At 66.7% G+C, this 48219-nt stretch carries 45 protein-coding genes, 1 tRNA gene and 1 other RNA gene; 18 read left to right on the top strand and 29 right to left on the bottom strand.

Annotated elements, in window-relative coordinates:
* Nucleotides 1–65: 65 nt before the first annotated feature.
* The 3 genes from rpoB to VGC56_RS05990 form a co-directional block, all read right to left on the bottom strand.
* Nucleotides 66–4223, bottom strand: a complete 4158-nt coding sequence (gene rpoB, locus VGC56_RS05980) for a DNA-directed RNA polymerase subunit beta (RefSeq protein WP_464123931.1) — start codon at nt 4221–4223, stop codon at nt 66–68.
* Nucleotides 4224–4508: 285 nt separating this feature from the next.
* Nucleotides 4509–6734, bottom strand: a complete 2226-nt coding sequence (locus tag VGC56_RS05985) for a KAP family P-loop NTPase fold protein (RefSeq protein ID WP_464123933.1) — start codon at nt 6732–6734, stop codon at nt 4509–4511.
* Nucleotides 6735–6825: 91 nt separating this feature from the next.
* Nucleotides 6826–6999: a hypothetical protein gene (locus VGC56_RS05990; protein ID WP_464123935.1), complete on the bottom strand. Its 174-nt coding sequence runs from the start codon at nt 6997–6999 to the stop codon at nt 6826–6828.
* Nucleotides 7000–7087: 88 nt separating this feature from the next.
* Between VGC56_RS05990 and VGC56_RS05995 the strand changes: the two genes are divergently transcribed.
* Nucleotides 7088–7507, top strand: a complete 420-nt coding sequence (locus VGC56_RS05995; protein WP_464123937.1) for a reverse transcriptase-like protein — start codon at nt 7088–7090, stop codon at nt 7505–7507.
* Here the strand turns inward: VGC56_RS05995 and VGC56_RS06000 are convergent.
* A complete protein-coding gene (locus VGC56_RS06000) occupies nt 7497–8330 on the bottom strand; it encodes a hypothetical protein (RefSeq protein WP_464123938.1) in 834 nt (277 codons plus the stop codon). The two genes, VGC56_RS05995 and VGC56_RS06000, sit on opposite strands and share 11 nt — an antisense overlap.
* 171 nt (nt 8331–8501) lie before the next feature.
* On the opposite strand from VGC56_RS06000, the gene VGC56_RS06005 reads away from it, so the two are divergent.
* A complete protein-coding gene (locus tag VGC56_RS06005) occupies nt 8502–8681 on the top strand; it encodes a hypothetical protein (protein WP_464123940.1) in 180 nt (59 codons plus the stop codon).
* A 425-nt stretch (nt 8682–9106) separates the two neighbouring features.
* Here the strand turns inward: VGC56_RS06005 and VGC56_RS06010 are convergent, their stop codons facing one another.
* The 3 genes from VGC56_RS06010 to VGC56_RS06020 form a co-directional block, all read right to left on the bottom strand.
* Nucleotides 9107–9607 carry a YaiI/YqxD family protein gene (locus VGC56_RS06010; protein WP_464123941.1) on the bottom strand — a complete coding sequence of 167 codons (501 nt, stop codon included), beginning with the start codon at nt 9605–9607 and terminating at the stop codon, nt 9107–9109.
* Between the two features lie 162 nt (nt 9608–9769).
* Entirely contained in the window at nt 9770–11491 is a 1722-nt protein-coding gene (locus tag VGC56_RS06015) for a DEAD/DEAH box helicase (RefSeq protein WP_464123942.1), read from the bottom strand.
* Nucleotides 11492–11581: 90 nt separating this feature from the next.
* A complete protein-coding gene (locus VGC56_RS06020) occupies nt 11582–12031 on the bottom strand; it encodes a hypothetical protein (RefSeq protein WP_464123944.1) in 450 nt (149 codons plus the stop codon).
* Nucleotides 12032–12216: 185 nt separating this feature from the next.
* Here VGC56_RS06020 and VGC56_RS06025 point away from each other — a divergent pair, with 185 nt between their 5' ends.
* Nucleotides 12217–12576, top strand: coding sequence for a hypothetical protein (locus VGC56_RS06025; RefSeq protein ID WP_464123945.1), 360 nt, complete (start codon nt 12217–12219; stop codon nt 12574–12576).
* A 75-nt stretch (nt 12577–12651) separates the two neighbouring features.
* On the opposite strand, the gene VGC56_RS06030 is transcribed toward VGC56_RS06025, so the two are convergent.
* Genes VGC56_RS06030 through VGC56_RS06040 form a run of 3 tightly spaced genes read right to left on the bottom strand, consistent with a single transcriptional unit; the run spans nt 12652 to nt 14430 of the window.
* Nucleotides 12652–13656, bottom strand: coding sequence for a DNA/RNA non-specific endonuclease (locus VGC56_RS06030; protein WP_464123948.1), 1005 nt, complete (start codon nt 13654–13656; stop codon nt 12652–12654).
* Nucleotides 13646–14065 (bottom strand): hypothetical protein, encoded by a 420-nt coding sequence (locus VGC56_RS06035; RefSeq protein WP_464123949.1) that lies wholly within the window; start codon nt 14063–14065, stop codon nt 13646–13648. Before VGC56_RS06035 ends, VGC56_RS06030 begins: the two co-directional genes overlap by 11 nt.
* A 17-nt stretch (nt 14066–14082) precedes the next feature.
* Complete coding sequence (locus VGC56_RS06040) at nt 14083–14430, bottom strand: hypothetical protein (RefSeq protein WP_464123951.1); 348 nt, start codon at nt 14428–14430, stop codon at nt 14083–14085.
* Nucleotides 14431–14755: 325 nt separating this feature from the next.
* On the opposite strand from VGC56_RS06040, the gene VGC56_RS06045 reads away from it, so the two are divergent.
* Nucleotides 14756–14938: a hypothetical protein gene (locus VGC56_RS06045; protein ID WP_464123953.1), complete on the top strand. Its 183-nt coding sequence runs from the start codon at nt 14756–14758 to the stop codon at nt 14936–14938.
* A gap of 387 nt (nt 14939–15325) precedes the next feature.
* Entirely contained in the window at nt 15326–15784 is a 459-nt protein-coding gene (locus VGC56_RS06050) for a hypothetical protein (RefSeq protein WP_464123954.1), read from the top strand.
* A gap of 429 nt (nt 15785–16213) precedes the next feature.
* Here the strand turns inward: VGC56_RS06050 and VGC56_RS06055 are convergent, their stop codons facing one another.
* From VGC56_RS06055 to VGC56_RS06080, 6 genes are all read right to left on the bottom strand, one after another.
* A complete protein-coding gene (locus tag VGC56_RS06055) occupies nt 16214–16570 on the bottom strand; it encodes a hypothetical protein (protein ID WP_464123956.1) in 357 nt (118 codons plus the stop codon).
* A 337-nt stretch (nt 16571–16907) separates the two neighbouring features.
* The gene (locus VGC56_RS06060; RefSeq protein WP_464123957.1) at nt 16908–17360 is read right to left on the bottom strand and encodes a hypothetical protein; all 453 of its coding nucleotides are present in this window, start codon (nt 17358–17360) and stop codon (nt 16908–16910) included.
* 110 nt (nt 17361–17470) lie between these two features.
* Nucleotides 17471–17689, bottom strand: coding sequence for a hypothetical protein (locus tag VGC56_RS06065; protein WP_464123958.1), 219 nt, complete (start codon nt 17687–17689; stop codon nt 17471–17473).
* Nucleotides 17690–17869: 180 nt separating this feature from the next.
* Nucleotides 17870–18205, bottom strand: a complete 336-nt coding sequence (locus VGC56_RS06070) for a hypothetical protein (protein WP_464123960.1) — start codon at nt 18203–18205, stop codon at nt 17870–17872.
* 696 nt (nt 18206–18901) lie between these two features.
* The gene (locus VGC56_RS06075; protein WP_464123962.1) at nt 18902–19558 is read right to left on the bottom strand and encodes a hypothetical protein; all 657 of its coding nucleotides are present in this window, start codon (nt 19556–19558) and stop codon (nt 18902–18904) included.
* Entirely contained in the window at nt 19555–20490 is a 936-nt protein-coding gene (locus tag VGC56_RS06080) for a fatty acid desaturase family protein (protein ID WP_464123964.1), read from the bottom strand. Before VGC56_RS06080 ends, VGC56_RS06075 begins: the two co-directional genes overlap by 4 nt.
* Before the next feature lie 180 nt (nt 20491–20670).
* Between VGC56_RS06080 and VGC56_RS06085 the strand changes: the two genes are divergently transcribed.
* Nucleotides 20671–20826: a hypothetical protein gene (locus VGC56_RS06085; protein ID WP_464123965.1), complete on the top strand. Its 156-nt coding sequence runs from the start codon at nt 20671–20673 to the stop codon at nt 20824–20826.
* Between the two features lie 452 nt (nt 20827–21278).
* Here the strand turns inward: VGC56_RS06085 and VGC56_RS06090 are convergent, their stop codons facing one another.
* Nucleotides 21279–22196, bottom strand: a complete 918-nt coding sequence (locus VGC56_RS06090) for an AraC family transcriptional regulator (protein ID WP_464123992.1) — start codon at nt 22194–22196, stop codon at nt 21279–21281.
* 337 nt (nt 22197–22533) lie between these two features.
* Here VGC56_RS06090 and VGC56_RS06095 point away from each other — a divergent pair, with 337 nt between their 5' ends.
* A complete protein-coding gene (locus VGC56_RS06095; RefSeq protein WP_464123966.1) occupies nt 22534–29403 on the top strand; it encodes an autotransporter-associated beta strand repeat-containing protein in 6870 nt (2289 codons plus the stop codon).
* Nucleotides 29404–29718: 315 nt separating this feature from the next.
* The gene (locus VGC56_RS06100; protein WP_464123967.1) at nt 29719–29862 is read left to right on the top strand and encodes a hypothetical protein; all 144 of its coding nucleotides are present in this window, start codon (nt 29719–29721) and stop codon (nt 29860–29862) included.
* Between the two features lie 478 nt (nt 29863–30340).
* On the opposite strand, the gene VGC56_RS06105 is transcribed toward VGC56_RS06100, so the two are convergent.
* Nucleotides 30341–30416 (bottom strand) — tRNA-Thr (locus VGC56_RS06105).
* Nucleotides 30417–30543: 127 nt separating this feature from the next.
* Here VGC56_RS06105 and VGC56_RS06110 point away from each other — a divergent pair.
* Nucleotides 30544–31527 carry a C13 family peptidase gene (locus tag VGC56_RS06110; protein ID WP_464123968.1) on the top strand — a complete coding sequence of 328 codons (984 nt, stop codon included), beginning with the start codon at nt 30544–30546 and terminating at the stop codon, nt 31525–31527.
* A gap of 70 nt (nt 31528–31597) precedes the next feature.
* Here the strand turns inward: VGC56_RS06110 and VGC56_RS06115 are convergent, their stop codons facing one another.
* The 5 genes from VGC56_RS06115 to VGC56_RS06135 all read right to left on the bottom strand — a co-directional run bounded on the left by VGC56_RS06115 (nt 31598) and on the right by VGC56_RS06135 (nt 37236).
* Nucleotides 31598–33907, bottom strand: a complete 2310-nt coding sequence (locus VGC56_RS06115; RefSeq protein WP_464123969.1) for a M10 family metallopeptidase C-terminal domain-containing protein — start codon at nt 33905–33907, stop codon at nt 31598–31600.
* A gap of 38 nt (nt 33908–33945) precedes the next feature.
* Nucleotides 33946–34386 (bottom strand): hypothetical protein, encoded by a 441-nt coding sequence (locus VGC56_RS06120; protein WP_464123970.1) that lies wholly within the window; start codon nt 34384–34386, stop codon nt 33946–33948.
* 220 nt (nt 34387–34606) lie between these two features.
* Nucleotides 34607–35464, bottom strand: a complete 858-nt coding sequence (locus VGC56_RS06125) for a hypothetical protein (RefSeq protein WP_464123971.1) — start codon at nt 35462–35464, stop codon at nt 34607–34609.
* 94 nt (nt 35465–35558) lie between these two features.
* Nucleotides 35559–35924 (bottom strand): MmcQ/YjbR family DNA-binding protein, encoded by a 366-nt coding sequence (locus VGC56_RS06130; protein WP_464123972.1) that lies wholly within the window; start codon nt 35922–35924, stop codon nt 35559–35561.
* A complete protein-coding gene (locus tag VGC56_RS06135) occupies nt 35917–37236 on the bottom strand; it encodes a replication-associated recombination protein A (RefSeq protein ID WP_464123973.1) in 1320 nt (439 codons plus the stop codon). Before VGC56_RS06135 ends, VGC56_RS06130 begins: the two co-directional genes overlap by 8 nt.
* A gap of 99 nt (nt 37237–37335) precedes the next feature.
* On the opposite strand from VGC56_RS06135, the gene VGC56_RS06140 reads away from it, so the two are divergent.
* The gene (locus VGC56_RS06140; RefSeq protein ID WP_464123974.1) at nt 37336–37971 is read left to right on the top strand and encodes a PadR family transcriptional regulator; all 636 of its coding nucleotides are present in this window, start codon (nt 37336–37338) and stop codon (nt 37969–37971) included.
* A 190-nt stretch (nt 37972–38161) separates the two neighbouring features.
* Here the strand turns inward: VGC56_RS06140 and VGC56_RS06145 are convergent, their stop codons facing one another.
* From VGC56_RS06145 to VGC56_RS06160, 4 genes are all read right to left on the bottom strand, one after another.
* Complete coding sequence (locus tag VGC56_RS06145; RefSeq protein ID WP_464123975.1) at nt 38162–38458, bottom strand: hypothetical protein; 297 nt, start codon at nt 38456–38458, stop codon at nt 38162–38164.
* A 190-nt stretch (nt 38459–38648) separates the two neighbouring features.
* Nucleotides 38649–39830, bottom strand: coding sequence for a glycosyltransferase family 4 protein (locus tag VGC56_RS06150; protein WP_464123976.1), 1182 nt, complete (start codon nt 39828–39830; stop codon nt 38649–38651).
* A 115-nt stretch (nt 39831–39945) separates the two neighbouring features.
* Entirely contained in the window at nt 39946–41004 is a 1059-nt protein-coding gene (locus VGC56_RS06155) for a 1,9-bis(guanidino)-5-aza-nonane synthase (protein ID WP_464123993.1), read from the bottom strand.
* 216 nt (nt 41005–41220) lie between these two features.
* Nucleotides 41221–42474, bottom strand: coding sequence for a type III PLP-dependent enzyme domain-containing protein (locus VGC56_RS06160; RefSeq protein ID WP_464123978.1), 1254 nt, complete (start codon nt 42472–42474; stop codon nt 41221–41223).
* Nucleotides 42475–42681: 207 nt separating this feature from the next.
* On the opposite strand from VGC56_RS06160, the gene VGC56_RS06165 reads away from it, so the two are divergent.
* Nucleotides 42682–43587, top strand: coding sequence for a threonine ammonia-lyase (locus VGC56_RS06165; protein ID WP_464123979.1), 906 nt, complete (start codon nt 42682–42684; stop codon nt 43585–43587).
* Here the strand turns inward: VGC56_RS06165 and VGC56_RS06170 are convergent.
* Entirely contained in the window at nt 43566–43787 is a 222-nt protein-coding gene (locus tag VGC56_RS06170; protein WP_464123980.1) for a hypothetical protein, read from the bottom strand. The two genes, VGC56_RS06165 and VGC56_RS06170, sit on opposite strands and share 22 nt — an antisense overlap.
* A 68-nt stretch (nt 43788–43855) precedes the next feature.
* On the opposite strand from VGC56_RS06170, the gene VGC56_RS06175 reads away from it, so the two are divergent.
* Nucleotides 43856–44023, top strand: coding sequence for a hypothetical protein (locus tag VGC56_RS06175; protein WP_464123981.1), 168 nt, complete (start codon nt 43856–43858; stop codon nt 44021–44023).
* A 24-nt stretch (nt 44024–44047) separates the two neighbouring features.
* On the opposite strand, the gene VGC56_RS06180 is transcribed toward VGC56_RS06175, so the two are convergent.
* Nucleotides 44048–44704, bottom strand: a complete 657-nt coding sequence (locus VGC56_RS06180; RefSeq protein WP_464123983.1) for an alpha/beta hydrolase — start codon at nt 44702–44704, stop codon at nt 44048–44050.
* Between the two features lie 108 nt (nt 44705–44812).
* On the opposite strand from VGC56_RS06180, the gene VGC56_RS06185 reads away from it, so the two are divergent.
* The 6 genes from VGC56_RS06185 to ffs all read left to right on the top strand — a co-directional run bounded on the left by VGC56_RS06185 (nt 44813) and on the right by ffs (nt 48121).
* Nucleotides 44813–45892 (top strand): cysteine desulfurase family protein, encoded by a 1080-nt coding sequence (locus VGC56_RS06185; RefSeq protein ID WP_464123984.1) that lies wholly within the window; start codon nt 44813–44815, stop codon nt 45890–45892.
* Nucleotides 45889–47106: a cysteine desulfurase family protein gene (locus VGC56_RS06190; protein ID WP_464123986.1), complete on the top strand. Its 1218-nt coding sequence runs from the start codon at nt 45889–45891 to the stop codon at nt 47104–47106. Before VGC56_RS06185 ends, VGC56_RS06190 begins: the two co-directional genes overlap by 4 nt.
* Nucleotides 47103–47438: a 2Fe-2S iron-sulfur cluster-binding protein gene (locus VGC56_RS06195; protein ID WP_464123988.1), complete on the top strand. Its 336-nt coding sequence runs from the start codon at nt 47103–47105 to the stop codon at nt 47436–47438. The genes VGC56_RS06190 and VGC56_RS06195 overlap by 4 nt, the downstream gene beginning before the upstream one ends.
* Before the next feature lie 31 nt (nt 47439–47469).
* The gene (locus tag VGC56_RS06200; protein ID WP_464123989.1) at nt 47470–47709 is read left to right on the top strand and encodes a type II toxin-antitoxin system ParD family antitoxin; all 240 of its coding nucleotides are present in this window, start codon (nt 47470–47472) and stop codon (nt 47707–47709) included.
* Between the two features lie 35 nt (nt 47710–47744).
* Nucleotides 47745–47990, top strand: a complete 246-nt coding sequence (locus VGC56_RS06205) for a type II toxin-antitoxin system RelE/ParE family toxin (RefSeq protein ID WP_464123994.1) — start codon at nt 47745–47747, stop codon at nt 47988–47990.
* A gap of 35 nt (nt 47991–48025) precedes the next feature.
* An RNA gene (gene ffs, locus VGC56_RS06210) (signal recognition particle sRNA small type) lies at nt 48026–48121 on the top strand.
* Nucleotides 48122–48219: the final 98 nt, after the last annotated feature.

A 48219-nucleotide genomic window follows, 5' to 3' on the forward strand; every position in this document is an offset into this window, starting at 1 on the left:
ATTGTCTCGGGCCCTCACCCGGCGCTTCGCGCCTGCCCTCTCCCGCACGGGGAGAGGGCTCATTCTTACTCCGCAGCCTCGGCGAACCCGTCGCTGTCCAGCGCGTGGCTGTTCAGCTCGACGTTGAGGCCGAGCGAACGCATCTCCTTGACCAGCACGTTGAAGCTCTCGGGGATGCCGGCCTCGAACGTGTCGTCGCCCTTGACGATCGCCTCGTAGACCTTGGTGCGGCCGATCACGTCGTCCGACTTCACCGTCAGCATCTCCTGCAGCGTGTAGGCGGCGCCGTAGGCCTGGAGCGCCCAGACCTCCATCTCGCCGAACCGCTGGCCGCCGAACTGCGCCTTGCCGCCCAGCGGCTGCTGGGTGACGAGGCTGTACGGCCCGATCGAACGCGCGTGGATCTTGTCGTCCACGAGGTGGTGGAGCTTCAGCATGTAGATGTAGCCCACCGTCACCTTGCGGTCGAACGTGTCGCCGGTGCGGCCGTCGAACAGGGTGACCTGCCCGGACGGGTCGAGACCCGCCTTGACCAGCATCGCCGAGACGTCCGCTTCGCGGGCACCGTCGAACACCGGGGTGCCCATCGGGATGCCGCCGACGAGATTGGAGGCGAGCTCCATCACGTCCTCGTCCGTCCTGGCGTCGATGTCGGCGTCGTAATTCTCGCCGTAGATGTCCTTGAGCTTGACGCGCACGTCCTTGACGTCCTTGCCCGCCAGGCCTTCCCCGCGGTGCTGGATGCCTTCCAGCATCTCCGAGATCTGCTTGCCGAGGCCGCGGGCGGCCCAGCCAAGGTGGGTCTCGAAGATCTGCCCGACGTTCATGCGGCTCGGCACGCCCAGCGGATTGAGGACGATGTCGACCGGTGTCCCGTCCTCGAGGAACGGCATGTCCTCGTTGGGCAGGATGCGGCTGATGACGCCCTTGTTGCCGTGGCGGCCGGCCATCTTGTCGCCGGGCTGCAGCTTGCGCTTCACCGCCACGAACACCTTGACCATCTTGAGCACGCCCGGCGGCAGCTCGTCGCCGCGCTCGATCTTCTCGACGCGATCCTCGAGCCGGCGGCGGATCACCGCTTCCGCTTCGTCATACTGCGCCTTGAAGGCCTCGAGATCGCCCTGGACGCGGTCGTCCTTCACCGCGAACTTCCACCATTCGAAGGTCTCGACCTCGTTCAAGCCGGCCTCGTCGATCACCGCGCCCTTCTTGAAGCCCTTCGGCGCCGCCGTGGCGGTCTGGCCGACGAGCATCTCGCGCATGCGGGCAAAGGTCGAGCGCTTCAGGATGGCGCGCTCGTCCTCGGCGTCCTTGCGCAAGCGATCCTTTTCCTCGGCCTGGATGGCGCGGGTACGGTCGTCGATGTCGATGCCGTGGCGGTTGAACACCCGCACCTCGACCACCGTGCCGGACACGCCCGGCGGCAGCCTGAGCGACGTATCGCGAACGTCCGACGCCTTTTCACCGAAGATGGCGCGAAGGAGCTTCTCCTCCGGCGTCATCGGGCTTTCGCCCTTCGGCGTGATCTTGCCGCACAGGATGTCGCCCGGCTCGACCTCGGCGCCGATGTAGACGATGCCGGCCTCGTCGAGGTTGCGCAGCGCTTCCTCGCCGACGTTCGGGATGTCGCGGGTGATGTCCTCCGGCCCCAATTTGGTGTCGCGGGCCATCACCTCGAACTCTTCGATGTGGATCGAGGTGAAGACGTCGTCCTTCACGATCCGCTCGGAGATCAGGATCGAATCCTCGTAATTGTACCCGTTCCACGGCATGAACGCGACGAGCACGTTCCGGCCGAGCGCCAGCTCGCCCATGTCGGTCGAGGGACCGTCGGCGATGACGTCGCCGGCCTCGACGATGTCGCCCACCTTCACCAGCGGACGCTGGTTGATGCAGGTGTTCTGGTTCGAGCGCTGAAACTTCATCAGCGTGTAGATGTCGACGCCGGACTTGCCGGCCTCGATCTCGCCGGTGGCCCGCACGACGATGCGGGTCGCGTCGACCTGGTCGACGATGCCCGACCGGCGCGCCGCGATGGCGGCGCCGGAATCGCGCGCGACCGTCTCTTCCATGCCGGTGCCGACGAACGGCGCCTCGGCGCGGATGAGGGGAACGGCCTGGCGCTGCATGTTCGAGCCCATCAGCGCGCGGTTGGCGTCGTCATTCTCGAGGAACGGAATGAGCGAGGCGGCCACCGAGACGAGCTGCTTGGGGCTGACGTCCATCAGGGTGATCTGGTCGCGCGGCGCCATCAGGAAGTCGCCCGCCCGGCGCGAAGAGACGATCTCCTCGCCGAAGGTGCGGTCGTCCTTGAGCTCCGCGTTCGCCTGGGCGATCGTGTGCTTGGCCTCTTCCATCGCCGACAGATAGACGACCTCGTCGGTCACCTTGTTGTCGATCACCTTGCGGTACGGCGTCTCGATGAAGCCGTATTTGTTGACCCGGCTGAACGACGCCAGCGAGTTGATCAGGCCGATGTTCGGCCCTTCCGGCGTCTCGATGGGGCAGATGCGGCCATAATGGGTCGGGTGGACGTCGCGGACTTCGAAGCCCGCGCGCTCACGCGTGAGACCACCGGGCCCGAGCGCCGACACGCGGCGCTTGTGGGTCACTTCGGACAGCGGGTTGGTCTGGTCCATGAACTGCGACAGCTGCGAGGAGCCGAAGAATTCGCGCACCGCGGCCACCGCCGGCTTGGCGTTGATGAGGTCGTTCGGCATCACCGTCGACACGTCGACGCTGGACATGCGCTCCTTCACGGCGCGCTCCATGCGGAGCAGGCCGACGCGATACTGGTTCTCGAGCAGCTCGCCGACCGAACGCACGCGGCGGTTGCCGAGATTGTCGATGTCGTCGATCTCGCCCTTGCCGTCCTTCAAATCGACGAGGGTCTTCACCACCGCGACGATGTCCTCCTTGCGGAGCGTCGTCACGGTGTCCTCGGCATCGAGCTCGAGGCGCATGTTCAACTTCACGCGGCCGACGGCCGAGAGGTCGTAGCGCTCGGGGTCGAAGAACAGGCCGGCGAACAGGGCCTCGGCAGTCTCCTTCGTCGGGGGCTCGCCGGGGCGCATGACGCGGTAGATGTCCGAAAGCGCGCTGTCGCGGTCCTCGGACTTGTCGGCCTTCAGCGTGTTGCGCATCCAGGCGCCGGTCGCGACATGGTCGATGTCGAGCAGCTCGATGCGGTCGATGCCGGCCTTGTCGAGCATTTCCAGATTCTCGGCGGAGACTTCGTCGCCCGCCTCGATGTAGATCTCGCCGGTCTTCTCGTTGATGAGATCGTAGGCGGAATAGCGCCCGAAAATCTCCTCGGTCGGGATGACGAGCTGGCTCAGCCCATCCTTCGCCGCCTTGTTGGCGGCGCGCGGGGTGATCTTGGTGCCGGCCGCGAACACGACCTCGCCGGTCTCGCCGTTGGCGACGTCGTAGGCCGGCTTCTGGCCGCGCCAATTCTCGGCGACGTAGGGGATCTGCCAGCCATTCTTGCCGCGCACGAAGGTGACGCGGCCGTAGAAGGTGTTGAGGATTTCCTCGTTCGCCATGTCGAGCGCGTGCAGCAGCGCCGTCACCGGCAGCTTGCGCTTCCGGTCGATGCGGACGTTGACGATGTCCTTGGCGTCGAACTCGAAATCGAGCCACGAGCCGCGATAGGGAATGACGCGCGCCGCGAAGAGATATTTGCCCGACGCGTGGGTCTTGCCGCGGTCATGGTCGAAGAGCACGCCCGGCGAGCGGTGCATCTGGGAGACGATCACGCGCTCGGTGCCGTTGACGATGAACGTGCCGTTCTTCGTCATCAGCGGCATGTCGCCCATGTAGACGTCCTGCTCCTTGATATCGAGGACCGAGCGGGTCTCCGTATCGGGATCCACTTCGAAGACGATGAGGCGCAGGGTGACGCGCATCGGCGCCGCATAGGTCATGCCCCGCTGGCGGCACTCGTCGGTGTCGTACTTGGGCTCCTCGAGCTCGTAATGGACGAAGTCGAGCTCGGCGGTACCGGCGAAATCGCGGATCGGGAACACCGAGCGCAGCGTCTTCTCCAGCCCGGAGACGTAGCCGTCCTGCGGCCGCGAGCGCAGGAAATGCTCGTAGCTCTCGCGCTGCACCTCGATGAGGTTCGGCATTTCCGAAACCTCATGGATGTTGCCGAAAATCTTGCGGATGCGCTTGGAGGCCGTGGAACGGGTGTCCGGGGCCTTGGGAGCGGTGGTCGCCATGGTGATCGTGTCGCCTCTGCCTGCGGGGCGAAGAGCCCCGGAAATTCTGGTTCCCGGGAAGCCCGGGAGCCCTGCCGGCCTCTGAACCCCGCTTGAAAAGCGAGGCGAAGCCGATGCGAGTCGCAGCTAAAGACGCAAAAAGCCGCGAGTCCCGCATCGTGGAACCGCAGCTTCAGCGTCTTGAAAACCCCGCCCGCTCAATGCGTTGGCCACACTGCGCGACGGCGCGGCCTGTTCCGATACGAATGGGGTGTGGGGGCTATTTAGGGAGGGGGAGGGCAGGGGTCAAGGGGTTGGGCTTTCTTCCCCGCCAGCCGAACCGAGGACTTGTGCTGTGAGTCTCTTGGCCGCGTCGCGGAGAAAGGCATCAATCAGCTCCTTGTCAGCGGCGGAGAATTTATCCTCGTCGCGGAGCTTTTTCGCGGCGCGGGCGATCTCCTGTAGGTCGAAGAAGGTCCATGAAATTGGCCCCCGCAGCTCCCGGTACCTTCCGCCCGTCGATTGAACATCGGCCATGACCATATCGACGAGAAGAACTATCAACGCCGGATCATGAATATTCGCTCCTATCCACTTCTTTATCTGTTCAGAGCTTTCGAATGTTTCCCAGAGGAGGAGCGCTTGCCATGGGATTGGAGCGTCGAGCAGGCTCAGCGGGTCCTTCGCTAAGGCACTCGCGAAGTCTTGAGCCAGCCGCTCCACTTCCTGCTTTTTCAGAGCGCTTGGATCGACGCTCCTCTGAACTTCATCATCGGACCGTTCCCGATATTCTTCGTATTCCCTTGTGATAACCAGAGCGCGGGTCGACAATCCAGCCTCTCGGAACCCCGTCCGAAGCACTTCAAGGCGACGTTCTTCTGGAATTTGGAGTAAGCACCGATGCACGAGCCCGCTCAATTCCATGCGAGCGCCCCACCACTCCATCTCCGGCTCGTTCTTGCCGGTTCTCAAAATTTCTTCGCCTCGTGTTAGGAGAGTCTCGAGAAGTGGCTCGGCTGGTTCAAATCTGTCGCTGGTGATGTCCCGCAAGACTGCCAGCAGCTTCGGCAGGAACGTGCCTCGTCCGGTCAGCGCAACTCGCTTCGATGCATCAGTGACCGCGACATTGAGGGCGTGCGCGTCGCCTACTGAATCGCGAAGGTGCTCGCGTTCCCGTTGGGTGTATTCGCCCAGCGGCGGGCTCATCCTGAAAAATGCGTCGAACCCACGCCCTGTCCCCACTCTCCAGCGGTCGCGGATCGGCGATTCCCCCCAGTGGTGATTACCGGGCAGGTACTTTGCAGCCTTCGGAAAGGTACGATGAAAAATGCGAACCACTGGTTGGCGCCGCATATCAGGGACCCTGTTGACTACTGCTTCGATCACCAGTCTCCTCTCATCATCGGACATGAGAAGGCTGGGTTCGGACACCATGACGGCTCGGTGTTCGCGAATTCCTTCATAGAAATCCCGCTCGAATAGTCGCCACAGCTCCATGACGAAAAGATCGGGGAAATATGCCTCACCGGTTATGGTTGGCCAAGTCACTGACAGAGTGTTCGTGAAACGAACGACGTCGCGTGGCGATTTGAGGTAGAAAGAAAGCGCTAGGTTTATCGCGTAATACCAGTCCATCTGGTCAAACTCAGGCTCATTAGAAATCAGAGGGTCGATTCCTCTCGCAATCAACCTCTTCAATCCATCCTCACCGGCAGGAGGAAGGTCAAATTCCGCTTGGACGATCTTCTCTCGATAAGTTGGAAGCCTGCGCTCGCCGGCGTCACCTCGCAGATCTGCGATAGAACTATCTACAATGTTCCGATCATAAACTAAGAGGTGGGTCACCTGAGGTAAGTTGCCAAATGTTTTCACGAGGGTAAGCGTCTGCCTTAGTTCTGATGGCTGGAGACGATCCAAGTCGTCCACGACGATCAGTACGCGTCCTTCCATTCGCCCAAGTTTTTTTGTTAGCTTGTCAAAGCGCCGCCGAAGGCTTGAATTTGATGTGGTTTTTAGAGCCGCCACAATCATCCCGCGAACGGCGCCTGAAACTGCTGCTGAAGCACCAGATGTGGTGACGGTAGCCGCAGCGGCACCGACGGCTGATACCGATGATCCAATCGCGTCGGCATGCTCTGAGGCCTTGCTCAGTGCTCCTCGAAGCTGCCTCCATAAGCGTGTGATAAGCCGCGGCCGGCGAGGAGATATGGCCTCCTCCACGGCATCTCCTAAAAGGCTGAGGTAGCCTTTGGTGAGAGCGTCAACAGTGACGAAGAACCATGGGTTAAACGATCTCGTTACTACGCGCCGCGCATCACTATAAGCTAAGTCGCTCTCTCGAACCCGATTCAGACAAAGATTGACGGCGCTACTCTTGCCCATGCCCCAGCGCGCCTGCAATCCTACTACGAACCCGGTATCAGGAGCGCGCTCAACGAGGCCGGTTGCGAGGGCGTCAGCGAACGACGCAAACCCAAGGAGATCGTCTTCGGGACGCTCGATAGGAGCATCTCCGCCGAGGCTACTTGTCATGCTAGGTCTCGTTCCATCTGGGGCAGCATAATCAAGTAGAGAGAAAGGGGACAGTCACTGTGACTGCGCGCTCGCCGAGCCCGAGCGCGCGCTAGCGCGTCCTCGGCAGCCGCTTGCCCTTCGTACGGCTGGTGAGGTGAAATGCCGCGCAGCGGTCGCAGCAATACGGCAGCAGCAGGAGCCCCGAGCCCTCGGCAGCGGCCCGCGCCTCCTCCTCGGAGGCGAAGCGGCGCTTCTTCGCGCAGATGCTTTGCCGGGTTCGCATTTCCCATCCTTTCTGCAAATCGAGCCGCAGGGCCAGCCGAACCATTGCCTTTGCCGCGCCGCCGGCCTCCACTAGGTCCGCGCCAGTCATGTCGAAACCCGAAGCCTTACTCCGCCCTCGACGGCTCAAAATCTTCTTCGACGGCGGCTGTCGGCCTAATCCGGGGCGGATCGAGGCGGCCGTGGTCGCGCGCGGCGTCACCCACTTCTTCGACGATCTCGGCTTCGGCACCAGCCATGACGGCGAATGGCTCGCCCTCATAATGGCGCTGCGCGTCGCCCAGTCGCTCGGAGAGCCCGACTTCGAGCTTGTCGGCGACTGCGCCAACGTCATCGCCCAGGCCAACGGCCTCGCCCGCTGCCGCACCCAAGCGGCCGCAGAGCATTACGCAAGCTTCCACGCCTCCGCCGCTGCGGGCGCACCGAGGCGCATCCGATGGATCGCCCGCACCCAGAACCTCGCCGGCATCGCCCTCGCCCGCCGGCGCGCAGGCGCGATCAGGCCGTGATTGCGGCCGCGTCAGCCCGCGGCGGCGCCGCGCGCCCCTGCTTCGCGCCGAACCAGGCCCAGGCCACCACCGCCATCGACACCGCCAGCCCCGTAGCCGCCAGCACCGGCGTCGGCACGGCGGCCACTGCCGGCATCAGCGCCTCCCAACCCGCCGCCCTGCCGAGCGTCTGGAAGGCCAGGCTCTGCAGCGCCAACCCGCCGGCGGCGACGAGGAACGGCCACGCCGTCTTCGGCCGCCGCGTATAGATCGCCACCGCCACCACCAGTGCCAGCGCATTCGAAAGGTGGAAGCCGAGCGCGAACTTGTAGAACTCGCCCGGCCCTCGAATGGCGAAGGGGCCGCCGATCTGCAGCAGCCGGACGATGATCGGCGTCACCAGGAAGAAGGGGATGGCAAGCATCGCCGCGGCGTGGACCAGCACCGCGCGGCGGCGGCTGACCGCCAGCCAATAGAGGTAGAGGACGATGAGGCTGCCGATCAGGTCGACCGGCGTCAGCCGGGCGCCGAACAGGATGTGGAACGGCCCGTCCTTGGCGGCGAACCCCCCGGCCATCATCTGCACGATGAGCAGCCCGCTCACCCAGAAGAGCGGGAACAGCGCCAGGCTCGTGCGGCCCGACAATTTGTGGAGCGGCCGCGCGTCGCGGTGGATCGACCAGCTCTGCACGGCCAGGAGCGCCACCCACAGGGCCGAGGTGATGCCATGCGCATGGAGGATCCAGGACACGCTGCCAAGCCGCCCGAAATAGCTCGGCCAGAAGGCCAGCGCGACCGCGGGAAACAGGCCGAGCACCCACAGCCAGGCGTGACGATATGGCATAAGCTGATCCCCCCGACCGGAAAGCTAACATGGGCTCGCGTGGGAGGGAAGCGGGGCGCGGACGGGGTGGCGTCGCCGTTTCAAGCCAGCCGCTGACCCCGTCGCCCTTCGGCCCGCGTTCCTATATGCTCGGCGGAAAGCAAGGAGACGGTCGTGCCGCTACGAACGCATGTGAGCCGGATGATTCACGGCAAGCGGGTGCGTGTCGAGTTCGAAGCGAAAGACGACAGCCGCGAGGCGATGGTTGCGATGTTCGCCGAGCTGACGGCCTTTCAGCTGGCTCAAAAGAAAATCGCGGCCGCGAAGGTCACGCGCACATCGTTCCGGAAAAAAAAGAAATTCGATCGCTAGAGCCCATGCCGATAATTCAGTGACAGGGTGTTTCGGTGACAGTGCACTCAACTCGTCGCGAGGCGCGAACGAGCATTGGCCGGTAATAGTGCACTGTCACCGAAACTCCACCCGGGGTCCGCGCACCGGGAAGGGGTCGCGCAACGGACCGCCAGCGACCCGGCAAAGACCCGGCATCGGCACGGCAACGACCCCGCAGTGACACGGTAAAGACCCGGCAGTCACACGACACGCTCACGGTACGGCCCGGCATGCAATTTCGGCCGTTTGATGGCCTCCCGGACCTTCCAATCCGCTGCAGTTTCTGCTATGTTCCCTGGAACCAAAGGGGTTTGAATGAGGAGGCGACTCGCTAACCGGACAGGACCGACCGACCGGCAGACCGGGTCGGGCGGCGCCGACCGGAGCGGAAAGTTTTTTTAATATCAGGAAAGTTCGAAACTTCCGCGCCCTCCGCGGCCTCGCTTGAGCCGGACCAGTGCCTCGTCGAGGGCCTGGAGGAAGCGGGAGCGGTCGGCCTTGGCGAAGGGGGCGGGGCCGCCCACGGCGTCGCCGCCGGCGCGCAGGTCGGCCATGATGGCGCGGGTGGCGACGGCGGCGCCGATCGAGCTCGTGGTGAAGGGCTTGCCGGTGGGGCCGAGCACGGTGGCGCCGGCCTTGAGCGCCCGGTCGGCGAGGAGGATGTCGGCGGTGATCACCACCGTCTCGGGGCCCGCCGCCTCGGCGATCCAATCGTCGGCGGCGTCGAAGGCGTCGCTGACGACGACCCGCTCGATCAGCGGGTGCTCGGGGATGCGGATGCGCTGGTTGCTGACGATGGCGACCGGCACGTCGTGGCGCCAGGCGACCTTGTAGACCTCCTCCTTCACCGGGCAGGCGTCGGCGTCGACGAGGATGCGCGGCGCGGGGCTGGCAGCGGGCGTCACAGCACGTCCCCGAACATGAACCACAGCATCCCGAACCACAGCGCCAGCGCGGCTACGCCGATCAGCGCCGTGCGGAGCCTGAGGCCGGAGGAGGGATCGCCGTGCATCGCGGCTCCCTACCGCCCGGCGGGGCGCTTGCCCACCACCGGGACGCGCCTCGCGTCAGCGCGTCCGTGTCGCCTTGCCGGGATGCGCCGGCCGCGCCTGGTAGCGCTTCTGCGGCGGCGGACCGTCGGCGCGGCGATTGGCCTTGGCGGCGTCGCGCGGATTGCCCTGGAAGGCCTCGATCCGCACTCCGCCCTCGTCGTCGCGGTCCGACGCGGTACGCTTCACCGCCTGCATGAAGCGGCCGGCGACGGCGCGCGGGATCTCGAAGATCGTCTCGTTGGCCGCGATCCGGATCGCCCCGATCTCGCCCCGAGTCAGATGGCCGCGGCGGCAGAGCAGAGGCAGGAGCCAGCGCGGATCGGCATTGTGGCGCCGGCCGATGTCCATGCGGAACCAGATCGTGTCGTCGAAGCCCTCGCGATGCGCCTGCTCGCGCGGAGCCGAGCCCTGCGGCCCAGTGCCCGAAGGTCCGTCGACCAGTTCCTCGGGCGCCGGCATGCGGCCGCGCACCGAGCGTACCAAAGCCGCGGCGATCTCCTCGGGCGACTGGCGCTCCATCAGGGCGCGGGCGATCTCGCGGTCCTCATCGTCCGCCTCGACCGGCTCCATCAGGCTGGCGAGCAGCCGCTCGCGGTCGGCGGCGCGGATGTCCTCCGGCGTCGGCGGCTTCACCCACTCCGCCTCGATCCGCGCCCCGCGCAGCACCATCTCGACGCGCTTCCGGCGCGGATAGGGGACGAGGAGCACGGCGATGCCCTTGCGGCCGGCGCGGCCGGTGCGGCCCGAGCGGTGCTGGAGCGTCTCGGCGTCGCGCGGCAGCTCGACGTGGATGACGAGGGTGAGGTTGGGAAGGTCGATGCCGCGCGCCGCGACGTCGGTCGCGACCAGCACTCGCGCGCGGCCGTCCCTGAGCGCCTGCAGCGCCTGGTTGCGCTCGTTCTGGCTGTGCTCGCCCGACAGCGCCACCGCGCTGAACCCGCGCTCGGTCAGCGAGCTGTGGAGCCGCCGCACGTTCTCGCGGGTGGCGCAGAACAGGAGCGCGCTCTCCGCCTCATGGAGCCTGAGCGTGTTCACCACCGCATTCTCGATATCGGCCGGCGCCACCGTCATCGCCTGGTAGGCGATGTCGCCATGGCCGCGCTCCTCGCCGACAGTCGAGATACGCAGCGCGTCCTTCTGGTAGCGCCTGGCGAGCGCGACGATCGGCTTCGGCATGGTCGCGGAGAAGAGGAGGGTGCGGCGGGTCTGCGGCGTGGCGTCGAGTATCTCTTCCAGATCCTCGCGAAAGCCCATGTCGAGCATCTCGTCGGCCTCGTCGAGCACCGCGACCTTGAGCTTCGACAGGTCCAGCGCGCCGCGCTCCAGATGGTCGCGAAGCCGGCCCGGCGTGCCGACGACGATCTGCGCGCCCTGGCCGAGCGCGCGCCGCTCCTTGGACGCATCCATGCCGCCGACGCAGGTCGCGATATACGCCCCGGCCGGCCCGTAGAGCCAGATCAGCTCGCGGCTGACCTGCAGCGCGAGCTCGCGCGTCGGGGCGATGATGAGCGCGGCGGGCTCGCGCATCCGCGGCACCGGGCCGCCGTCCGCGAGCAGCTGCGGCGCCATGGCAAGGCCGAAGGCGACGGTCTTGCCCGAGCCGGTCTGCGCCGAGACGACGAGGTCGCGCCCGTCGGCCTCCGGTTCCAGCACGGCGGCCTGGACGGGGGTGGGTGTGTCGTAGCCGCGCGCGGCGAGCGCCCCGGCGAGGAGCGGCGGAAGATCTGCAAAAGGCATGGCCGCCATGTGGGGCAGGGGAGACGCAAGGGCAAGGGCGTATCCCGTCCGCACCCGCCCCTCACTGCCCCGGCCCCGCCGCCGGGGGCCTCACCGGTGCGGCGCGGCCGCCGCCTTGCCGGGATTCGCCCAGGTCGCGCCCCAGGCATTGATGTCCCCGTCCGCGGGATCGTTGAGGGCGACGGCGCCGGTGTTTCCCCGGTGCGAGATGGACGGGCATTGCGACGCCAGCCCGCGATAGTCGAACGACCGCTCCTGGCGGGTCTTGTCGGCGATGTACCAGGTGCCGTTCGCGATGCCGCCGGTGGTGGTATATTCGATTCCGACAGAGGTGTGCGGCGGCACCGTGCACGGGCCGTTCGTGCGATTCTTGCAGGCGAAGAGGCCGGTGGTGAAATGGACGTTCCCGCTCGAGTTGGTTGCGCGGAAGGTCCAGGGGTTCGCCGAGCGGTTGTAGACGTGGCGGGTGCAAGCGGCGTCTGCGGCGCCGGCGATGGCGATGCTGCCGACGGCGAGGATCGTCGCGAGGTAGATGCGCATGGCCTTGTCTCCTTCGAACGCGGGCGCCAAATCGCCCGGGCCGCGGCCTGCAGTCGCCGAGAACGGGCGCTCCGACTCGCCCCGGCATCGTTTCATAGCCGTGACGAAAGCGATAGCCCCCACGCTGCGGACGCTGGGTTGCGATGCGCTTTGGCTCGTAACATAGTGGTGGTCAGGGAGGCCCCGTGCCGCATCTGCGAACCTTGATCCTGCTCGCCTGTCTCGCGCCTGCTGCGGCCTCCGCCGGTCCGAAGAAGCCGTTCGTCGAGCCCGGCACTCGGCCGAATGCGGGCGACGTCGCCGGCGAGCCCGAGGGTGCGCGGCCGGACGACCGCTTCGCCGACCTCCGGCTTCAGGTCGACAAGCGCGGCTATCCGACCCACTGCGCGATCCTCAAGACCAACATCCCGAACCCGGAGACGCGCGCACAAGTATGCGGCGCCTTCATGGCCGACTGGCATGTCGAGCCGAAGATCGAGGGCGGGGTGGCGGTGCCGCAGGTGGTGCTGCGGCACATGGTTCTGCGCGGCAAAAGGCACCGCTGAGGCGAGCCCGGCGAGGCCCCGGGCTGGCGACCGTGCGACCGACTCCCTGCCGTCCCAGGCCGTCAGGGGACGCCGTCAGTCCCCGCCGTCGCCCTTGCACTGCGCGACATGCGCCCACGGCGTCCCCGCACTCGCTTTGAGCAGCGCCTGCCGCCTTTGGTCGTAATGCGGGAAGAAGGTGAGGCCTGTCAGCCCCTCGATCTCGCTGATCGGCTTTACGTAGAGCGACAGGTCGATGGTCGATCCGATCACCGCGTTGGGCAAGAGGAAGCCCACGGCGCGGTCGGTCTGGGCGTCGTAGACGATCTTGAAGAAGGCCCGCGGCACGGCGACCTTGTCCCGCCCGATCGCCTTGCCGCCGGGATCGTAGACCGGCCCGGTATAGACGTAGAGGTCCGCATGGCCCCCGCACGACACCCAGGCGCGGACATTCTCCTCGAGATATTTCCACGCCCCGCGGTTGAAGCCGATGCCGATCTGCGGCGCCATGTTGGTGAAGTAGAAGCTGTCGTCCATCGCCTTCTGGCTGAACGAGGCGTCGCCGGCCGGGGCCTGGTGGCCGCGGTCGAAATGCAGGCCGGCATAGTCCCAATTGCCGGCGTCGGTGCCCTTGACGAACGGGTCCTGCTTGAAGGCGTTGGAGCGCTTGGCTGTGCCCTTGAGGTCGGCGGGCGTCAGATGCTCCATCACCCAGTCGGGATCCCGGGTGTCGGCGTCGAAGGCGAGGACGTAGGTGCGGCGGCAGACAAGCGTCTCGCGTGCCTTGCTGTCGGCGGCGTTCGACGGGAGCAGATTGCCGTACCGATTGAGGCAGTCCGGCGTGTCCATCCCCGCGGTGGGGGGCGGAGGCTGCACGGTGCCCGGCGCCGCGGGCGCGGCCGCGACGACCCGGCCGGCCGGCGGCAGCGGCACCGGCTGGGCTTGCGGCGCCGCGAGCGCCAGCGCCGAGATGGCGATGGGCGCGACGGCGCCGATCGCATGCACGATGTGGCGCTTGCGCAGCGGGTGCGTGCGGTGCGCCGCTGCGGCGGGGTCGACGCGGCGGTGCGGCGGGCGGCGGTGCGCGGGCTTACGCGCCATTGACCGGATCCGCTCCGGGGGCGGTGTTCGCCGCAATCACGGCGTCGGAATGCTTCTGCGAGGTCTTCGCCGCCGCCTGGATGCCCTTCGACGCCGCGTAGCTGGTACCGCTGACGCCGAGCAGCAGGATGACGTTCTGCGGGATGTCGACGAACTTGCCCGATTCCAGGCAGAGGACGAGGTAGACCCCGGCGATCACGAAGGTGAAGATCAGGAACTGGAAACGCGACAGGCTCGCCTTCGGAACCTCGGGCGGCACGTCGTCGGCGATCCTCGCCTGGGCGTCGGGATCGGCGGGCTCGGCGAGGAGGTAGGTGAGGTTGATCTGGTTGGTGACCACCCGCCAGGCGATGATCAGCGCAAAGACGCAGATCACGACCGCGAGGCACCCCGCGATCACTGCCGACAAGATACCCCAATAGCCCGTTACCATGACGTGATTCCCCCCCAGTTGCGCGATTGTGCGAATTTGTTGCCGAGATAGGTCAGGTGACTGCCCGCGACGGCGAGCAGGAACGGCGGCGAGACGTCGGGCAGCGTGTGCGCATGCCCGCGCCCCAGCGCGATGATCAGGTACCCGGCCGCCATCATCAGTGTGACGGCGAGAAGCTGCAGGCGGTGGAACTCGAGACCGAAGCTGCGGCGGTCGTGCTTGAGCATGCCGTCCAGGGGAATGGCGCCGGTGATCATGCGCAGGAGAATGACGCCGCCCACCGCCACGAACCACGCCGCAACCGTTATTTCCACGAAACGAGGCAGCCAAATCCAACTCATCTTCGGCCCCCCGTTCCGATGAGATGCGAAACCAAATGTCCCGCGCCCGCACCCTCGTGTCAACCGCGAAGTCTCTTCGACAAAAACAGTGGAAACGGAAGCTGGCACCCGTCAAAAGCGGCGAGCCACAGCGGCGAATGTCTCGCCGGCCCCATGATGAAGATACTCGAATCTCGCCGGGCGCCGGCTACGTTGTCCGGCCTGCGTTACGGAAACGTCCGGCTCAGTGCGGAACATTGCCTGCAAAGACGCTCACGCGGCGGCCTGTGAACCGCCTATTGAGGCCGCCAGGCGGCAGGGGCCGTTCCTTATTGGGGTAGAAGTAATGGGTATCCGCAGCATCGTCGCGTTGGCCTTGCCGCCGCTCCTGGCGCTGGCCCTCCTCCAGCAGCCGCAAACGGCGCCTGCGCCGGAACCCCAGCCGAGCGCCGAGCAGATCCACGCCGCTGTCCAGCTCGCCGAAGCGGGCGCGGGCCTCGCCTCCGCCGCAGGATCGCAACGCCGCTGACCGCCTGGCGGAACGCTCCACTGCCTCGACGCCGCCGACCCGCCCGATGTTCCTCGACCCGTCATGACGTAACATCTGCTGTCGGGGCCTGCGTGGTGCGTGGTGCAGTCCTGTGCGAACCGGTCTCCCCGTGAATTTCCCTGTTCGGAGGGAATTTACGAGGAATTTCGCCCGATACCGGGCGCTGACCCGCATCGCACGGGCGGCGCAGTGGCGGTTTTCCGCGCTTCGAATGAGCTGATTCCCTGCCGGCGGAACAGGGAAGATTTCCGGCGGAGCAGGGACTGGGGCCGCACGAGCAGGGAAGCAAATCGGCTGTGCAGGGCGGGGGCGAATGTCCGCTTTCGACCCATTGCGGACATTGGCGGCGAGGCCGATGGTAGTCGGATGCTTCGGAAAATCGCGCGCAATGACCTTCTGAATGTGGCCGGGGGGTTCCTTGCCATGTACGGGGGCGTGGCGTTCTTCTGCTTCCTGTTCCTGGTGCAGCGATGGATCCACGCCGCTCCCAAGGTTCCAGAGCCGAGCCACGGCTATATCTACGCGCACAATGAGCATGGCGGTATAACCTACTTCTCGGCCTTTCAGACGACGAGCTGCGCATTGCTGTTTGCGACGTCCGTACCTCTGTTCTTCCTCGGCATCCTTATCAGTCCCAAGAGGAACGTCAGGTATCGCCGCAGCACGCTTTCCGCGGGCGCCAATTGGGACGGAGATGATCCCAAGGGTCTTTATCGCGTTGGCTCCCTCCTGGGGGCCGTCGCAGCTCCGACGCTCGTCTTTCTCGTGGGCCCAGTTTTCGTACGGGCGCTCGTCTCAAGCGGGGTGGTGCTCCCCTTTAGGTAAGGCGTCATCATCAAGAGTGGCATCCGGCTGAACGTCCGCTTTCCACCCATTCCGGACGTTCATAGTTCGCTGGCGCGGGCATAGGTGCTGAGTCCCGCCGCCGCTGTTCATCGGACGGACACCGCCGAAGCGCCATACGGCCTATGGCGGTCGTCTCGCGACTCCTCGCCTGCGCCTCTTGCACCACGGGAGCGGGGTGGGAGCCCCTAGGAAGCGTGGGGCGATCGTCCCCGTGTCGCTGCGCATATCATTTCGGTCTCGTCAGCCCCAACTGCACGTACACGCCGTTCACCGCAGCCGCAGGCCTTGCGATCGCCGAAGTCCGCAGCGAGCGTGTCGTCGAGCGGCTGACCCCCGGACGGTCGGATCGTTCACTGAGTGCAAGCTCGAAGTCCGTCGGGACCGCCTTCGCTATGGCTCCACCCTCATTCAATGGCCGACCCGCCATCCCCGCTCCGCCGCGAATTTCAAGATGTCGCCGTCGTAGCGGATGAGGCGCACCTGAGGCCGAATACCGGATTGCAGCGTGCCCGCCACGCAGGTGACGGTCGCACCGAGGGAATCGCAGCGCATGGACCACAGAACGCCATTGTCGTTGCCGAAGCTGATCACGCCCAGTCCCTCGCGGACGTAGCGCGTCAGCACTGAGGGCGAATGGTTCAAGTAGACGATCTGAATATTATTTTTATCAACGTTGGTCGAGTAGCCATCGGGCTTCCACGGCGTAACATAGAAGCCCGAGCAGATCATCGGCGTAGGCGGCGTAGGCGTGGCTTCAAGAGCCATCGGAATTGCTATGACCGCGGCGAACAATATTAGGCTCGGCCTCATTCGTTCTCTCCCGTCTTCGTCGCCTTGCGACCCGCGGCAGACAGGTCGGTGGGCCCTCATGATGTTGCAGGTCGCGTATGAGGCGCTTGAAAGGGCCGTCTGTCTCGAATGAGGTATCGCAACGAGAACCTCCATCTAGAGGTTCACGATGCCGGGCATGGTGCGGACGGTGAGCCGTTGGTTCATGGCTGGCAACCTGTCGGTACAAGCGGCGGCGGCTGGTGTCCTGGTTTGAGCTACGGCTCGCTTGCACGCCGACGACGAGCAGGCGCCGATGGGAGCGACTACTCTGTCACTGCGCCGCGTTGATGGCTGCGCGCTGCAAGTGCCTCTCGTCCCTCCGAAAGCGTGACCGCGCACGCCGCGCATCGAGGCACACTACGACTCCGGCGATCCCCGCCAGCGCTACGAGAACAGGGAAAAGGAAAACGGCGGTCGCCAGCCCGCAGAAGATCATGCCGATAGACATGAGCAGCATCAACGGTTTGGCTGCGTCGGACCGGAAATGACCTGTCTCTCCCGTCCAGCGGAGCCCGTAGAATGTTGCGAAGGCGGTAGAGACGTAGAAGCGGCCCACCTCGTCGATGCGCAACTGCTCCGCAATCTCGCGCTGCATCCCCATCTTTTTCCAGACGATCAGCCGGCCGCTTGTGTCGTGTATCTCGATTACCTCAAACTCAAGGCTTCCGCGCCGATTCACGGCGGAACCGAGGCGCACGATCTTCCCGTCGATGCTCTTCGCCATGGCTACTCCCTCCGCATCCTCGCGTATTGTCGGTGCCGACCCACAATCAAGAGCGCCGCCTCCGCTCCTTCTCCCGCAGCCCGAACTATGCCCCACCGAGGGGTGAGCAATCAACCGCACCTCGTGCCCCAACCCCTGAAGCTCCCGTCCCAATGGTGCGGACCCGAGCAGGCCTCCAGCGCCTCCGGGTAATGCGGACGGCGCGCGAAGAAATCCGGCAGGCGCGATCGCGACACACCGTTGCTGAACACCATGCGGCCGTGCTCGTCGACGCCCGCGTGGAAGACATGATCGGCAATATCAAAACCGGTCGTGGCAATCTGCTCCATGGTTGCCTCGCTCAGGTGAAGTCCATCGCTTCGCCTGTGCGGGACGTCCACCCCATCACCCATTGTGGGCATCTCGGCCGAGCCGCGGCAACGAGGCTCCGAGCGTCTGCTATGGGTGGGAAAGTGTGTGGGAAGCGAGAGGTGTGCGGCCACCCGTTTGGATCGGAACGCTTCGAACCATTAGAGTTCGACGGCGACGAGTGCGATTTCGTCGCCGGGCCGCATTCCGTCGGCAAAGGCATAATAGGCAGACGTCGCCGGGCCGCCAGCAGGTCCAATGAGATTTAACACCTGACGCAATCCGTCCGCGTTCACTCTAATTGCCACCGCTCCCCAATCGAGCTGTCGACTATCGTAAGTACACGAGGAGCAAAGCCGGAGGATCACACGATTTGCCTCTGGGAAAAGGTCCGGCAGCAGTCGATACTCGCGGGGAGGCGTCGCCTCATAGCGGTCCCCACCTGGCCAGACGAGCGACCCGTCGTCGGGAAGCCGCGCCGCATAGGCCCATGTCATCGTCACAACGAACGATCAGATCGCGTACCAAACCCAATCAAACTGCCGACTCCGCACAGCATATCCGCATATCCGCGTGCCCGCTTACGTGCGTCGACGAAAACCACCCGGAAGGCGAAACCGGCGACTGGCCACAACTAGCAGATCGCGCTCGCTCGTTCGAAGGCATAGCGTACACCTCTGTCAGGCAAAATAGCGTGCACCTCTGTCAGGGAAAGGGGCACGCGCGGGGGTAGGTGTCAGTCGTTCGGAAAGGCGGTCTATCGACCTACCGGGGAGCAGACCGCCGGCTTTTCGGCGGCGGGAGCAGGAAGCGGACGGGCGGGGACTGCTCCTTCTATCCTGTTCACGCGAACAGTTACCGGCCGTCGCTTCGCCCTTGTCATAAATTATACATGACCTGCTAGCTGACGTGAGCAACGGGCGGACACCTCGCCGCCGCCCCAGGCCTGAACGAACGGAGCGGTCGCTTCTCCTCGGCACGCGGCAGTCAGGGGCCTCCGGCGTGGGTCGCCCGCGCCAAGGCGGCATCACGCAGCTCGGGCCTGGCCGCTGCGTCCTCCAAATGGGCGAGTTCTGGCCAGACGCCGGAAAAGCGCCTCCGGTGGACCCTTCGGCGTCCATCCTTTGCGCACCATCCACGCACCGAGCGACCAGCGCCGCGCCGTCCGGTACCGGCCCAATCTTGGTCTGAGCTCACGGCCTCCTTGCTCCTGATGCAGATCCTACCCGCAGCAAAGTCCGAAGCGCACGCATCCCGATCGCAGTCGATGTCACCGCCGCAAGCCCCTCCAGCAGCCGAACATGGTGAAGCTCGGAGACCACCGGCCCAACACCGTCATATGTTTCGTCGACAAGCCCGACCGCCTGCCCACCCACGGCGCGCAGCAGCGGGAGCGCCGCTTCGTTTCGCACGGGCCTATGGAGAATGGTGGCATACAGGTGGGCATGCTCTGACTCTGCAAGCGTGCGTCCCATAGCCAGCGCCAGGACGAGCCCGTGCAGGCGCGGCCAGCCCGGCCGAAGGGCCAATTGGTCGAAATACGCCGTCGGCTCATCAGAAGGCGGCTCAACGTTCTCGCCATGCCATCGGATGAGGTCGCGCCGCTCCCAAAGGTCGCTGGTCCGCAGAAGCGCGTTCGGCAGAGCGATCGCGAAGCCGCCCATTACGCGATTTTCCTCAACGATCCGGACCTCGGCCGTTTGGATCAGGCCGGCGTATCGCTCGCGCGGGCAGCCGAGAAGGAATCCTCCGCGCCGTGACGGGCTCCTGGGGTCAAGCGGCAGCGCCTCCTTGATGGCCACTATGGCATCGAGATCTTTGAGCTCTGCCCGCCGAAGGCGCATGGTCATTCATCCGACCAGAGCACTGGCCCCAGCCGTTGCTGCCATATAGCGGCCGCTAGGGAGTGCACGTCATCATTGCCCGAGTGACTGGCCGGCAACCGGTATCTTCGCGTGGGTAGCTCGTACCACGGAATATTTGGATCGCGGTGATGCGTCGCATGCTCGTTGAAGTTAAGCAGCAACCACGAAAAGAGCGGCTGACGGGGCAACGAACGAACGTTGTGCAGGACCTCGGGGCCGACGCTGGTTCGGTAGTGGTAAACGTAAAGCAGTAGCGACCACACCCACGCGAATACCACCATTGGCAAACCCAGCACCGCAAGATACATTGCTCCGCCGAATGCGGCGGCGGCCCCGACGTGGATCGCCACACCGAGCCCGAACTCCACCCATGCCCTGATCCTCAATCGCCGTGGCCAGGATCGAAAGACCGGCGATATTTTCTCGGCGTGGTTTGTGGGTACCACCAGGAAGATCAAGATTATCGCCAACGTCTGTAAGAAGAAGCCGCCGCAGAAGACGTAAAAGAGCCAAACTGCCTTGTACCGTGTTCGCTCCCAAGCCGGAGCGGACGCGCTAACGCGGAAATGGTCCAATGCGGCGGTCTGTGGATCACGCCGGTTGGCCCCATGATGGAAACCATGAATTTTCCGGTAGATTGTGAACGGCGCGATGAGCGGGAGCATCAGTGCCGCGCCCACAAAATCGTTCAGCTTGGAAAGGGGAAACAGTTTCCGGTGCACTGCCTCGTGCGCCACCGTGTACATGCGATCGAACCACAGGCCCTCGCCGATGGATAGTAGTGCGACCGCCGGCCAGGCCAAACGTTGCGGCAGAGATTTGGACGAAACACCTGCGAGCAACACAAGCAGTGCGAACAGTCCGACCGTCTCCACGAGCAGCAGCAGGGTTTTACGGTAATGGCGCGGCGGGTCCATCAAAGCACCTTTTGGCCCTCGCGATGCGAAGCAAGCAAGCAGCACAACTCGAGCTACGGCTCGCCGCCTCCGTAAGGTTCGCGGGAGAGCCTTGGCTGCCAATTTCCGCTATGGTGGAAATCGGACGTTGCCAATGGCGGCTTAGCGAGAGCCGTGGGCCTCCCCCGCGAGGCGGCGGCAATGGAAGGATCGAACCCCACGCCCGCCTTTTACCCGGTACGGCTGCCCTACAAAGGAGACGAAGAAATTGAAGGGTTCGAATGCGATGCGGCACGTCGCCCCGACCGCAGGTGTCGGCTGACCCGCTCTGAGGAAGAAAATAAAATGATCTTTTGATGCCCCATGCACAGTTCCGGTGATCTTAATGGCGGTCGCTATGATGCCAGACGCGACAGTCGGTTAAGGCGAGACCGACCCCTACTTTCGCTCGGACATCGCCTTGTAGGAGGCCTGTCTACGGGCAGGAGCCGCGATGTCTTTACGGGAAGCCAGCGGTCTTGCCTCATCATGTTCTTACGCACAACGGACAACATAAGACGCCCGCTGCTGGCGGCGAGCAGCACATCCGCTCTGGGCCGATGATGGACATTTAGGTTCGTGACGGAGCTACCCAGCAGCGGACATTCGCTCGCGCCGGGCCCAGACCCGTTGACGCATTGTGGCCATTGCCAATTCGCTTCCGCGATGCCGCAGCGGCGACCGCACGCCGCTGCCAGTTTGGCTGTGGGGGTGCAGCCGTCGTGGGTACTCGCACTCTCCTCCTGTGCGAGGTGGAAAGCGCTTGCGCGTCAAGGCCGGTCCAAAGCTGGGATTGGGCTGCCAATCACCAGTGTGCGCGCGCGTCTTGCAGCCGCCGCATAGGGTGACGGACGGGCCATGAACAAGCGCGGCGTGGCGCCCAGAAACCGCTTTGCATCTCGCAGGAAATGCGACCGGTCGTAATAGCCTGTGGGCACCGCGGCATGGTCGGCATACGCTCCCGCCTCGAGCAACGGCAGCAACGCGCGGAAGAACCGCGACCGCATGATGAGCAGCTTCAGAGGGAAGCCGAAATATTGCTTCGAGAGGCGGCTGGCCGTGCGGGGGTCCATTGCGTGCACCCCTACTGCGGTGGCGAGGTCCGTCACGCCTTCGTCCGCGATGGCCTTCCATATCTGCCGGATTCCCGCTTCGTCGCGATTGGGGACGGCTGTTAGGCTCGTGAAGACATCGTCGAGCACGCCCTTTACCTCAAGCGCCTGGTCGGATCGGGCAAGCGCCGAGGCGAGCTCGGCAACTTTCGCATCGGCAAGGATAGTCTCCAGCGGAATCAGCTGATCGCGGAGTGCATCGGCCGGACGGGAGAACAGCCTCGCCCAGCCAAGCGGGCTCACATCCACGCAGATCGTCACGCCACCGCGGGCTGCGACAGGCATCGCGCGGCTGGTGACGCCATAGAGCAATGCCCGGGGGACCGGTTCGTAGGCTCGGTTGCCGATCCTTACCTTGATCGGCTCCGGGGTCATGACGATCCAGATCTGCGCCCAGCCCGGCAGCATCCACTCGACCGGATGCCAAGCGTCCTCAACGACCGAGTCCAGGACCGCATAGCTCGCCAGATAGCCAGTGAGGTGCGCCGCCGGGCGCTCGTAGCGAAGCGCGGTGCCGGGAGGGAGGCCGAACGCACCTGGAATAATGCCGGGCGTCAGGCTCCCGCTCTCGATCATCACGAGCCCGGCGCCGTTTCGAGCGGCAAGTCATTTTGGTTCGTCCGGAACTTTGCGTGATTCTGGGAGGGCCGCCGCTGGCCGCTGCACTTGTTAGAAATGAAAGACGCTCCGTATGGGCCGGTTTGCGGACGCTACGTCCACGGCCATTTTCGCCCAAGAAATCGGCACTGTCGAGCCGGTGATTGTTTCCCAACCTGCACGTCGACCGCCAAGTTCCTCTTTTTTGTAAGGAATTGCATTCGCGCGCAATCCCTTTCCCGCCTATCGGAGCGCGGCGGCAGCGGTCGGCGTCCAGCGGGACGGCGGCGGGCGAGCGCGCTTCAAGGGGATTTCGATGTCTGAGGCTTTTGTTGGCGCGCGGGCTTCCGCGCGGGCCGCCCGCTGCATGTTCATGATCGGCACCGCTCTCGGATGCACAATCGGGATTTCCGGTAAAGCGATCGCCCAGAACATCACCTACAATGGCCCGGGGCCTTATGCGCTGACCCAAAAGACCCCCGTCAACGGCGGCCCGCGCGCGATCGACGTGACCGTGACCAGCGACGACGCCACCATCGACACCAGCACGACGACGGTCACCTCGACCAACAATGGCAGTGCGGCCGGCGTCGGGATCGGGGTCAACAATACCGGACCCGGCAATGTCACCGTCCGCAGCGGCGACATCACCGCCAACGGCACCGGCCTCAACAGCGGCATCGACGCACGCGCCAATGCCGGCACGATCACGATCACCAACGCCGGCACGATCAATGCCAGCGGCAACAATAGCGACCGCGCCATCGTCGCTCGGTCGGGCGGCGGGGACGTCGTCATCAACTCGAACGTCGCGAGCGGTCAGCAATATGGCATCATCGTCACCGGCAACGGCGGCACGTTCGGCGACACCGGCACGACGACGATCACCAGCACCAATGCGAGCGCAAACGGCACCGGCCTCATCAACGCGATCGTCGGTCAGGGCTACCGCGTCGTGATCAACAGCGACACCGCGAGCAATACCAATGCCGGCGGCATCCAGGGCACGGCGATCTTCGCCAATGCGAGCGCCGGCGGCGTGCTGATCAACGCGGCGACGACGAGCGCACTGGGGCAGAACCAGTCCGCCATCCAGGTCTTCTCCGAAGGCGCGGTCGACGTGACGAGCGGCTCCATCCGCACGACCCAGAATTCCGACGGGCTCAGCATCCAGAGCGGCACCGACGTGGTCGCGCGCTCCACCTCGATCGTCACCCAGGGCAACAGCGCGCGCGGCATCGTGCTCGGCGGCAATGCCGGCGGCGGCGGCTTCAACGGCGGCCCGAACGGCTTCGCGTTCAATTCGGCGGTGGTGACGAGCGGGTCGATCACAACGGCCGGCAACGGCTCCTACGGTATCTATGCGACTCCGAACGGCACCGGCAGTCTGACCATCAACTCAGACGCGATCACGACCACCGGTCCGAACGCCTATGGAATCTATCTCACCCAGATCGGCTCGGGCGTCATCGCCGGTCCGGTGACGATCAACTCGACCGGCCTGCTGCAGACTTCGGGCGCCAACAGCAGTGGCATCCGCTTCAACGGCGGCACCGGCGCTCTGACGATCAACAATAGCGGCACGATCAACGCGACCGGCGCCGGTGCCCTCGGTATCGTTGTTGCCGGTGCAACGCCTGCCGTCGCCATCACGAGCAACAAGATCACCACCGGCGGCGGCAATGGCATCGACCTTGCGAGCGGAGTCGGCAACACGACGATCGCAAGCACCTCGATCAGCGGCGCCGGCGTTGGGATCAACGCTCCCAACGTCGCGGGCACCCTGACGATCAACAGCGGCACGATCACCCTGGCCACCGTGGCCGGCTCGTCCACCACGAACGGTGGCATCAACGCGATTTCGTCCGGCGCGCTTTCGATCACCAGCGACACGATCACCGGCAATTCGGCCAATCCGAGCTACGGCATCAACGCGCAGACCTCCGGCGCATCCGCCCTCTCGATCACCAGCGGCTCGGTGACGGCGAGCGGCGACCGCAGCGGAATCCGGGCGGCCACCGACAGCGGCGCCCTGACGGTGAACAGCACCGGCACGATCACCACCGCGGCGGCCACCGGGTCCAACGGCGCGAACACTGCGGTGGGCCTGTATGCCACCAGCAACAGCGGGCCGATCGCGATCACCAGCGCGAATATCGCCACGAGCGGCAATTATGCCGTCGGCATCCAGGCCTTCGAGCAGGCCGCCGGCAGCACCGGCACCGTCTCCGTCACCAGCACAGGCAATCTCTCGACCAGCGGCAATTTCGCCAACGGCATCTATGTCGGCCCCGCCAACGGCGCCGCGACGATCACCAACTCCGGCGCCATCACCACCGCCGGATCGAGCGCCATCGGCATTCTCCTCGCCGCTCAGTCCGGGACGGGCGCGGCGACGATCAACAACAGCGGCAGCGTCAGCACCGCGGGCTCGGGCAGCTACGGCGTGTTCGCCAATGCCGGCGGAGCGGTGACGATCGCCAGCAATGCGGTGACGACCAGCGGGCAGAACGCGATCGGCGTCTTCGGCATCTCCACCGTGGGTGCGAACAGCATCACCAGCACCACCGTCGCCACCTCCGGCCAGAGCGCGACCGGCATCAACGGCCAGACGACGACGGGCGCCCTCGCCATCCACAGCGGCGCCGTCACGACGACGGGCGCCACGGCGGCGGGCATCAACGCCGTCACCTCCGGCGGCACGATCGCCATCGCCAGCGACAACGTGGCGACGACGGGCGCAAGCTCGTCCGGCATCGTCGGATCGCAGAGCAACGGCGGCGCGGGCGCGATCAGCGTGACCAGCGGCACCGTCACCACGGCGAACGGCAACGGCATCGACGTCCGCACCCCCGGCGCGGTGACGATCTCCAGCGGCACCGTCGTCGCCGGCGGCGCCTCCAGCACCGGGATCATCGGCCAGAGCAGCGCCGGCGGCGACGTCACCATCAACGCGGATTCGACGACCGGCGGCCGCCGCGCCATCTTCACGGCCTTCTCGGGCGGCACGACGACGATCAACAGCAATTTCGCGACCGCCAGCGGCCTTTCGCAGCCCAACGCGATCATCGGCCAGGGCGCTACGGTCACGGTCAACAGCAAGACGGCGACGCTGACCGGCAACGGCAACCAGGGAGCGGCGATCTTCGTCCAATCCGGCGCCGGTGGTGCCAAGATCAACTCGGGCCTCGCCTCGACCGAGGGCCTGGGCCAGGTCGGTATCCAGCTCTATTCGGACACGAACGGCGCGATCGACAGCGGCACGGTCGTCACCCTCGGCGATTTCGCGCGCGGCATCTACAGCAACGCGACCGGTGCGAACGTGGTCAAGAGTGGCTCGGTCACCACCTCCGGCAACACCGCCACGGGCATCTATGTGAGCCCATCGCCCACCGCCGCCAATCAGCCGGCTTCCGGCTCCGTCACCGTCATCAGCGGGAGCGTCACCACGAGCGGGAACGACGCAGTGGGTATCTTCGTCTCCCCCACCACCCCCACCGGGAGCGGCAATGCGAGCGTCCTCACCGGCGCGACCTCGATCACCAGCGGCACGATCGCGACCAGGGGAAGCGGTGCGACCGGCATCAGCGTCGGCGGCACGACCGGCGCCATCACCATCGCCAGCAACGATATTGCCACGCAGGGCGTGGCGGCGGGCGGCATTCGCGCCCAGACGACTGTCGGCGCAGTCAGCATCCAGAGCGGCAATGTGAGCACCCAGGGCGCCGGCGCCCAGGGCATCTTCGCGCAGACGACCGACGGCGCGATTACGATCAACGCCGGAACCACGGCGACGGCGGCGACCGGCCAGAACCCCGCCACCAACGGCACTTCGGACGCCGTCTTCGGCCTTTCCACCGGCGCCGGCAGCGTGACCATCGTCAGCCAGAACGCATCGACCAACGGCGACTATGCCAATGCGGTCGGCGCGGTCGGCGGGGGCGCGGTGAACATCACCAGCGGCACCGCCTCGACGAGCGGCATCCAGGTCGCCTCCGTCTACGGCAACAGCCGCAATGCCGACACCAGCATCACCGCGGCGAACACCACCGCCACCGGCCAGAACGCCTATGCGGTCGAGGGTCATGCCCGCGGCAACGTCACGATCGTCAGCGGCACGGCGACCGCGGCGCACGGTGACGCCATCTTCGCGAGCGCCGGCGGCAACGTCGCCATCACGGCGACCGTTGCGAACGCCGCCGGCGACGGCGGCGCCGGCGTCGTGGCCTCCGGGGGCACCGGCGTGACCCTGAACATCGGCTCCGCCTCCTCGACCGGCACGGCGAGCAGCAACGGCACCACCATTTTCCGCGCCGACGCCATCTACGCCCGGGCGATCAACGGCGCGATCACCGCCAATGTCGGCTCGGCGACGGCCCTCGGGGCCGGCGCCGACGGCATCCGCCTGATTGCCGACGGGACCGGCGGCGCGGTGACGCTGAATGTGACCGGCACCGTCTCCTCGGCCGGCGGCAACGGCATCTTCATCGATCCGCCCGGCGCCGTCTCGGTCACCGTCGCAAGCGGCGCGAGCGTCACCGGCGCCAGCGCCGGCCTCGACACCACCGGCGGGACCAACAGCATCGTCAACTTGGGCTCGATCTTCGGCACCGCCGGCCCCGGCATCCTCGCCTCCGGCGCGACGACGCTCGACAATAGCGGCGCGATCGCCGGGGCGAACGGCGTCGCCGTCCAGCTCGGCGCCGCCGACGACAGCGTGATCCTGCGCACCGGCTCCAGCGTCACCGGCGCCATCGCCGGCGGCGGCGGCACCGATACGGCCACCCTGATCGGCACGAGCAACAAGGCGGCCGCGAGCCAGACCGTCGCGAGCTTCACCGATTTCGCCAAGCTCAACGTGGCGAGCGGCTACTGGACCGCTTCTTCGGCGCCGAGCAGCTTCGGCAGCGTCTCCGTCGCGCAGGGCTCCTCGCTTGAGCTCCGCTCCGTCGCCGGGGCATCCGGCCTCACCATCACCGCGCCGACCATCGCCGACGCGGGCACGCTGGTTGTGCGCACGGCCAGCGGCGCGACCAGCACCTTCGGCAGCACCCAGTTGACCGGCGCGGGCGTGTTCAACGTCACCGGCGCGGGCACGCTCACCGTCGCCACCGACAATAGCGGCTTCACCGGCAACACGCTCGTCGATGGCGGCACGCTCCAGCTCACCGGGACCTTGGGCAAGGTCGAGACGGCGGCGGGCGGCACCTTCATCCTCGGCAATGGCGGCACCAGCGGCAACGTCACCGGCGACGTGGTGGACAACGGCACCTTCGTCGCCAATCGGTCCGACAATTATGCCCTCGCCGGCGGCCTCTCGGGCAACGGCACGTTCGTGAAGCAAGGCGCGGGCAGCTTCACCTTCGGCGGCGCCTACACCTTCACCGGCGCGGTCAACGTCGTCGCCGGCTCGGTGCGCTTCGCCAAGGGTCTTGCCGCCAATTCGGAGATCGACCTCTCAGGCGGCGGCAAGCTCGATCTCTCGGGCCAGACCAACAGCATCGCGGAACTCGCCGGTTCGAGTTCCACCGCCTCGATCGACATCACCGGCGGCACGCTGACCGACAACCAGTCGACCAACACCACCTTCGCAGGCAGCCTGACCGGCGCCGGCGGCACGTTCAACAAGACGGGGGCGGGAACGCTCAACCTCACCGGCGCCTCCACCTATACCGGCCCGACCAACGTCACCGGCGGCACGCTGGCGGTGAACGGGTCGATCGCCTCGATCGTCTCGGTCCTGAACGGCGGCAAGCTCGGCGGCAACGGCATCGTGGGCGGAGTCAATGCCGGGAACGGGGGCATCGTCGGACCCGGCAACTCGATCGGCACCCTGAACGTCGCCGGCAACGTCGCCTTCGGTGCGGGCTCGACCTACCAGGTCGAGGCCAATGCCGCGGGCCAGGCCGACAAGATCGTCGCCACCGGCACCGCGTCGCTGACCGGCGGGACGGTCTCGGTCCTCGCCCAGCCGGGCACCTATGCCCGCATCACCGGCTACACCATTTTGACGGCGAACGGCGGCGTCACCGGCACCTTCTCGAACGTGACGTCGAACCTTGCCTTCCTGACGCCGCTCCTCACCTATTCCCAGAACGCCGTACAGCTCACCTTGGGACGCAACGACATCGCCTTCTCCGCCTTTGCCGGAAATGCGAACCAGGTGCGCACGGCAAATGCGGTGCAGGCGCTCGGCCTCGGTAACGGCCTGTACAACCTGGTCCTCGGCCAGACCGACGCGGGCACGGGCACGGCTCTCGCGAGCCTCGCGACCGAAATCCATGCCGGGGTCGGCACTGCCGTCCTCGAGCAGGAGCGCGATGTCCGCGAGGCGATGCTCGACCGCGCGCGCTCGGGCACGCAAGGCACCGGCCTGTGGCTGCGCGGCCTTTATGACTGGGCCCATTCGCGCGGCGGCACCTCGCTGCGCCTCGGCGTCGATCGCAAGGGCGTGCTCGGCGGGATCGACGGCGGCATGGGCGGCCTGCGGGTCGGCGCCATCGGCGGCTATGTCGAGGGGGACCTCAATGTCCGCAGCCAGGCGGCCTCGGCCAAGGACCGCACCAAGCTGGTCGGCGTCTACGCCGGCTGGGGTTCGGGCGCGCTGTCCGTACGCGGCGGCGCGAACTGGTCCTGGCACGACATCGACACCAGCCGCGCCATCGCCTTCCCCGGCCTCGCCGGGACCGCGACGGCGTCTTACAAGGCGCAGAGCGGCCAGATCTTCGGCGAGATCGCCTACAATCTGCTGACGGGGCCGATCAGGCTCGAGCCGTTTGCCGATTACGCCCACGTCCGCAACCGCACCGACGGCTTCGTCGAGACGGGGTCAATCGGCGGCCTGACTGTCGGGCGCGACCGACGCGACGCCGACTTCGCGACCTTCGGGCTCCGCCTCGGCGGCGCCGTCCCGATGGGACCAGGCGCGACGCTGAGGCCGCGCCTATCGGCGGCGTGGCAGCGCGGGTGGGGCGACCTTGCCGGGACGACCGTAGCCTCGTTCGGACCCGGTGCCGGGACCTTCCTGGTGACGGGCGCCGGCGTGGGCCGCGACACCCTGGTCCTCGACGGCGGCTTCGACGCCGATCTTGGCAGCGGGCTCAGCATCGGCGCCTCGGCCAATGCCGGGCTCTCCAAGCGTTGGTCAGAGAGCGGAGTGCGCGCGACCGTTGGGTTGCGCTTCTAAGCCAAATCGGGTCCGCACCGGCTCATTGCGGTCGAACGACAGGCGGACATGTCCGCGAAGCGCCGGAACGTCCGTTTGTCGGCGGCCCCGGATGGTTCGCCAGATCAAAGGCCGATCGATGAGGAACCAACGATATTGGCGCAAGCCAGTCGCGGCCGATCACCACCGCGCGATGGCCCAGTTTCGCTCGCGCAGCGATTTTTTAGGACAGTTATTCAGCACCGGAGGCCTTTCGCATGGGCTAGTCGCAGCTCGCCTTAAAGCATCGAGACGGTGCGGGCGTCTTCGCCACCGTTTAGAGTCAGCAATCGGCGCATGCGGGCGACGCTCGAGAAGGCCGGGTTCGCGCCAGCAGGCGAAAGCTATGAGGGCTTGCAGGGCGGGCGTATCGGGCTGTTGCTAAACACCTATCGCGACGACGGCCCAGGCTACAGCTGCTTATCCGAGATCGACCTTTAGGTGCTGTCGCGTTTCGACGGGAGAACGCATAGAGTCAGCGGTCTGCGCGCCCGCCAGAACCGCGATGTGACGGCAGATCAGCGCCTGTTAGCCGGCGGTCTTGATCACACGAGTGTGAAAGCGGACGGTCCGCTCGCGGCCAATGTCCGTCATCAGTTGTCGGACCAAATGACCCTAGCGGGCAGCAGGAGCGGGCGCGGGCGCGGGCGCGACCTGGCTAACGAACCGCACACTAGGTTGTGAGTTCGAGTCCGATAACTCCGTCCGTGAGCAGTCTCTGGCGCCGCATCGAGGAATTTCATCGCTTCAATTTAGGCCGCCAACCATGCCCATCGAGACAGAAACCAGGCGATGCAGCATGCGAGTCTCTGGTGCCATGGCAGGCTTGGCCAACGCGTGGCTAACCGACCGGAATGTGGGAGTAACCCCCCGGGACGCGTGCAGCACCTAAGTAGTCGAAATACAGAGGCAATCTCCGTGGTGCCGGCTGTCGGACTCGAACCGACGACCTACCGCTTACAAGGCGGTTGCTCTACCAACTGAGCTAAGCCGGCGCGCGTGCCGACATCCTCCATCCGGGGCCGCGCGTCCAGCCCCCCGGCGCGCCTGCTTTTCCGCGATTGACGCGGCGCGTGCGGGCGGGCGAGACTGGCCGCCCGATGGCGCGAGCGGGGGGCTGGGATGCGGGTTTCGAGGCGGGCGTGGGGCTGGATGCTGGCGGCCGCTGCGGCGGCCGGCGCGAGCGCGCTTGCCGCGCAGGCCTGGCAGGCGCCCGAGCATACGAGCAAATGGCCGGGCCTCCTGACGGGCGGCAATGTCGCCGACGCCAAAACAAGCCTCGATCTCGGGCCGCAGCTCGAGCGCGGCCGCTGGCCCGCCTTCGAACTCGCCGAGCATCGCCGTCTCGAAGCCGCACTTGCCGCGATCCCAGCGCAGCGTCCGGGCATCGTCGACGCCTATGTTGTATCCGTCGCGCTCGACAGCGACCCGGTGTTCGGGCGGGAGGCGCGGGAGGCTGGCAAGGTCCTCGCGCGGCGCTTCGACGCGGCGGACCGCACCATTGTCCTCGCCGGCACCGAGGGCAACGGGCCGAGCGCGCTGCCGATGGGCAGTCTCCACTCGCTCACCCTCGTCCTCGCCCGCATCGCCGAGCGGATGGACCGGCAGGAGGATGTCCTCGTCCTCTACGTCACCAGCCACGGCGCGCCGATCGGCATCGCTTATCATGACGGCGACGAAGGCTTCGGCTTCCTGAGCCCCAACCGCTTCGCCCGGCAGCTGACGAGTCTCGGCATCCACAACCGCCTGCTGATCCTCTCGGCCTGCTATTCGGGAACCTTCGTGGCGGCACTGTCCGGCGACACCACCGCCCTGTTCACCGCCGCTGCGTCCGACCGCACCTCGTTCGGCTGCCCCGCGGACAATGACTGGACCTATTTCGGCGACGCGATGATCAACCACGCGCTGCGCAAGCCGCAGCCGCTTGCCGACGCGTCCGCAGAGGCGCTGCGCATGATCGGCGAGTGGGAACATAGAAAGCGCAATACCCCGTCGAACCCGCAGGTCAGCATCGGCGACGGGGTATCGGCCTGGCTCGCCCCGCTAGAGGCGCGGATGCCCAGGACGGCGACGGAGCCGGTGGGCCGCCCCGCTGCCGGCGGCTGAGGCGGAGCCATAAGAAAAGCGCCCCGGCCGGAGCCGGAGCGCTTCTCCCGTGCCGCAACGGCCGCCTGCCTCAGAGGAGGAAGTCGGTCGTGTGCAAAGTCGGCGTGTTGACGAACACCATCGCGAAATCGGGTGCGCCGCCGTCGACATTGCCGAGGAGGACGGTGACCGGACCCTCGAACGGGCTCTTTCCGGCGAAGCCGTCAATCTCCATGCCGAGCGCCTTTTCGGCGGCGTCCATGCTGCCGTAATGCTGGATGGAGAGGTCGCCGGCATTCTTGCCCGCGGCCTGGCCGACGAAGTTGAACGACTGGATGCCGTCGACAAGACTGTTCGCATCGATGCCGTGCAGGTCGATCTTGTCCTCGCCGGCATGGAAATCGAGCACCAGGTCGAGCGAGATCGGGCCGGTCTTGCTGTCGACCTTGGTAGCGTTGATCTCCGCGACGAAGACGTCCGCGCCGGTGCCGCCGGTGAGGATGTCCACGCCGTCGCCGCCGACCAGCCGGTCGTCGCCCGCGCCGCCATTGAGGTGGTTCGAGGCGGCGTTGCCGGTCAGGGTGTTGGCGAGCTCGTTGCCGGTGCCGTCGGCGGCGGTGCCGGTGAGGATCAGATTCTCGACATTGGCGCCGAGCGTGTAGCTGATCGACGCCTTGACGGTGTCATTGCCCTGGCCCGCCGTCTCGGTGACGAGGTCGCCAATATTGTCGACGATGTAGACGTCGTTGCCCATGCCGCCGCTCATCGCGTCGGCGCCGGCGCCGCCGTCGAGCAGGTCGTTCCCGTCCCCGCCGACCAGCGTGTCGTTGCCGGCGCCGCCGAACAGATGGTTGTCCGCCGCATCGCCGGTGATGACGTTGTCGAGGACGTTCCCGGTGCCGTCCGCGGCGGTGCCGGTCAGGACGAGATTCTCGACATTGTCGGTCAGCGTGTAGCTGATCGTCGCGGAGACGGTGTCGGTACCTTCGTTCGCCAGTTCGGCGATGCGGTCGCCGGCATTGTCGACGAAGTAGCCATCGTCGCCAGTGCCGCCGGCCATCGCATCGGCGCCGAGGCCGCCGTTGAGCGTGTCGTTGCCGCCGTTGCCGGTGATCGTGTCGTCGCCGGCGCGGCCGTCGAGGACGTTGGCGACGTCGTTGCCGATGATGACGTCGTTGCCGCCGCCGCCGATCGCATTCTCGACGATCGTATTATAGGCGATGGAGATGTTGTCGTGGAGCAGGCCGTCGACCGCATTGTAGCGGGTGCGGAGCGCCAGATATTGCTCCTCCGTGTAGCTCGCCGGCAGCAGGCCGCGAGCCTTGAGCACGTCGAGCGGAACGACGCCGCTGCCGCCGCCGCTGCTGAACGAGCCGGGGTGGAGGTCGATCTTCGAGTTCGAGTTCCAGCCCGAGAAATCGAGCGTGTCGTTGCCGCCGGCATCGTAGATCGAAATCACCGGCATCGTGTTGCTGGTGAAATCGTAGACGCCATTTCCGGCGTTCGCGTTGAAGCCGTAGACGGTGTCGCCGGTGCGGGTGGTGGGGTCGGCGCCGTACATCGCCTGAATGGTGGCGATGTCGTGGAGCAGCGGCGTCTGGCCGTAGACCCAGGTCAGCCGGTTCCAGTCGATCGGGGCGGCGCCGGTGAACTCCGCGTTGAAATAGGACATCTGCGTGTACTGGCGGCTGTCCTGGTAATATTCGGCGTTGGCGGCGTAGGTGATCGAGAGGCCCGGCGCGGCGTTGTAGGCGCCCGGATGCTGGAGGCCGAGCGCGTGGCCGGTCTCGTGGATGAGGGTGGCGAGGCCGTAATAGCCGTTGTCGAGCTGCAGGTTGGAGGCCTGCGAGGTGCTCACCCAGACGTCGCCTTGGAGGCCGGCGGAGGTGCCCCCGTAATTATAGGGGAGGTAGGCATAAGCCTGCGTGCCCGGCGCGTTGGTGAGGTTGCCGTAGGTGATGTCGGCATTGTTGACGTTGCTGACCTCGACGATCTTGACGTTGATGAGGTCGTCCCAAAGCGTCAGGGCCTTGCGGGCGGCGTCCTGCTGCGCCACCGAAAAGGGCGCGAAGCCGAAATATTCGCTGCGCCCGACGAGGCCGGAGCCCTGCTGGAAGACGTACGGGACCTGGAACAGCTCGCTGCGTGCATGGTAGAATGCGAACTGGATGACGCCGGGGTCGCCGCTCTTGTTCTGGCCCATGAGATCGGTGCCGAACGCCCACATCGGGCCGGGAATGCCGCTGCCCGGATAGCTGGTGCGGTTGAGGTTCGCCTCGACCTGGTCGAGCGTGAAGACCGGCTTGCCCGAGATCGAGCCGCCGGTGCCGTCCACGTTGGCGTCAAGGCTGATCACGTCGCCGCTGTCGACGAGCGGAGAGCCGGTTACGGTATCGGTCATTTAGTCCCCCTGTTAGGCTTGGTTGGAAAAGGAACGGCTCAGCGGGTGCGGAGCCAGGGCAGTATGTCGGCGAGCGCGGCGGCGAGGCTGCGCTCCAGCGCGGCGCCGCCCGGCCCGGCGGCAGGCAGGCGCAGCGCGCGCGGCGCCGCGGTGAAGAGCTGGGCGGTGTCGACGCCGCCGGTGCGGAACGGGCGGATCGCGAAGGCGAGCAGGCGCCCATCGCCATCGGGCGCGATCGACGCGTGGACGAGGAGGGTGACGGTGCCCGGCGCGATGACGGCGGGGTCGCCGAAGCCGACCTCGCTCACCGGAACCGGTGCATGGGCGGCGGCGAGACGGGTGACGGTGCGGCAGATTTCGCCTTGGAGCGCCTCGGCCCCCGAATTGGTTTCAGGCTGGACCAGGCACAGCACCCGCACCGACTGCACCTGCTGCCAAGCCAAAACAGGGGCCGCCGCGGCGGCCGGTGCGGCGGTCATCGCGGCGCCGCCGAGGGCGAGCGAAAGGAGCGCCCGAAATGGGCGCGGCAAAGGCGCGCGTTGACGCAGAGCATCCCCCGATTTCCCGGTTTCGGCCCCGTCGCTCAGGCGCGGGGCTTCTGGTAAGTGCCTTGGTTAATTGCGGATTTTTGAAGGGTCAACGCCGTATCGGCGACAAAATGAAAAAAAGTTCATGGGCCAGAAAGCTGCGGCTTTCCCGTCACAGGACGCCGAACGTCCAGCCTTCCGTCCGCGCCATTTCGGGGGTGAGAGAGGGGGGAGTCCAGTAGCGCGGGTCGCCGGATATGGCGCGCAGACCGGCGGCGGCGATGAGGACGTCGGTCTCGTGGTCGGACGGCTCAGCGGCCAGTCTCGGGGCGCGGCTGCCGAGACCCTGGAGGGCGACCGCGAGTTCGGCCCGGGTGCGGACCTTGCGGCCGGAGAGGCCGGCGAGACGGATGAAGACGCGGGTGTAGATTTCGACGACGAGGCTGCCGCTTTCCGGCCGTGCGTCCATCGGCCAGACGGGCACGCGCCCGTCGAGCCGGTGGAGGAGGCGCATGCCGGCATAGCTCGCCTTGGCGACCTGCGCCGCGCCGACCGCGTCGTAGAGCGTCGACGCCTTGCCCCCGCCCAGCGCATTGAAGGCATGCTCGCACGCCCTGTGGTGGAGGAAGTTGCGCTTCACCCCGTCGGCGGCGCCGAAATAGAAGTGGCGGCGGTGGTGCCGCTCCATGAAGCTCGCGGCGCCGAGATCCTCGTCGTCGCAGAGCCTGTCGACATAGGCCCACAGCGCCTTTGCTTCGGCCGGCGGAGCCGTCTCGCCGGGAAAATAGGCGCCGCGTTCGAGCAAGGGTGGGGCGTAGCTGAAGTCGAAGCCGAACAGGGTAGGGACCTTGGCGGCCTCGCCGAGTAGCCAGTCGAGCACTTCGCCGCGGGACCAGACGTGGCCGGGGCGGACGAGCCTCGGCGCCACGTCACCCCCGCCGCACATCGCGACGGCAATGCCTTTATGCTTCTTGCCCTTCGCCCCCGACCAATCGATGGCTGCGAACCGGTCGTAGCCGGGCCCCGTCATTGCGAGGCGCGAAGCGACGCGGCAATCCAGTCGGCCGTCCCGGTCATGGTCCGGGTCGGATAGGTTCGATCGGCTCGCGACGGCGGGAAGGGCGTCACGTCTTCTTCCGCGGCCGTGCTCGCGGCCGGGGCGGCGGCTTGGCCGCGATCCACTCGCGCGAGCGTTCGATGACCGCGCGCACGCGCTCCGGATCGTGGCTGTCGAAACGGATCAGGAGTGCTGGCCAGCCTTCGTAATGGGGCGATTGCCAGAAGGTGCTGGGATCGGTCTCCTTCAGGATCTCGATCGTATCCATGTCCATCGCGACCCCGAAGGAGGTCGCCTGCTCGTGGCCGGTGTAGAGAAAGGCGCGGCCGTTTACCTTCACGGCCGGTTTGCCATAGCTGATCGAAAGCTCGGCGCCCGGCAGCGTAAGGGCGAAGGCGACGGCGTCGTCCCAGCCGCGGATCGGCTCAGCCATCGCGCTTCGCCCGCCGCTGCTCCTCCCACCACGCCATTCGCTCGGCGATGCGCTTCTCGTGGCCGCGGTCGGTCGGCTGGTAGAATGTCTGCGGCGACATTTCCTCGGGCCAGTAATCGTCGCCGGAAAAGCCCTCCGGCGCGTCATGGTCGTAGGAATAGCCCTGGCCGTAGCCGATCGTCTTCATGAGCTTGGTCGGCGCGTTGAGGATGTTTTTCGGCGGCATCAGCGATCCTGTTTCCTTCGCGCTCCGCCATGCCGCCTTCTGCGCCTTGTAGGTCGCGTTCGATTTGGGGGCGGTGGCGAGGTAGAGGCAGGCCTGGACGATGGCGAGCTCGCCCTCCGGCGAGCCGAGGAAATCGTACGTCTCCTTCGCCGCGATGCACTGGACGAGGGCGTTGGGGTCGGCGAGTCCGATATCCTCGACCGCGGCACGCGTGAGGCGGCGGAGCAGGTAAAGCGGCTCCTCGCCGGCGGTGAGCATGCGGGCGAGATAGTAGAGCGCCGCCTGCGGGTCCGAGCCGCGGATCGCTTTGTGAAGGGCCGAGATGAGGTTGTAATGCCCCTCCCGATCCTTGTCGTAGACTGCGACGCGGCGGTGGAGCAGGGCCGAGAGCGCGGCCGGATCGAGCGGCTCGGGCAGCTCGATGGAGAACAAGGTCTCCGCCTGGTTGAGGAGGAAGCGGCCGTCGCCGTCGGCGGTGGCGACGAGGGCGTCACGGGCTTCGGGGGTCAGCGGGAGGGCCCGCTCCATGATCGCTTCGGCGCGGTCGAGCAGCAGGCAGAGCGCCTTGTGGTCGAGCCGGTTGAGGATCAGCACCTGCGCGCGGCTCAGCAAGGCGGCGTTGAGTTCGAACGACGGATTCTCCGTCGTCGCGCCGACCAGCACCACCGTGCCGTCCTCGACATAGGGCAGGAAGCCGTCCTGCTGGGCGCGGTTGAAGCGGTGGATCTCGTCCACGAAGAGCAAAGTCTGCCTCCCCGTGCGGGCGAATTCCTTTGCCTCCGCGAACACCTTCTTCAAGTCGGCGACGCCGGAGAACACCGCGGAGATCGCCACGAAGCGCATCCCGACCGCGTCGGCGAGCAGGCGCGCGATGGTCGTCTTGCCGGTGCCGGGCGGCCCCCACAGGATCATCGAGGCGAGCTTGCCGGCCGCCACCATCCGACCGATCGCGCCCTCGGGGCCGGTCAAATGATCCTGTCCCACGACCTCCCCGAGCTTCTGCGGCCGCAGCCGGTCGGCCAGCGGCGCGCTGTCGGCGGGCGGCGGGGCAGGGGGCTGGGGTTCGCTGGCAAAGAGATCGGCCACGCCTCTCTCTAGCAAGCTCGGCCCTCGTCATGCCAGCGCACTTGACACTCTGTTGCGAAGATATATCTAAGACGCATCGAGATACGATGGAGGTATGACATGCGCAGACATTGCGGACCGGGCTTCGAGTTCGGCAAATTCGGCCCGGGCGTGTTCGGGATGCGGTTCGGACCGCGCGGCTTCGGCTTCGGCGGTCCCGGCGGCGGCCCGTTCGGGGGCGGCGACTGGGGCGAGGAGTTCGGCTTCGGCGGCGGCGGGCGCCGCGGCCGGCGCGGGCGGATGTTCGAAAGCGGCGAGCTTCGGCTCGTCCTCCTCAAGCTGATTGCCGACCAGCCGCGCCACGGCTACGACCTCATCCGCGCGATCGAGGAGCTGACCCACGGCAGCTACGCGCCCAGCCCGGGCGTCGTCTATCCGACGCTCACCATGCTGCAGGACATGGGCCTCATCCAGGAAGCCGCCGCCGACGGCGCCCGCAAGGCGTTCGCAGTGACGGCGGACGGCGAGGCGCATCTCGCCGAGCGCTCCGAGGAAGTCGACGCCCTGCTCGCCCGCCTGGAAGGCGCCGGCGAAGGCAAGCGCCGGGCCGGCGGCAAGCCGATCCAGCGGGCCGTCGGCAACCTCCTCCAGGCGCTCTGGCACCGCGTCACCGCCGACGACATGGGCGAGGACCGGCTCCACGAAATCGCCGCCATCCTCGACGAGGCGGCGCAGCGGATCGAGCGGCTGAAATAGGGCGGCGAGAGCCGATCCGGCAATCCAGCGCTCACGCGTCATGCCGGCGCAAGCCGGTATCTCGTGGCGTGAAGAGCACCGCGGTCTTCACCCGAGGAGACCCCGGCTTTCGCCCGGGTGACGGAGCTCTCGAACGAAAAAGGGCGCCCCGGCCTGGCCGGGACGCCCTTCTTCGGTCCGAAGCTGAAGCTTACTTCTTCTTCGTGGTCGTCGTGGTCGTGTTTGTGGTCGCCGTCGAGGTGTTGCCCGACTTCGCCATGTTGTCGATCACGGCTGCCTTGTTCTCGCCCGCGGCGCGGACCGCGTCCGCCTTGTTGCTGGCGGCGGCCGTGATGTTGTCGGCCTTGTTGTCGGCGGCGGCGACGATGTTATCGGCGACGGCGTCGGTGTTCGCGACGACGTTGTCGGCGGCGGCGGTATGCTTGTTGCAGGCGCCGAGCGCGAGCACGGCGAGGCCGACGGCCGCGGCTTTCACGATGAGTTTCATAAAAATCTTCCCCTCTTATTCGACCTCACGAAAGAACGCCCCAGCTTATGGCTGGAGCGTCCGTGGGAGCCCCGCGAAACCGGTTGGAGGCTCAACCAACAGGAGTGACCCACGTGCGCTATGTTAAGTTCCGGGGCCGAGACAATCAAGTGACAGTGTTGAAAGCCGGGAATGGCGGTTTTCCGGGCTTTCAGGGCACCGGGCTGGGCCCGGGCGGACGTCCGCCCGCGGCGCGCTGGCGAATGATTCGGCAATAGCCGTCGACCAGCGCCTGGTTGACCTCGTCCCACCCGAAGCGGCTGCTCATCGCGATGCCGGCGCGCCCGGCGGCGGCCCGCGCCTCGGGGTCGCGGCAGTAAAGGGCGAGGGCCCCGGCGAATTCCTCGATCGCGCCTGGGCGGATCAGGCGTCCGGTGACGCCGTCGCTCACCAGGCTCTCGCTGCCCGTCGCCCGCGCCGCGACGACGGGTATTCCCGTCGCCAGCGCCTCCAAGGTGACATTGCCGAAGGTTTCCGTCACCGAGGGGTTGAACAGCACGTCCATCGACGCGACGGCGCGGCCGAGGTTCGCGCCTTTCTGAAAGCCGGTGAAGACCGCCTGCGGAAGCCTTTTCTCAAACCAATCGCGCGCCGGCCCCTCGCCGACGACCAGCACTTTGTGGCGGACCTGTTTCTTCGAAAGGCAGTCGATCGTCTCCGAAAAGACGTCGAGCCCCTTTTCCATCACAAGCCGGCCGACGAAGCCGATCACCGGCACTTCGTCCTCGATGCCGAGGCCGCGGCGCCAGCCCATGTCGCGCATGCCGGGGTTGAAGATCTCGCGGTCGATGCCGCGCGTCCAGATACCGACATCATAGTTCATCCGCTGGTCGCGCAGCAGCTGGGCCATCGAATCCGACGGCGCGAAGATGGCGTCGCAGCGGCGGTAGAAGCGCCGCAGGATCGCCAGGAGGACCGGCTCAAGGAAGGCGAGGCCGTAGTAGCGGACGTAGGTCTCGAAGCGCGTGTGGACGGAGGCAACGACCGGCAGGTCGGCGCGGTGGGCGAGGCTGACGGCGCGATGTCCAAGCACGTCGGGACTGGCGACATGCAGGATGTTGGGCCGAAAGGCCTCGAGGTCGCGTCTCGCCCGCCGCGGCAGCGCGATCGGAATTCTGTATTCCGGCCGCCGCGGCACCGCCAGGCTGGGGATGTGGATCACCGGCGCGTTGGGCGGGAAGGCGGGCTTCTCGACGGTCGGGGAATAGACGCGCACCTCGGCGCCCTGCTTCAGCAGATAGTCGACCAGGCGGTTCAGCGCCTGGTTCGCCCCGTCCCGTATGTAATTGTAGTTGCCGCTGAACAGGGCGATGCGGAGGTCCGACGCGTCCATGGCGCGGCGGTAGCGGGTTTGGCGCGAGAGGGGAAGGAAAGGGAGGCTGGCGTAGGCTTCACGCGGGCCCAAGCGAAAAACCCCCGCCTGTGGTGGGGCGGGGGTTCTCGTTGGATCAGGCTTCGTCGAACAGCTTGGCGAAGCGGCGCTTGGTGCGATCCTTCCACAGGCCGCGATGGTAGGCGTCGCTGGCCAGGAGCGGCATGACGCTGGTCGCCTCGGCGAACACCATCTGCTCCAGCGCGGTCGAAACCTTGCCCCAGCTCGCCGCCTCCTGGAGGGTCGAGGAGGAGCAGGCGCCATCGCGAACGTCGGCGACGGTGATCTGCACCGCGTACTTATGCACGTCGACCTCGTGGCCGAGGATCTCCGCGCACACCACGGTGTCCTGCGTGAAGTTCTTCGGCACGCCGCCGCCGATCATGAGGAGGCCCGTCGTGCCAGCCGCGATCTTGAGGTTGGTGAGCTCACGGAAGTCGGCAATGGCGTCGAGCACCATGTAGGGCTTGCCCGCCTTCATCGCGTCGACCTGGTGCTTGACGAGGCCGAAGCCGGCCGAGCTGTCGACGAAGGCCGGGCAGAAGATCGGCACGTCATGCTCGTAGGCGAGCTTGACGAGGCTGTTCTCCTTCTTGCCGTGGGTCATCAGCCACTTGCCCATCTCGCGGATGAACGCGCGCGAGCTGTACGGTTTGGGCTCGAGCGAGTTGGCGATATCGCCGATCGTATGATCGGTCTCCTGCAGCTTCTCTTCGTCGATATAGGTGTCGTAGATGCGGTCGATGTAGAGCGAGCGCAGGGTGTCGTCGTCAGGGATTTCAAGCGCTTGGTAATGCTTGTGGCCAAGCGCTTCGAAGAAATCCATATCGACGATGGTGGCGCCGGTGGCGACGATCGCGTCGACCATGTTGTTCCTGACCAGCTCGGCATAGAGGTCCATGCAGCCGCCGGCCGAGGTCGAGCCGGCGATCACCAGGATCACCGAGCAATCCTTGTCGGCGAGCATCTGGTTGTAGATGTCCGTCGCACGGCCGAGGTCGCGCGAGGTGAAGCTCATCTTCTTCATCGCATCGACGATTGGCCGTGCGTCGAAGCTGGTGATGTCGATATGCTCGACGACGGTGCCGAGCAGCTCGGCCTTGCGGGTGTCGTTGATCTTGGGCTGGTCGTTCATGCTCATGTCCACACTTCAACAATGAACCGCCGTCGTTAGGGGACGCGGAAACCCATAATCGTCATGCCGGACTTGATCAGGCATCCACCTTTTCTCCACCGAGAGGATGAAGGTGGACCCCGGATCAAGTCCGGGGTGACGGTAGAGTACAGGATCGGCAAGCCGGGCTCCCGAAGGCCACGCAGCTTGCCGGTCCCTTACGTAGAAGCGGCTTGCCTAGAGCTGAACCACGTTGCTGCGTTCAACCTCGCCGGCGTCGCCGCCGTACAGCGTCGCCATCGGCTCGTCCTCGACCACGACCTTCGACACGGTGCCGAAGCCGTTGAACCCGGTCCGCATCGCGCAGCCATAGGCGCCGAGCATGCCGATCTCGATATAGTCGCCCCGTCCCACGTCCGCGGGGAGGTGGAACGGGCCTGTCATATGGTCGAGATCGTCGCAGGTCGGGCCGTAGAAGCTGAACGGCATCTCCCTCAAGTCCGAAGCCTCGGGCCGCACCAGCTTGACCGGGAAGCGCCAGCCGACATGCGCCGCATCGAACAGCGCGCCATAGGCGCCGTCGTTGATGTAGAGCTGGTCGCCCCGGCGCTTCTCGACGCGCACGAGCACGCTGGCATATTCCGCACACAGGGCCCGGCCCGGCTCGCACCACAATTCGGCCGAGTAGGAGATGGGCAAGCTTTCGAACGCGCGCGAAATGACGTCGAAATAAGCTTCGAGGGGCGGCGGCTCCATGCCCGGATACCAGGACGGAAAGCCCCCGCCGACATCGACGATGTCGACCGTGACCGCCGCGCCGACGATCGCTGCGCGCACCCGCTCCATCGCCTCGGCATAAGCCGCGGGCGTCATCGCCTGGCTGCCGACATGGAAGCAGATGCCGAGCGCGTCGGCGGCCTGGCGGGCGGCGAACAGCAGGGCCTTCATCTCGTCGGGCTCGGCGCCGAACTTGGAGGCGAGGCTGAGCTTCGAATGGTCCGAGGACACGCGGATGCGGACGCACAGGTTGAGATCGGTCGCCTCGCTGGTCGCGCGAACGATCTTCTCGAGCTCGTCCATCGTGTCGAGCGAGAAGGTGCGCACGCCGAGCGCATAGGCCTCGGCGATGGCTTCTTCCGCCTTCACCGGGTGCATGAAGCACAGCACCGCCTCCGGCAGCGTCTGGGCCACCAGCCGCACCTCGGCGATCGAGGCGACGTCGTAATGGGTGATCCCGCTGTCCCACAGGACCTGCAGGAGCTCCGGCGAGGGGTTCGCCTTCACCGCATAGAGCGAGCGTCCCGGAAACTTCTCGGTGAAGAAGCGGGCGGCGCGACGCGCGGCGTGCGGACGCAGGAGCGTCACCGGCTGGACCGGCCGCTCAAGAGCGATAGCGGCAACGCTGGCGTTGCCGTTACGGGCGATGTCGGCAACCGTTGCGTTGTCGATCGGGAGCGAAGCTAGCCCCAGCGCGCTATGATGCTTGTGCAACTCAAGGGACCTCCAAAGGCGGTAGTTGACGACGAGGCTGCCTTGCGGTTGTTGGAAGTCCCCATGGGGCAGCGGGCCGGGATATATGACCCTGCTTTTCTCATGTAAAGACCTGCTTTTTCCCCATTAATCTCAGAGGCTTGGATGACAGAGAGAAGGCCGTCGCCAGAAGGTGTCCGCGCTGCGGCGAACCGCGTGGCGCCCCATGTGACTCGCACGCCCCTGCTGCCGCTCGAATGGCAAGGCGGACGCGTCTGGGTGAAGGCCGAGTGCCTGCAGCAGGGCGGCAGCTTCAAATTGCGCGGCGCCTTCAACCGCTTGCTCCAGCTTTCTCAAAGCGAGCGCGAACGCGGCGTCGTCGCTTTCTCCTCCGGAAACCACGCCCAGGGTGTCGCGCTCGCAGCGCGTGCGCTCGGCATCGAAGCGACCATCGTCATGCCCGCCGACGCCCCTGCGGTGAAGCGCGACGCAACCCGCGCCGCCGGCGCCGCCATCGTCGCCTACGACCGCATGACCGAGAGCCGCGAGGAGATCGGCGCCCGCCTCGCCGCCGAGAAAGGCTGCGTCCTCGTCCCCTCGTTCGACGATGTCGACGTCATCGAAGGGCAGGGGAGCTGCGGCGTCGAGATCGCCGAGCAGCTCGGCGCTTCGCCGGACAAAATCCTCGTCCCATGCGGCGGCGGCGGCCTCTCCGCCGGAATCGCCCTCGCGCTTCCGCACGCGGAGGTGGTGACGGTCGAGCCGCAGGGTTGGGACGACATGGCCCGCTCGATCGCCGCCGGAACGCCGCTCCCCGTCGAGGAGCCGGCGCCGCCCACCCTGTGCGATGCGCTTCAGACCAAGCTCGTCTCGCCGCTCACCCTGGACGCCCTGCGCGGCAGCGGCGCCCGCGGCCTCTCGGTCAGCGAGGACGAAATCCGGGAGGCCATGGCCTATGCCGCCCGCCACCTGCGCATCGTCGCCGAGCCCGGCGGCGCCGTCGCCCTCGCGGCGTTTTTGTCAGGAAAGGCCGGCCCGGCCTCGGAGCGGACGGTGGTCGTCGTCTCGGGCGGCAACGTCGATCCGGCGCTCTATGCCGAGATCCTCGCCGCTCAGGCGGCGCGCACGTCCTGAACCTCAGGCGCGGCGGCATCCTCGACGTGCCGCCGGAGCACCTCGAGCTGCTCGCCGATCGCCTTCAGCTCCACCGCATAATGCGCCGCGTCTACGCCCGGCCGCGCCAGCGCGGCCGCCTCGATCAGCCCGTCGAGCACCAGCGACAGGCTCGGCAGGATCGTCTCCTCGATCGATTCGAATTGCGCGGTCTCGTCCATGCCCGCTTTGCTAGCCGCCGCCGATTTAACCGTTGGTAAAGCACGCCCTCGGTGCCACTAGCCGCGCGATGCCGACCCTCGTCACCACCGCTCTATCCCTCGCCGTCCTCGCTGCCGCGGCGCTGACGGCGGGCGGCATCGGCCTGATCGTCCGCGGCGGCGACAGGAAGCGCGGCACCCTGATGCTCGGCGCCGCCGCCGTGCTGGCCGCCAACGTCCTCATCTGGGCGCTTTAGTCGCGAATGACGCCGCAGCCGCCCTCAGCGGATCGGGCAGGCAGGGTCCAGCCGGAAATCCAGATACCGATCCACCGACGCCATCAGCTGCGGCATTTCCTGGGCGAAGAAATGGTTGGCATGCGGGATCGTGTCGTGGTGGATCGTGATGTGCTTCTGGGTGCGCAGCTTGTCGACCAGCTTCTGCACCGCGTTCGGCGTCACCACCTCGTCGCCCTCGCCCTGGATGATGATGCCCGACGAAGGGCAGGGGGCGAGGAAGGTGAAATCGTACATGTTGGCGGGCGGCGCGATCGAGATGAAGCCGCGCACTTCCGGGCGGCGCATCAGGAGCTGCATGCCGATCCACGCGCCGAAGCTGAAGCCGCCGATCCAGGTCGATTCGGCCTCCGGGTGGATCTGCTGCACCCAGTCGAGCGCCGAGGCCGCATCGGACAATTCGCCGATGCCGTTGTCGAACACGCCCTGGCTCTTGCCGACGCCGCGGAAATTGAAGCGCAAGGTGGCGAAGCCGCGCCGCACGAACGTCTTGTAGAGCGCCTGCACGATGGCGTTGTTCATCGTCCCTCCGCCCTGCGGATGCGGGTGGAGGATGAGCGCGACCGGCGCGCGCGGGCGCGGACCCGGGTTGAAACGGCCTTCGAGGCGGCCTTCGGGACCGGGAAAAATGACTTCGGGCATGTGACCTGCGCTTCGCACTGGAGGAGCGGCCGCGACGGGGGTGACCCACGGGCCGGGCCGGCCCTATATAGGCGCGAAGCCGACGCGCGCAATTGAAAGGACCGCAAGGTGCCGGACCGCCCTTATCTCGCCCGCATCTATCTCGACCATGCCTCGACCACGCCGATCCTGCCGCAGGCGGCGGCGGCGATGGCTGAGGCGTGCCTCGCCTGGGCCAATCCCTCCTCGCCCCACGCCGAGGGCAGGGCGGCCCGCGCGCAGCTCGAGGATGCCCGCCGCCGGGTCGCGGCCGCCCTGGGCCGGGAGGGCACCTTGCTCTTCACCTCCGGCGCCACCGAGGCCATTTCGCTGGTGTTCGAGCGGGCGAAGGCTGGCAGCTTCATCGTCTCGGCGGTCGAGCACCCGGCGGTCCTGCGCAGCGCCCCAAATGCCCGCCAGATTGCCGCCAAGCACGACGGCACTCTGGATCTCGACGACCTCGACCGCGCCCTCGCCGGCGCCGAGCGGCCGCTGGTGGCCGTGCAGTCGGTCAACAACGAGACCGGCGTCATGCATCCCATTGCCGAGATCTACGCCAGGGTGAAGGCGGCGGGCGGCCTGCTCCTCACCGATTGCGCCCAGAGCGCCGGCAAGCTGCCGCTCCCGGAGGCCGATTTCCTCGTCGTCGCCGCCCACAAGCTCGGGGGGCCGCCGGGCGTCGGCGCGCTGCTGGTCAAGGACCCGGCGACGCTGGAGGCGATCGGCGGCCAGGAAGGCGGCTACCGCCCCGGCACGCCGGCCGTGCCCGCGATCATGGGTTTCGCCGCCGCGCTAGAGGGCGACCATGGCTGGTACGAAGAGGCGAAGCGCCTGCGCGCCCATCTCGACGCCGAGATCGAGACCGCGGGCGGCGAAGTCGTGGCCGGCGCCGCGCCGCGCATCGCCACCATCGCCTGCTACCGGATGCCGGGCGTCCCGGGCGCCGCGCAGATGATGCAGCTCGATCTTGCCGGCATCGCCGTCACCGCCGGCAGCGCCTGCGCCTCCGGAAGCCTCAAGACCAGCCACGTCCTCACCGCCATGGGCTGGAGCGAAGAGGCGGCGCGCGAGGTCATCCGCGTCAGCTTCGGCCCTTCGACGCAGGCCAGCGACATCGACGCTCTCCTCGCACACTGGCGCGCCCTCAAGGACAAGCGCCGCGCCGCGTGATCTACCTCGACTACCAGGCCACCACCCCCCTCGCTCCGGAAGCCGCCGCGGCGATGCGGCCTTGGCTCGAGGAGGGCTTCGGAAATCCCCACAGCCCGCACCGCATGGGGCGCGAAGCGGCAGCGGCGATCGAGGTAGCCCGTGAGCGGGTGGTGGAGGCGCTGAATCTTCCCCTCCGGGATTTCCGCGAGGGGGCAGGGGGTGGCCCCCTTTCCTTCGCCGCATTCCATAACGAAGAACCCACCCCCGGCCCCTCCCGGAAATCCGGGAGGGGAGGCAAGCTCTACTTCACCTCCGGTGCCACCGAAGCCGCCAACTGGGCGCTGAAGGGCGCCGCCGCCCGCCTGCCACCGGAGCGCCGCCGCATCGTCACCCTCGCGACCGAACATGCCTGCGTCCTCGACACCGTCGATTGGCTCGGCAGCCAGGGCTTCGACATCGACATCCTCCCCGTCGGCCGCGACGGCCTCGTCGACCTCGCCCTCGCCGCCACCCGCATTGATGAGCGCACCGGCCTCGTCGCCGCCATGCTGGTCAACAACGAGATCGGCGTCATCCAGCCCGTCGCGCAACTCGCCGCCCTCGCCCGCGAGGCCGGTGCGCTGGTCTTCTGCGACGCCGTCCAGGCGCTCGGCCGCGTGGCCATCCCGCTCGACGCCTGCGACATGGTCGCCGTCTCCGCCCACAAGGTCCACGGCCCGAAGGGGATCGGCGCCCTCTGGGTGCGCGACGGCGTCGCGCTCGATCCGCTCCTCCACGGCGGCGGCCAGGAAGGGGGCCTCCGCTCCGGCACCCTCTCGCCCGCTTTGTGCGCCGGCTTTGGCGAGGCGGCGCGCCTCGTGGTCGAGCAGGCCGAGGCGGATCGGGCGCACGCCGAACGCCTCTGGACCCTCGCTCGCAACGCCATGCCCGGCTGGACCTTGAACGGCTCCGCCGATCATCGCTACCACGGCAATCTCAACTTCCGCCGCGACGGCGCCGACGCAGCCCGCCTCATCTCCGAAGTCCGCGAAGTCGCCTTCTCCGCCGGCTCTGCCTGCGCCAGCGGCTCCGGCCGCCCGAGCCACGTCCTCGCCGCCTTGGGGCTCTCCGAGCGCGAAGCCCGCGCCAGCATCCGCCTCGGCTTCGGCCGCTACACCACGGAGGCCGACCTGCTGCGCGCCCTCGCCCTCATCGACGCCGCCGCCGCACGCCAGCTGAGCTTCGCCGCATGACCCGCATCCGCTTTCTCTCCGCCGACGGCATTGCGGTGCAGGAGGTAGACGCCCCCGCCGGCGAACGCCTCCTCGACGTCGCCCAGGAGGCCGGCCAGCCGCTCGAAGGCACGTGCGAAGGCCAGATGGCCTGCTCCACCTGCCACGTCATTCTAGCCGCCGAGGATTTCTCGAAGCTCCCCCGCGCCAGCGAGGAGGAGGAAGACCTGCTCGACCTCGCCCTCCACGTCACCCGCACCTCCCGCCTCGCCTGCCAGATCGTGCTGACGGAGGCGCTGGAGACGCTGACGGTGCGCATGCCCGGCGGAGCCAGGAACATGCAGGGGCGTTGACTCAATGGCAAAAATTCAACAAAATCCGCGTATGACCACCGTGAACATCTCGATTCCTGAGGAACTCAAGAACTTCGTCGATTCGCAGGTCGCGACCGGCCAATACGCTGATGTGAGCGACTATATGCGGGCCGTCATTCGAGAACGGCAGGAAGCCGTGGATCGACTCCGGGCGCTGATCGACGAGGGGGATGCGAGCCCCGACAGCCCCTATACGATCGACGAGATCATCGCGCAGGCGCGGGAGCGGCATCTATCGCGCGCCGGGTAATCTTTTCCGATGTCGCCAAGCAGGATCTCGATGAAATCTGGGAGTTCACCGAAGATCGCTGGAATCCGGAGCAGGCTGACCGGTACTTGAAATCGATCAATGACGCTGCGACGGCCGCAGCGGCCGGTCGGCTCCGTAGCCGCTCTCTCGGATTTGTGCGGGAGGGTCTCCGAAAAGCCCGGTGCGTTCGCCATTTCATCTACTTTTACGAGCGCTCTGACAGCATTCGCGTGGTGCGTGTGCTGCATGATCAGATGGACGAGACTTTGCATCTGCTCTGACCTTGCCCTCCTGAACCGCTTCGCCCATATGCGCCGCGGGAGTCGGGCGGACGGAGTTGTCGCCAACCCGGTCAGATCCGGAAGGAAGCAGCCGTAACGATTTCGCTCCGGGTCGTTCCGGCTCCCACCGCGCAGCATGCACAGCGATAGCGGACGCTATCGCCGAGACGCGCAAGCGCGGCCGGCCTCGCTGCAGCGAGGACCGACGGCGCGGCTTTGCCGCGCCGCT

The organism is Allosphingosinicella sp. (assembly GCF_036403745.1).
In the GTDB taxonomy this organism is placed as follows: domain Bacteria; phylum Pseudomonadota; class Alphaproteobacteria; order Sphingomonadales; family Sphingomonadaceae; genus Allosphingosinicella.

Excerpts from the sequence above, each read along its gene's own strand:
- VGC56_RS05985 (WP_464123933.1), bottom strand. The coding sequence starts at position 6,734 with ATGACAAGTAGCCTCGGCGGAGATGCTCCTATCGAGCGTCCCGAAGAC.
- VGC56_RS06015 (WP_464123942.1), bottom strand. The coding sequence starts at position 11,491 with ATGCCTTTTGCAGATCTTCCGCCGCTCCTCGCCGGGGCGCTCGCCGCG.
- VGC56_RS06115 (WP_464123969.1), bottom strand. The coding sequence starts at position 33,907 with ATGACCGATACCGTAACCGGCTCTCCGCTCGTCGACAGCGGCGACGTG.
- VGC56_RS06175 (WP_464123981.1), top strand. The coding sequence starts at position 43,856 with ATGCCGACCCTCGTCACCACCGCTCTATCCCTCGCCGTCCTCGCTGCC.
- VGC56_RS06085 (WP_464123965.1), top strand. The coding sequence starts at position 20,671 with ATGGAAGGATCGAACCCCACGCCCGCCTTTTACCCGGTACGGCTGCCC.
- VGC56_RS06125 (WP_464123971.1), bottom strand. The coding sequence starts at position 35,464 with ATGACGGGGCCCGGCTACGACCGGTTCGCAGCCATCGATTGGTCGGGG.
- VGC56_RS06150 (WP_464123976.1), bottom strand. The coding sequence starts at position 39,830 with ATGGACGCGTCGGACCTCCGCATCGCCCTGTTCAGCGGCAACTACAAT.
- VGC56_RS06120 (WP_464123970.1), bottom strand. The coding sequence starts at position 34,386 with ATGACCGCCGCACCGGCCGCCGCGGCGGCCCCTGTTTTGGCTTGGCAG.
- VGC56_RS06020 (WP_464123944.1), bottom strand. The coding sequence starts at position 12,031 with ATGCGCATCTACCTCGCGACGATCCTCGCCGTCGGCAGCATCGCCATC.
- VGC56_RS06055 (WP_464123956.1), bottom strand. The coding sequence starts at position 16,570 with ATGGCTCTTGAAGCCACGCCTACGCCGCCTACGCCGATGATCTGCTCG.
- VGC56_RS06140 (WP_464123974.1), top strand. The coding sequence starts at position 37,336 with ATGCGCAGACATTGCGGACCGGGCTTCGAGTTCGGCAAATTCGGCCCG.
- VGC56_RS06090 (WP_464123992.1), bottom strand. The coding sequence starts at position 22,196 with ATGATCGAGAGCGGGAGCCTGACGCCCGGCATTATTCCAGGTGCGTTC.
- VGC56_RS06080 (WP_464123964.1), bottom strand. The coding sequence starts at position 20,490 with ATGGACCCGCCGCGCCATTACCGTAAAACCCTGCTGCTGCTCGTGGAG.
- VGC56_RS06070 (WP_464123960.1), bottom strand. The coding sequence starts at position 18,205 with ATGACATGGGCCTATGCGGCGCGGCTTCCCGACGACGGGTCGCTCGTC.
- VGC56_RS06110 (WP_464123968.1), top strand. The coding sequence starts at position 30,544 with ATGCGGGTTTCGAGGCGGGCGTGGGGCTGGATGCTGGCGGCCGCTGCG.
- VGC56_RS06100 (WP_464123967.1), top strand. The coding sequence starts at position 29,719 with ATGCGGGCGACGCTCGAGAAGGCCGGGTTCGCGCCAGCAGGCGAAAGC.
- VGC56_RS06040 (WP_464123951.1), bottom strand. The coding sequence starts at position 14,430 with ATGAGTTGGATTTGGCTGCCTCGTTTCGTGGAAATAACGGTTGCGGCG.
- VGC56_RS06195 (WP_464123988.1), top strand. The coding sequence starts at position 47,103 with ATGACCCGCATCCGCTTTCTCTCCGCCGACGGCATTGCGGTGCAGGAG.
- VGC56_RS06180 (WP_464123983.1), bottom strand. The coding sequence starts at position 44,704 with ATGCCCGAAGTCATTTTTCCCGGTCCCGAAGGCCGCCTCGAAGGCCGT.
- VGC56_RS06170 (WP_464123980.1), bottom strand. The coding sequence starts at position 43,787 with ATGGACGAGACCGCGCAATTCGAATCGATCGAGGAGACGATCCTGCCG.
- VGC56_RS06130 (WP_464123972.1), bottom strand. The coding sequence starts at position 35,924 with ATGGCTGAGCCGATCCGCGGCTGGGACGACGCCGTCGCCTTCGCCCTT.
- VGC56_RS06145 (WP_464123975.1), bottom strand. The coding sequence starts at position 38,458 with ATGAAACTCATCGTGAAAGCCGCGGCCGTCGGCCTCGCCGTGCTCGCG.
- VGC56_RS06155 (WP_464123993.1), bottom strand. The coding sequence starts at position 41,004 with ATGAACGACCAGCCCAAGATCAACGACACCCGCAAGGCCGAGCTGCTC.
- VGC56_RS06200 (WP_464123989.1), top strand. The coding sequence starts at position 47,470 with ATGACCACCGTGAACATCTCGATTCCTGAGGAACTCAAGAACTTCGTC.
- VGC56_RS06000 (WP_464123938.1), bottom strand. The coding sequence starts at position 8,330 with ATGCCATATCGTCACGCCTGGCTGTGGGTGCTCGGCCTGTTTCCCGCG.
- rpoB (WP_464123931.1), bottom strand. The coding sequence starts at position 4,223 with ATGGCGACCACCGCTCCCAAGGCCCCGGACACCCGTTCCACGGCCTCC.
- VGC56_RS05990 (WP_464123935.1), bottom strand. The coding sequence starts at position 6,999 with ATGCGAACCCGGCAAAGCATCTGCGCGAAGAAGCGCCGCTTCGCCTCC.
- VGC56_RS06050 (WP_464123954.1), top strand. The coding sequence starts at position 15,326 with ATGCTTCGGAAAATCGCGCGCAATGACCTTCTGAATGTGGCCGGGGGG.
- VGC56_RS06075 (WP_464123962.1), bottom strand. The coding sequence starts at position 19,558 with ATGACCATGCGCCTTCGGCGGGCAGAGCTCAAAGATCTCGATGCCATA.
- VGC56_RS05995 (WP_464123937.1), top strand. The coding sequence starts at position 7,088 with ATGTCGAAACCCGAAGCCTTACTCCGCCCTCGACGGCTCAAAATCTTC.
- VGC56_RS06095 (WP_464123966.1), top strand. The coding sequence starts at position 22,534 with ATGTCTGAGGCTTTTGTTGGCGCGCGGGCTTCCGCGCGGGCCGCCCGC.
- VGC56_RS06065 (WP_464123958.1), bottom strand. The coding sequence starts at position 17,689 with ATGGAGCAGATTGCCACGACCGGTTTTGATATTGCCGATCATGTCTTC.
- VGC56_RS06060 (WP_464123957.1), bottom strand. The coding sequence starts at position 17,360 with ATGGCGAAGAGCATCGACGGGAAGATCGTGCGCCTCGGTTCCGCCGTG.
- VGC56_RS06030 (WP_464123948.1), bottom strand. The coding sequence starts at position 13,656 with ATGGCGCGTAAGCCCGCGCACCGCCGCCCGCCGCACCGCCGCGTCGAC.
- VGC56_RS06045 (WP_464123953.1), top strand. The coding sequence starts at position 14,756 with ATGGGTATCCGCAGCATCGTCGCGTTGGCCTTGCCGCCGCTCCTGGCG.